We start from the raw sequence: 51,350 nt of genomic DNA, 5'->3' as shown, positions 1-51,350 counted from the left end.
TCTGTTCACCGCCGATGCCGACAGAGCCAGCCGGCACTTCCAGCCGCGGCGACGCGCGGCGCGGCGTATGCAAGGCGGCGTCGAGACCGCCCATGTACGCGAAGCCCGGCTGGAAGCCGAGGAAAAAGACCACGTACTCGCCATCTGCGTGACGCTGCACGACCTCGCGCACGGTCAGACCCGTGTGATCGGCGACCGCCTGCAGGTCGGGGCCGAACTCACCGCCGTACTGCACCGGAATTTGGACCTCGCGACCCGGCTCGGGCGTCTTGCCCGCGGCGTCCCACGCGGCCAGCAACTGTTCGCCGAGCGCGTCGCGATCGGCTTCGAGAGGATCGAACAGGAGCGTGAGATTGTTCATGCCCGGCACGACCTCCAGCACATGCGGCCAGTCGCGCGCGAGCGCGGCGGCCGCCCACACGCGCCGCTGGCATTCCAGCGTGGCGGGCGGCGCCGCTTCGCAGACGAGCGCGGCATCGCCGAGCGGAAAAATTCTTGGTTGGCTCATGGCTTAACGGCCCAGGTCGGGTGGCAGGAAGCGGGCACGGCAGACCCTTTGACGCGCAATCCGCGCCGGTATGCGGTAGTAGAAGCGTACATTATCAATAAAATATCAACAATTTCTCAATAAGCGTTTGTGCCAGGCTCGCCGGGATGGTTGGCTCGTCGTACACTCCCGACACCTTCTCATCCTGTCCCTCGGACTCTTCGTCATGTCGCGTCATCCCACCAAGATCGTCTCGTCGGAACATCTCGTCTCCGAGACCAGTGCGGAACTGTCCGAACTCGAATACGCGCTGATCATGGCGGGCAACGCCTTCAACCGGTGGATGGTGCGCTGCATGTCCGCGGCCGGCGACAAGGACATGACCGCGATCGAAGTCTCGCTGCTGCATCACGTCAGCCACCGCGAGCGTCGCAAGAAGCTCGCGGACATCTGCTTCGTGCTGAACATCGAAGACACGCACGTCGCCACCTATGCGTTGAAGAAACTCGTAGCTAGAGGGTACGTAAAAAGCGAAAAGACCGGCAAGGAAGTGTTCTTTTCGGCGACTGAAGCGGGCCGCGAGTTGTGTCTAAAGTATCGCGAGGTGCGCGAGAGCTGTCTGATTTCGACGCTGAAGGAAAGCGGCCTGACCAACGAACAGATCGGCGACGCGGCGCAGCTGATGCGCAACGCGTCCGGTCTGTACGACACGGCCGCGCGGGCGGCGGCGTCCCTGTAACGGACTGCTGGGCTGGCGCGCGGGGTGAAGCCAGTAAGCGCGCCGCCAGCGCGGCTCAACTTGCCGGGCGTGGATGGAAGCCCGCCTCGGTAACGATCAGGTCGAGAGCAATGTCGTGCGCTTCACGTTGCAGTGCTGGCGTGCGGCACGCCTCATACGCGATGCCCACCGTCAGTGGCCGTTTCGCACCCGGCCAGGCGGCCAGGGTGCGATCGTAATAGCCGCCGCCATAACCGAGCCGGTAGCCGGCGTCGTCGAAACCGACGCAGGGCACGAATAGCAACTCGGGAATTACCACTTGGCCGGACACCGGCTCGGCAATCTTGTGATGACCGATCTTCATCTCCATGTCGGGATGCCACGCATGGAATTCGAGCGGTGCGCCGCGTGTCTTGATAATCGGCAAGCTGGCTTCTCGTTGAGCGTTGGCCGCAAGCCACAGAGAGATCGCAGCGCGTGCGTCGAATTCGCCGGAAAGCGGCCAGTAGAATCCTACGCTGTCCACACCATAGTGCTCCAACGCATCGAGCACGTAGCGGCCGAGCGCGGCGTTGTGCGCAGGCTCGGAAGCCGCTTGCAGCCTCGTTTCCAATAGCGCGCGGCGCAGCGCCTTTTTCGCGGCTGGCACAGGGTTGCATGCTATGCTTTGGTCCAATTCGCGCTCCAGAAACAACGATGTCAAAACGCCTTTATCGAGTATATCGCGCGGCCGGTCTGGCGCTCGCCGCTGCGGCACTCGTCGCGTGCAGCACGGCCTCCGCCGTCAAGCCCGTTCCCTTTTCGCAGCTCACCAACGACGACCAGATCTTCATCCAGTTGCGCGAGGCAGCCCGCAATAACGATGCGGCGCGCGCGGCACAGTTGGCGAGCATGATCCCGAACTATCCGGCGCCTTCGTATCTGGAATACTTCCAGCTCAAGCCGCAACTGTTCGATTCGACCGGCCATGCGCGCGTCGACGCCCCGGACGCGCCGGTGCTGGCGTTTCTGCAGAAGTACGACGGCCAGGCGATTGCCGACCGTCTGCGCAACGACTACCTCACGGTGCTCGGCACGCGTCACGACTGGCGCAACTTCGACCAGCAATACGCGCGCTTCGTGCTGAACGACGACACCCAGGTGAAGTGCTACGCGCTCGAATCGCGCGCCTCGCGCGGCGAAAACGTCGCCGACGCGGCGCGCGCGCTGCTGGTCGATCCGAAGTGGTACGGCGACGGCTGCGTCGATCTGATCACCGTGCTCGCCGTGAACCGCCAGTTCAGTGCCGACGACGTCTGGCAGCAGATCCGTCTCGCGTACGAACAGAACTACACGAGCACTGGCAGCAAGCTGCTCGACGCGCTCGGCAACCAGGCGCCCGACCCGGTTCTGTTCGGCCAGGCGACGAGCACGCCGCCGTTGTTGCTGGCGCGCGGCGTCGGCCCGGATGCGCAGTCGCATCAGCTCGCGCTGCTGGCGATCACGCGCATGGCGCGCAACGATCCGGCCATGGCCGCGGCCACGTTCGCGTCGGTCGCGCCGTCGCTGAACTCGCCGGAGCGCGCGATCGGCTGGGGCACGATTGCCTATCAGGCGGCCGCCAAGCAGATGCCGAGCGCGGTGGACTGGTACCGGCTGTCGGCGAACGCGCAGCTGTCGAACCCCGCGTATGAATGGCGCACCCGCACCGCGCTGCTGGCGGGTGACTGGAACATGGTGCGCTGGTCGATCGAGCAGATGCCGGAGGCGTTGCGCAAGCAGCCGTCGTGGGTCTACTGGCACGCGCGCGCGCTGAAGCAGGCGGGCGACACGGCCACGGCGAACCAGGAATTCGAGTCGATCGCGCAAAACTTTAACTTCTACGGTCAACTGGCCGCCGAGGAACTCGGCCAGAAGATCTCGGTTCCGCAGAAAACTTCGGTGAGCGACGCCGAAGTCCAGCAGGCTGGCAACACGCCGGGCTTCGATCTCGCGCAGCGGTTCTATGCGATGAATTTGCGGCTCGAAGGCAATCGCGAATGGAACTGGCCGCTGCGCACGATGAGCGACCGCCAGCTGCTCGCGGCGGCAGAATACGCGCGCCGTATCCAGCTCTATGACCGCACCGTCAACACGGCTGACCGCACGAAGAGCGAGCACGATTTCTCGCTGCGTTATCTGTCGCCGTTCCGCGATATCGTCGAGCGCGATGCGCAGTCGAGTGGGCTCGACGTGGAGTGGGCGTACGGGCTGATTCGCCAGGAATCGCGCTTCATCATCAACGCGCGCTCGGAAGTCGGCGCGGGCGGTCTGATGCAGTTGATGCCGGGCACCGCGCAACTGGTTGCGAAAAAGATCGGCTTGGGCCCGATTTCGCGCGAGCAGATGAACGACATCAACACCAACATCCTGCTCGGCACCAACTACCTGTCGATGATCTACAATCAGTTCGACGGGTCCGCCGTGCTGGCCACCGCCGGCTATAACGCAGGTCCGGGCCGTCCGCGCAACTGGCGGCAGTCGTTGCAGCATCCGGTCGAAGGCGCGATCTTCGCCGAGGCGATCCCGTTCCAGGAAACCCGCGACTACGTCAAGAACGTGCTATCCAACACGGTCTACTACGCGGCGTTGTTCGAAGGCCGTCCGCAATCGCTGAAGGCGCGTCTGGGTTATATCGCGCCGTAAAGCGCCGTGCCGCCGCGGCCTCGTTCGAGGCCTCGGCGCGCCACGCCAGCCGTTGCCGCGGCTTCCATCAGGGAGTCGAAAATGCGACACAAAGCCATTGCGATCACCGGCGGTTCCGGATTCATCGGCAGCCATCTCGTCAACGCGCTCGTCGAAGCGGGCAAAGACGTGCGTATCGCCACGCGGCGGCGTTATAACGCCCGCCATCTCACGCTGCTTCCCATCGATGTGATCGAAACCGACGTGTTCGATCCGGTCCAGCTCGCGCGCTTCGTCGAAGGCGCCGATTGCGTGATCAATCTCGTCGCCACGTTGAATGGCAAGCGCGGCACGCCATACGGTCCGGAGTTCGCGCGCATGCACGTCGATCTGCCGACCCGGATCGTGGCCGCCTGCGAAGGCAAGGGCGTGCACCGGCTGATCCACCTCAGCGCCCTCGGCGCCAATCCGAACGGACCCAGCATGTACTCGCGCTCGAAGGGCGACGGCGAGAAAGCGGTGCATGCGGCGAACGTCGCGTGGACGATCTTCCGGCCGTCCGTGGTCTTCGGTCCTGAGGACCAGTTCCTCAACAAGTTCGCGTTCCTGCAGCGGATGTTTCCGGTGCTCCCGCTCGCAATGCCGGATGCGAAATTCCAGCCGGTGTATGTCGACGATGTCGTGAAGGCGATCGTCAACGTGCTCGATCTCGACGCCGCGAGCGGCCGCACCTACGAACTGGGCGGCCCGACCGTCTACACGCTCGAAGACCTCGTCACCTATTGCGGCGACGTGATCGGCAAGCATGCACGCATCATCCGTTTGCCGGACGCGTTGGCGCGCCTGCAGGCGCTGACCTTCGAAATGGCGCCCGGCGAACCCGTGATCTCGCGAGACAATCTCGATTCGATGAAAGTCGACAATGTGTTGAGCGGCCCGCTCGCGCCTGAACTCGGTATCGAGCCCGCCAGTATCGAAACGATTGCGCCCGTGTATCTGACCGGCGCGTCGACGCGTTCGCGCTTCGACACGTTTCGCGCGAGCGCCGGACGCTGAGGTACCTCGTTCAAATCCTCTCCATTGAAACGAAGCATGAAACTGCTAATTGGTGACAAGAACTATTCGTCATGGTCGATGCGACCGTGGCTGCTGCTGAAGCACTTCGGCCTTGCGTTCGACGAAGTGCTGATCCACCTGTACGAGCCCGGCACGACCGCCGCGATCCTCGCTCATGCGCCGGCGGGGCCGGGCAAGGTGCCGTGCCTGATCGACGACGCGGGACAGGCCGTTTGGGATTCGCTGGCGATCGCCGAGACACTGGCCGAGCGCTTCCCGCAGCACGCGCTGTGGCCGCGCGACGCGGCGGCGCGCGCGCTCGCCCGCAGTGTGAGCGCCGAGATGCATTCGGGCTTCGGCGAGTTGCGCTCGAACATGTGGATGAACATTCGCGCGTCGTTTCCGGGCAAGAACGCAACGCCGGGGGTGCTCGCCGATATCGCGCGGATCGAGACGATCTGGCGCCAGTGCCTCGACGCGCATGGTGGACCTTTCCTGTTCGGCGAGTTCGGCATTGCCGATGCGATGTATGCGCCGGTCGCGATGCGCTTCAACACGTGGCAGCCGACGTTGTCTGAAACCGCGTCGGCGTACGTCGAGCGGATCACCGCGTTGCCGGCCGTGCAGGCATGGATCGACGCTTCGCGTCGCGAGACCCACGCGATTGCCTATCAAGACGTATGCCCATGAACATCTATGCGGTAGGCGGCGCGATCCGCGACGAGTTGCTGGGCGTACCGGTGCAGGACCGCGACTACGTGGTGGTGGGGGCGACGCCCGAGCAGATGGTGGCGCAGGGCTATCGTCCGGTGGGCAAGGATTTTCCGGTGTTCCTGCATCCGCAGACGCACGAGGAATACGCGCTCGCGCGCACCGAGCGCAAAACGGCGGCGGGTTATCACGGCTTCCAGTTCTTCTATGCGCCGGACGTCACGCTGGAGGAAGACCTCGCGCGCCGCGATCTGACGATCAACGCGATGGCGCGCGAGGTGCGGCCGGACGGCGAGTTGAGCGGTCCGGTCGTCGACCCGTTCAACGGTCAGGCGGACTTGCAGGCGCGGCTATTCCGGCATGTGAGCGACGCGTTCCTCGAAGATCCCGTGCGGATTCTGCGGATTGCGCGCTTCGCGGCGCGCTTCGTCGACTTCACGGTCGCGCCGGAAACGCTGACGCTGATGCGCAAGATGGTCGCCGAGGGCGAAGTGGATGCGTTGGTAGCCGAACGCGTGTGGCAGGAAGTGTCGCGCGGCTTGATGGAGAAAAAGCCGTCGCGCATGTTCGAGGTGCTGCGCGAATGCGGCGCGCTGGCGCGCATTCTGCCGGAGATCGACGCGCTGTTCGGCGTGCCGCAACGCGCCGACTATCATCCCGAGGTGGACACTGGCGTGCACGTGATGATGGTGGTCGATCATGCCGCCCAGCAGGGCTATGCGCTGCCGGTCCGGTTTGCCGCGCTGACGCACGACCTCGGCAAGGCGACCACGCCTGAGGACGTGCTGCCGCGGCATATCGGCCACGAGGGGCGCAGCGTGGATCTGCTCAAGCCGCTCTGCGACCGGCTACGCGTGCCGAACGACTGCCGCGATCTCGCGCTGCTGGTGGCCCGCGAGCACGGCAACATTCATCGCGTGATGGAGATGGGGGCGGCGGCGTTGGTGAGATTGCTCGAACGCAGCGACGCGCTTCGCAAACCGGCGCGCTTCGCCGAAGCCTTGCAGGCCTGCGAAGCCGATGCCCGCGGCCGGCTGGGTTTCGAGATGCGCGACTATCCGCAGGCCGAGCGGCTTAGGGTGGCGCTCGTCGCGGCGCGCGGCGTCGATGCCGGTGCGGTCGCCAAACGAATGGCCGATGCGCCTGCCGGCATCAAGGACGCCGTGCATCAGGAGCGGGTGCGCGCGGTGGAAGCGGCGCTGGGGTAGGGCGCTTCGGTGGTGTGGCTGCCTTTGACCTTCGCGGCGTAGGCCGCCGTGGTCAAAGGCAATGCGAACTCAAAGCACCCTCGCCAGCAGCGACAGGATCATCGACAGCACCAGCGTCGACATGAACGGAAACGGATACTCGCGGCCGAACAGGCGTAACGTCACGTCGCCGGGCATCCGGCCGATGCCGATCTTCCTGAGCCACGGCCAGCAGGCCGACAACACCGCCACCGCAACGAACGTAGTCAAGAGCCAGCGGATCATCACGAATTCCTAACGCCCAATCAGGCAAAAGATCACAACGTGTGCGAGCGGTCGCCGCTGGAAAACGCCTGCAGCGTGTCGTCCAGCCCGCGCGAAAAGGCGATCACCTTGAATAGTTCGCCCATCTCCGCTTCGGACAACAGCTTCTGCACCGCATTCGCCGCGGGCAGGAAGCGAGCCGTGTCGGCCGGATCGATTTCCGATAACGCGTCGGTGATGCCCGCATTCAGCAAGAAGCGCGCTTGCGACGTGAAGCCCAGCAAATCCGCACCCGTTTCGACACCGGCTTCGGCGATCCCGGTGAATTCCACGTGCGCGGTGATGTCCTGCAACCCCGGATAGAGGAAGGGATCGCCGTGCGCGCGGTGCCGGTAGTGGCACATCAGCGTGCCTTGCGCGCGCTGCGCGTGGTAGTACTCGTGGCGCGGGAAACCGTAGTCGATCAGGAATACCGCGCCGCGCGCGAGCATCGTGCAGACGGTGCGCGTGAAGGCACGGGCGGCTTCGTGGGTTTCGGTCAGGTAGTCTTCGCCGGCAGTGTCGATGTCCGCGAGCAATGCGGTGTCCGCTGCCGCGGATACGGGGCGATCGTCGAACGCGAACGCCTCGTCGCGCCACACCACGCCGCGTTCGTGCCAGACGCCGCCGGTTGCCGCGAATAGCCGCACGGGCATCGCATCCAGCACTTCGTTGCCGATCACCACACCCTCGAAGCGCTCCGGCAACGCGTCCAGCCAACGGACTTTCGCAAGCAGCGCGGGCGCAGCCGCCGCGATCGTCTCACGTTGACGTTCCCGCAATTCGCCCGACAGCTCCACGATCGAGTAGCTGTCGAACTCGGCGCCCAGCGCGTCGAGCGCGTTCAGCACGCCGGCGGCCAGCTTGCCCGTGCCGGCGCCGAACTCCATCACCTTGCGCGTGCCGCTCGCTTCCAGAGCTTCGGCCAGCGGGCGCGCGAGCGTCGCGGCGAACAGCGGCGACAGCTCCGGTGCGGTGACGAAGTCGCTGCCGTCGTCGCCGCGCAGACCGAATTTGCGCGCGCCGCCGCTGTAATAGCCGAGTCCCGGCGCGTACAGCGCGCGCTCCATGTAGCGGTCGAACGGCAGCCAGCCGCCGGCGCTGTCGAGCTCCGCGCGCAGCCGCGCGACCAGTGCTTCGGACTGCGCCAGCGCGCTTGGGCCGGGAGCAGGTAAACTATCGGGTTGATGAGCTTTCGGATTCATCCCCGCATTGTAAATGACCGCCTCTCTGGACACCGCCGCTGACCGCGCCCCTGAAATGCCCCGCGTCGTGCTGATTACCGGCGCCGCCCGCCGCATCGGGCGCGCGCTCGCGCTCGGCTTTGCCGCGCGCGGCTGGGATGTGGCGGTTCACTACGGCGCTTCGCGCGAAGAGGCCGACGAAGTGGTTGCGCAAATTGCCGCGCTGGGCCGCCGGGCGGTCGCGCTGCACGCGGAATTGGGCGACGAGGCGCAGGTCGAGCGGTTGTTGCCGGCCTGTGTGGCGGCCTTGGGCCGGCCGGTGTGCATCGTCAACAACGCGTCGCGTTTCGAGGAAGACACGGCGTGCAATGTCGGCTACGACCTGCTGCTAAAGCTGACCGCGATGAATCTCGGTGCGCCGCTGGTGCTCGCGCGCATGCTGTTCGAGGCGACGCCGGAGGCCGCCCGCATCGACGAAAGCCAGCGCGCGGTGGTAATCAACGTGCTGGATCAGAAGCTGTACAACATGAATCCGGATTACCTGTCGTACACGCTGTCGAAGGCGGCGCTGCAAACCGCCACGGTGGCGCTGGCGCAGGCGCTGGCGCCGAAGGTGCGCGTGGTCGGGCTCGCGCCCGGTCTCACGATGCAATCTGCCGACCAGACGCAGGACGGTTTCGAGGCCGCTCACCGAATCACGCCTTTGGGCCGCGCGTCGCGGCCCGAGGATATTGTCGCCGCCGCGCTGTATCTCGCGGATGCAGCCGGCGTCACCGGAACGACGCTGGTGGTCGACGGCGGGCAGCATCTCGTGCCGCTGCCGCGCGACGTTATGTTTTTGACGGGCGCCTGAGGCGCGCGCGGCCTGCCTGGACAGGCGGCCGTCGCGCAGTGAAGCGCCCCCTTGCGTGCCCCGCACGCTTTTTTCGACTGGAACGAACATGTTTGCCGCTCTTTCGCACCCCCGGCTCGCCGATTGCCGCCGGCTCTTTCTGCGCAACTACGAAGTGCACATCAACATCGGCGTGCACGATTTCGAAAAGCGCGGCGAACAGCGCGTCGTGATCAACGTCGAACTGTTCGTGCCGCTCGCGCTGTCCACGCCGGTTCAGGACAAGCTGAACGAAGTCGTCGACTACGATTTCATGCGCTCCACCATCTCGCGCCGCGTCGAGCAAGGTCACATCCACTTGCAGGAAACGCTGTGCGACGATCTCGTCAGGACCATGCTCGAGCATCCGCAGGTGCGGGCCGCGCGCGTGTCGACCGAGAAGCCGGACGTGTATCCCGACTGCGACGCGGTGGGCGTCGAAGTTTTCCGAATCAAAGAGGATTGAGCCATGAATGCTCCGGAAATCCTGAACGACAGCGCGCCCGCGGCGAAGGCCAAGTCGCCGCTCACGCGCCGCGAGCAGAAGGAAGCTTACGAGAACAACAAGCTGTTCAAGCGCCTCGCGCGCCAGGTGGGCGAGGCGATCGGCGACTTCAACATGATCGAGGAAGGCGACAAGGTGATGGTCTGCCTGTCCGGCGGCAAGGACAGCTACACGATGCTCGACATCCTGATGCGGCTGCGCGAACGCGCGCCGATCAACTTCGACATCGTCGCGGTGAATCTCGACCAGAAGCAGCCGGGCTTCCCGGAGCACATCCTGCCGGAATATCTGCAGCAGCTCGACATTCCGTTTCACATCGAGAACCAGGACACCTACAGCATCGTCAAGCGGCTGGTGCCGGAAGGCAAGACCACCTGCTCGCTGTGCTCGCGGCTGCGGCGCGGCATTCTGTACCGCGTCGCGGGCGAACTCGGCGCGACCAAGATCGCGCTGGGCCATCATCGCGACGACATCCTGCAAACGCTGCTGCTGAACATGTTCTACGGCGGCAAGCTGAAGGGCATGCCGCCCAAGCTGCAATCGGACGACGGCAAGAACATCGTGATCCGGCCGCTCGCCTACGTGAAGGAAACCGATCTGGAGAAATACGCGGAGTTGCGCGAATTCCCGATCATTCCGTGCAATCTGTGCGGCAGCCAACCCAACCTGAAGCGCGCCGAGATGAAGGCGCTGATCCGCGACTGGGAGAAGCGTTTCCCGGGGCGTATCGAGAACATGTTCAACGCGCTGTCGAACATCGTGCCGTCGCATCTGATGGACCACAAGCTGTTCCCGTTTGCGGGCCTGCGCGCAACGGGCGAGGCCGATCCGCAAGGCGATATCGCGTTCGACGAAGAGCCGTGTTCGGCCGCTAACGAAGATGGCGCCATGCTTGGCGCATCGAAGCCGATTTCGATTGTCCAGTTCGACGATCTTTGACCGAGACGCCCGGAAAATGGGCGTTTTCGCACTATCGCACCCGCCGTCCAATGCGCGCCAGCGCGCCTTTTGCGGCATTTAGCGCATGATAGAATCGTCGGCCACAAACTGACTGATTGCCGACGCCATGAACATCGTGATTTTGGCGGCAGGCACCGGCAAGCGCATGCGGTCCGCGCTTCCCAAGGTGCTCCATCCTCTGGCCGGCAGGCCGCTTCTCGCTCACGTCATCGACACGGCTCGCGCGCTCGAACCCGCGCGGCTCGTGGTCGTGGTCGGCCATGGCGCCGAAGCCGTACGGGAGGCGGCTGCAGCGCCGGACGTGCAGTTCGCGGTGCAGGACCAGCAACTCGGCACCGGCCATGCGGTCCAGCAGGCGCTGCCGCTGCTCGACCCGTCCGCGCCCACGCTGGTGCTGTACGGCGACGTGCCGCTCACGCGCGCCAGCACGCTGCGCGCGCTGACCGATCGCGCGGGGCAGGGCGGCTATGGCGTGCTGACCGTCACGCTCGACGACCCCACCGGTTACGGGCGCATCGTGCGCGACCAGCAGGGCAAGGTGTCGCGTATCGTCGAACAGAAGGACGCGAGCGCCGAGCAACTGAAGATCGCTGAAATCAATACCGGCATCATCGTCGCGCCGACCGAACGTCTCGCCGGCTGGCTCGCGGCGTTGAAGAACGACAACGCGCAAGGCGAGTTCTATCTGACTGACGCGGTCGAAATGGCGATCGAAGCCGGACTCGAAGTCGTCACTACCCAGCCGGACGACGAGTGGGAAACGCTCGGCGTGAACAGCAAGCAGCAGCTTGCCGAACTTGAACGGATCCATCAGCGCAACGTTGCCGATGCTCTGCTGGTGGCGGGCGTGACGCTCGCCGATCCGGCGCGCCTCGACGTGCGCGGCACGCTCGAATGTGGCCGCGACGTGTCGATCGACGTGAACTGCGTGTTCGAAGGCCGCGTGACGCTGGCCGACAACGTCACCGTCGGGCCGAACTGCGTGATTCGCAATGCGAGCATCGGCGCCGGCACGCGCGTCGACGCGTTCACGCACATCGAAGGCGCCGAAGTCGGGGCCCATGTCGTATTGGGCCCCTATGCGCGCTTGCGCACAGGCGCATCGCTGCAAGACGAGTCTCATGTTGGTAATTTCGTCGAAATAAAGAACGCGGTGCTCGGTCGCGGTTCGAAAGCGAATCACCTTACGTATATCGGCGACGCGGATATTGGCGCGCGCGTGAATATCGGCGCGGGTACGATCACCTGCAACTACGACGGCGCGAACAAATTCCGCACGATCATCGAGGACGACGTGTTCGTCGGTTCAGACACGCAACTGGTGGCCCCGGTGCGCGTGCAGCGCGGCGCGACGATCGCGGCGGGCACGACGGTCTGGAAGGACGTCGAAGCCGAAGCGCTGGTCCTGAACGATAAAAAACAAACAAGCAAAACGGGCTATGTTCGCCCAGTCAAGAAAAAAAGCTGATGGGCGTGATGCGTGCGCGAAGCGCGCTCCCTGAAACCCAGCACTGAAAAGGAATGAGCCATGTGTGGCATTGTCGGCGCGGTTGCGCAACGTAACATTGTTTCCGTCCTGATCGAAGGACTGCGGCGCCTCGAGTACCGTGGCTACGATTCGTGTGGCGTCGCAGTGCTGGGCGAGAACGGACCGAGCCGCGCGCGCAGCGTCGCGCGTGTCGCCGATCTCGACGAGCAGGTGCGCGAGGGCCATCTCGAAGGCATCACGGGCATCGCGCATACGCGCTGGGCGACCCACGGCGCCCCGGTGACGGACAACGCGCACCCGATCTTCTCGAAAGATGCGCTCGCGTTGGTACACAACGGCATCATCGAGAATTACGAATCGCTGCGTGAAATGCTGCGGGGCAAGGGCTACGAGTTCGTCTCGCAGACTGATACCGAGGTTATCGCGCACCTGATTCACAGCGTGTATCGCGGCGACCTGTTCGCCGCCGTGCGTGAAGCGATCGCGCAATTGCACGGCGCGTACGCTATCGCGGTGCTGCACAGGAATCAGCCGCATACGGTGGTCGGCGCGCGCCAGGGCTCGCCGCTGGTGGTCGGGCTCGGCGACGGTGAGAACTTCCTCGCCTCGGATGCGCTCGCGCTCGCGGGCAGCACCGAACGCTTCATCTTCCTCGAAGAAGGCGATGTGTGCGAACTGTCGCTCGACGGCGTGCGTATTGCCGATCGCGATGGCAACGAGGTGCAGCGCGACGTGCGTCAGGTGGCGGCTTATGGCGGCGCGGTCGAACTCGGCCCGTATCGCCACTTCATGCAAAAGGAAATTTTCGAGCAGCCGCGTGCGATCACCGACACGATTCCGCAAACCGATTCGTTCGACGCATCGATCTTCGGCGAAGCTGCCGGCGACGTGTTCGCGCAGATCGACAGCCTGCTGATTCTCGCGTGCGGCACGAGCTATTACTCGGGCCTGACGGCGAAGTACTGGCTCGAATCGATCGCGAAGATTCCGACCCAGGTGGAGATCGCCAGCGAGTATCGTTACCGCGAGTCGGTGCCGAATCCGAGGTCGCTGGTGGTGGTGATCTCACAGTCGGGTGAAACGGCGGATACGCTTGCGGCGCTCAAGCATGCGCAGTCGCTCGGACACAAGCACACGCTGGCGGTATGCAATGTCGGCACGAGCGCAATGGTGCGTCAGACGGAGTTGTCGTTCCTGACGCACGCGGGCCGCGAGATCGGCGTGGCGTCGACCAAGGCGTTCACGACGCAACTGGTCGCGCTGTTCGTGCTGGCAGCCACGCTGGCCAAGCTGCGCGGTCATCTGAACGAAGAACAGGAAGCCGACTACCTGAAGCAGTTGCGCCACTTGCCGGCCGCGTTGAATAGCGTGCTGGCGCTGGAGCCGCAGATCATCGCGTGGTCGGAAGAGTTTTCGCGCAAGGAACATGCACTGTTCCTCGGGCGCGGCATGCATTACCCGATCGCGCTCGAAGGCGCGCTGAAGCTCAAGGAGATTTCCTATATCCATGCCGAGGCTTATCCGGCCGGTGAGTTGAAGCACGGGCCGCTCGCGCTCGTGACCGAAGCGATGCCGGTGGTGACGGTAGCGCCGAATGACGCGCTGCTGGAGAAGCTGAAGTCGAATATTCAAGAAGTGCGCGCGCGCGGCGGTGAGCTTTATGTGTTCGCCGATGCGGATACGAAGATCGTCAACGATGAAGGGCTTCATGTGATCCGGATGCCGGAGCACTATGGTTTGCTGTCGCCGATTCTGCATGTCGTTCCACTGCAGTTGCTGGCGTATCACACGGCGTGCGCAAGAGGCACGGATGTGGATAAGCCGCGGAATCTGGCGAAGTCGGTGACGGTGGAGTGAGGGCGGCTCGCGGCACCATGCCGGGTAGCATTAATTCCGGTTGGAGGGCTCTTCCCGGTCGCGCAGCCTTGCCTGACGAGGCTTAGCCCGAATTAATGTCGAAGGGGCGCTGGAGATTTTTTCCAGCGCCCCTTTTTTCTGCCTTCAGACGAGGCCCGGCAATCGCAGCCAGCGCTTCCACGCAGCGTCTGCTGACATAGGCAGAGGTCTATTTCGCAAAGCCGTCCAGCTTCATCCGAATCGGCCCAATTCAGGCATGTTATTACCGCGAACGCTCCCGCGTTTTTTCGCTGCGCCGAAGGCCTATGCTTCGTCGAATGAAGAACGCACCCGCAGCAATCGCAATGAGGAAGACAAGCAGCAGTCCAGCGCTCAACCCTGCGTTGCTGCGAGATTCACCCACGCCGGACGCTGAGGATGGGGTCACTGGCGAAGAAACCTGGCTCGCGACCGGCTGCGGGAGCGCAATGCCGGCCGCGCTACCCTGACGCACAAGCGACGCTTCGGAGGTTGGTAATGCCGCCGCGGATGCGGGTAGGCCTTGAGATGCAGAAAGAGTGTCTGCATCGGAAGCAGGTCCGACAGGGGCTACTTCCGTCGCTGAGGCAATAGCAGGCGCTGGCACAACGGCAGCATTTGCTTCGACCGCCCTGGCCATTGTTTTCCATTGCGCAAATACCGTGTCAATGCAGTGGACGTCGGAGCAGGCGTTTCGCGATTGCCTCCACCGGGTGAGCTGGTCGGGGGATAGCTTCCCGCTATTCAGCAAGGCCTGCTGCGCAGCGGCGATATCGTCGTACTCGTTGTTGAGTATCGCGTGGTCGCATATGACGCGCTCGGCGGGTTGACGCGTGGTAGCGCATTGAATATCGCTCGCCCATGCTCCGGTCGAGCTGAGTGTTGCCATGGAAAACAGAAATGCCAAACATCGTCGCGGATGCATTAGTCCTCCTTTTGAACCGGTTACCGCAGGGCCGGCGCCTGGCAAGACAATGCAAGTCGAGCGGCCAACGGGTCACAGTTCTTGAGACTGCGCCACTCCGACCAAGTTGCCGCCCGGGGTGTTGAGAACCAGGCGCGACGTCGCGTCGTCGGCGCAGGAAAGCAGCTGCGTAGCAACAAGCCGAGGGCTAATCCATTGAAAAGACAACAGCCGCCATGTCGTCGACCTGCGTGAAGCTGCGGGCGAAACGATAGAGTTGGCCGTCGATTTGCAACTCGTTCACGCCCGAAAAAGTCGACTCCAGCATACTGTTTGCAACCGATGTTGCAATCGTAGCAATCTGCTTCAGATCTTCGCGCAGACCCGCGGGGTCGCCCAAATACACGATACAGACATCGTCGGTGGGCCGCATCATGACGATGCTCGTCGCGCTATCAAGTGCACGCTCCAGATATGCCGCGAGTGTTCGCAGCGCTTGCGGAACGTATTCCGGCCTAGTGGCTAACTCGTTGTTGTCCGACATTCGCAGCTCCGGTGACTTACGGGCAGGTAACCGAATTAATGTACCTCTGCACATCGAGAAATTGTCTGCAGGGTAGAAAAAAGTTTTCAACGTTCGGCAACCACCATTCCCGATGGCCACTTTTCATTGCCGCTTTCGAAACGCCGAGCTTCACGACGAGTGCTTTACCGTTCTGGCGTGAACATATATTCGAGACGGTGCTCTACAGATTGAGCCGCGTCCGACGCGCGGTGTTTCATTATCGCGGCTACCATGCAGTCCCCGCCACCCATGGCAGCTATCTGAGCACCGGGTTATCGCATGAGTCTCCTGCTACGTCTAATACTGCTGGTGTTGAGCAGCGCTCGCCGCAGCCGGCTGCACGTGCTCGACACCTGCGTCACGCCGTTTCGTGTGTGGATAAACGATCTCGACGTATTGTTCCACATGAATAACGGACGCTATTTCACGATCCTCGATCTTGCGCGCGTCGATCTGATGATGCGCAGCGGCCTGTGGCGGCAATTGAGAGCAGAACGTTGGTATCCGGTCGTCACGCTGGAAACGCTGCGCTTTCATCGCTCGCTGGAGCTGGGTAACCGCTATGACGTGCACACTCGCGTTATCGGCTGGGATGAAAAGCACATCTTCATCGAACAGGGCTTCGTGCGCGGCGATGTGCAAGTCGCGCTGGCCGTTGTTCGGGCGCGGTTCCTGAAACAAAAGGGCGGTACCGTGACGACTGCCGAATTGCTGGCACTGGCCGGCATAACTCAAGGGTCGCCGGCATTACCTGAATGGGTCGCGAGCTGGAGCGAGGCCGAGGGCGGAATGGCATTTCAGCCGTCTTCTTCGACGTAACCGGACGCAGTGCAATCGCGCGGCGCCATGCCGCGCGAAGCAGTCGGCAACGTAGACGCGCGCGCCGTGCGGTTGTCGTCGCGTGCGCCGGCGAAAACACGAAGTCTTGCAGCAGACCGAACTGCGTGCTGTTCAGAGAACAGAATCTTCCTGAGCGGCTTGATCATCAGCGCCGGCGCAGGCAACAATCAACTCCTTGCCAACGCCACGGCCACCGCCGAAATAAACTCGGCCCGCACACTGTCGCCGACTCTCAGCTGATCGAGCGGAATGTCCCGCGCGGCCCGCAATACCTGCTTGTGTCGTGGTCCACGCAGCGTCACGAGGCGGTTGTTGCGATCGATCTTCGTCACCGTCGCGACAACCCGCACCCGATGCGCGGATGATGTCACCCCCGCCGATGCCGGAATCGCCACGGTCGTCTCGACGCGCTCACGCACACCTTTTGTCGCGAGCTTGTCGATGCGAAGCAGGAGTGCCTGTTGATAAGCCACGTCCAGCTTGTCGCCGACCCGCAGCCGAGTAACGTCGACCAGGGCGGGATTCACGTCCACATCGGCAAGATTGCCGCGCGGGCCGCGCAGCGTCACGCTATTGGTGGCGGCATTGATCGCGGCAACGCGTACCTGCGCATGAACGACGTCCGCTTTCCCGAGTGCCGCTTGCGCGGTGTCGTATCCGACGTCGGCATTCTGCGCGAAGCCGGGTTGAGGGGCTGCGGCCGTCAGCACTGTCATCAGCACGGCCGCGTTCCACATGACGGCAGCCCATGAGCCCCTTCTGCGCAGACTAGCCATTCGTTGCTCCGAAATGATCACCCGAGGCGACCGGTCGACGGCTCGCCGCACGCCCTCCTCACAACTCCGGGCGCGCCAGGTCGCTGGCCACGATGTGCTCGCCGTACACCTGCGCGGCTGCAATCGCCTCCAGCCTGGACGGATACGGGCCGAGTTGCGGGGCGCCGTCGAACGGAAACAGCACGCGGCCATCGGTAGACCGTACCACTTTCAGTACGCCAAAAAAACGCCGGTAGCCGGCCATCTTCGACATGGCCGACACTTCAAAATCGTCCTCCGACGTCCCGGGGACGCTGGGAATAAACACAGTCTTGCTCATATCTGAAAACATATCTTTGTTCGAGGGGGCGGCATCGGTGCAAAACGTCAAGCCTACATCCGGTTATCCGCCACGATATTCGCGGGCGGCGTTCATTGTCTCAAATCCAGGGAAATTCAACCGGCAGGGCGAGGAGGCCGACGTCGTGAAGTTGTGGACGGAGCGGCAGCATCGTGAAGCTTCGCTGCTCGCGAAACTGGAGCATTCTCGATCGAACCAGTGGGCCTGAGCTTTCACTTTGACATCAACGACCTCAATCATTGTCGTGGAGCACAATGCAACTAACGGAACGTAAGTTGACAACCGAGGAAGATCTGTTCGGCAATCCGGGGCGGGCATTCCGACCCGCCGACCGACGGTGGCGATCTGAACGCGACCGGAATCACGTGAACAGCGCCGGCAACCCATCGTCCTTGATTTAAAAAGAGAAATTCCGCTTACCGGCCGCCTCGTTTCAGTCCGGCGCTATAATGCGCGGATTCTCATCCTTCCATTCCCGTCATGAGCCGGTTACTTTGCCTGATCGTGCTTTCGCTCGGCCTGATGCAAACCGCCACGGCCGACGAGACCACCGACCGCATGTCCGCGTATCTGACGCACAAGTTCGGTCTGGCAAAGGATAAAGCTCAAAAGATTTCCGACGCGGTACAGTCCGCCGCATCGAAATATTCTCTCCCGCCGGCGCTTCTGCTGGCCATCATCTCGATCGAATCCCGCTTCAAGGAAAAGGCCAAAGGCGCCAACGGTGCGACCGGCCTGATGCAGGTGGTGCCGCAGGCTCATCGCGGGCTGCTGAGGAACGTCAAGGATCTCACGGAGCCGACCGCAAACATCGAAGCGGGCTCGGCCATCCTGTACGGCTACATGCGCTCGGCGAACGGCGACCTGAACGCCGCGCTCAAGAACTACGGCGGTTCAAAGGCCTATGCCCAAAAGGTCAGCTTGCGCGCCGAAGATTTCGCCGGGATCGCTGCGTCGCAAGACCTTGGTCAGCATCCTGAGACGGCCGCCGACACTTGCAAGGATGAGCGTTGCGCGGCGCCCGGTTACCGGGCAAATACGTTTACCGTGCCTGCGATCGCTGCTACGGCCGAGGCAAGCGGCGCTGCGGCGAGAGGTCTGCCTGCGGCTCCCCACTGAGCTGGTTTTTCTTTCGTTTTCTTTCCGCCTGCTGCGCTACAACCCGCCGCGGTAAGCGTTCGTCATGCCGTGCAAGGCGGCGCGCGGCTGATGTTGGATGCTTTTTACGCACACCTGGCGACCCACTCTACAATGCACTCTCATTCGCGCTCACGCAGCGTCCCTCGCAATCGACCATGTTGACCTCGCTTTCCAAAACCACGACCGCGGCCCTGTGCGGCCTGTTGACCCTTGCCGCGTGCAGCAGCGCACCGCAACCGAAATTCCAGCAGGAATTGTTCGAAACCGGCGCGAGTCCTTACGCACGCAATTTCAATTCGAGCACCACGGACAGCTGTGAAGCCGCGCGCCGCGCCCTGCTGAGCCAAGGCTATCTGACGACGATGACCCGCAACGATACCGTCGATGGAACCAAGAATTTCCAGCCGACGGGCGATACCCACGTGGTCGTCGAGTTTCATGTGGTCTGCACGCCCGGCGAGGAGGCGAGCGATACGAGCATCGTTTACGTCAACGCCGTCCAGAACGGCTTTGCGCTGAAGAAAAGCGATACGTCCGCAAGCGTCGGGCTCAGCGTGCTGGGTTCGCTCTCGCTGCCGATCCGCTCGAACAGCGACGCGATGGTCAAGATATCGAGCGAAACCATTCCGTCGGGCAAGTTCTATGACCGTTTCTTCGGTCTCGTGGATCACTATCTGCAGACCGTCGTGCGTACGCAGCCGGTTGCCAATAGCCACATCGAAACGCGTCTTCTGCCGATGCCGGTCGAAGTGACGACGCCCACGCTCGTTCCCGAATTGCCTGCGGCGGTGGGTCAGGCCACCGCGGTTCAACCGGCAAGCGGAGTTCTCGCGTTGCCTTGAGGTGGCGTGCCGCGTGAACGGACGGTTAGGGGAGGACTGGCCGAGACTCGACCAGCCCTCGATCTCATCACGCAGCGCTAACTATCCTATGTCTTTTACTTCATACGTATACATATGTAGTAGTAGTTAACAAGGATTGACCGCCTCTGTGGATAACTGGCAAATGTCCCGTCGCATCAACGTCATGCAAAATCCATAACCCTGCGGAACTACGCTGTAGAAAAACTACAAGGCGGGGATAACTCTCACACCGCCTGCTCGCGGGTCCGCTTTATCAAGAATCCGCGCACAGGCTGTCCTATGCGCTATCCCGAAGTTATTCATAGGCCTTTGTGGATAACTTACATGCCCCTCAGCCATTCTTCCACAGTCCGTCCAGCCAGGGCTCTTCTGGCGCATGGAGCGCTCGGCAGCGAACAGACGCTCATATGCCCAACGCGCACATTGGGACCGGACGGTACGAAGATTGCGTCTCTCTTTTTGCAAGCGCAACTGTTGCTAATTGGCGAAAAACATTTCGGCAACGCCCATCCAGGCATAGAGTTAAAGTGTTTTCTGAGGTTATTGGTGCGGTGCGGGGGGTGTATGAAACGCAGATCAGCTCGACAGCTCGTCCGTCTTCTCGCGGATATCCGACATGCCACCCATTGCAGCACGCTGCGGGCGGCAGCCACCAATCGGGCCATCGCCCTCGCATCCGCGGAAGCCGACGCGGACGCCGCCGGCAGCGACGACAACCCCGAGTCCCCGCGCGATGCGCGTCAGGACAAGCCGGTCAGGAGCGGATCATGAGAGCCGCGAGCGAACAGTCGCTACGTTTTCTGGTGGAGAAGTGGCTCGCACCGGCGCAGTCCGCGCCGGTCCACGTCACGGAATTCAGCCGCACTCGCGTGGGAGGCCGGCGTTATGTACGCGTCGAGACGTCTGCCGAGGGCGGCGCACGGAGTCTCTTCTTCTTTCGGCACGACGACGGCTGCTGGTGCGTGTTTCCGCCGACCGGCGATACGTCGAATATTTTTGCTCACCCGCGCGCGGCGTAGGTGATGCCCCGGGCCGAAGGGCGCCGGGCGCAGTTGCGGAGCGTCTTCGGCGTCTCGACCGAGGCGCACCGGCCTCGCTACGCCGTCACGACGCTTGACGCACGCGGTCGCGCCCGCGTCGCCAGCCCGGCATCACCTGACACACGATCAAACCCGCGAGCATTAGTGCGCAGCCGAACATCGCGCGTGTCGACAGCGTTTCGCCCAACACAAGCCAACCCGCGAGCGCGGCGAACACGCCTTCCATACTGAAGATCACCGCCGCATGCGAAGGCGCGGCGTACTTTTGCGCGACCACCTGAATCGTATAAGCGACGCCCACGGACAGCGCTCCACCGTAGGCGATCGTTGGCGCGGCGCGCGCGATCACGGCAAGACTGACTGGCTCGACGGCTAAGCCGACCACGAGGCACGTCACGCCGCACGTCACGAATTGCACGAGTGCGAGCATGAGGGTGTCGTGGCGCAGCGCGAAGCGCCCGACGAGCATCATCTGCACGGAGATCACGAGGGCGCCCGCCAGTTGATACCAGTCGCCGTCAAGCATCGAAAAGTGTTCGTCGACGCTCAAAAAATACATGCCGATGGCCGCCAGCGACGCGCCGACCCACGTGGCAATGCCGGTGCGGTGGCGAAACAGCACGCCGAGCAACGGCACGATGACCACGTATAGCGAGCTGATGAAGCCTGCGTTGGCGACCCTGGTGTATTGCAGGCCGATCTGCTGCAGGGAGATCGACGCGGCCAGCACCACACCGAGCAGCGCGCCGGCGCCGAGCAATTCGCGTGCGCCGCCGGGTTCGCGCTTCGATAGTTCGGCGAGTGCGGAGCGCCGCACGCACGCGATCAGCGTTAGCACGACGAGCGCGCCGAGCAGGAAGCGCAAGCCGGTGAACAGGAACGGTCCGATCGCATCGAGACTCAGGCGTTGCGCGACGAATGCGGAGCCCCAGATCATCGCGGCGATCAGCATCAACAGATTGGCGTGCAGGTGTCGGCGGGAGTCGGGATTCACAGGCGTTATTCGAGTGGGACGGTTCTTGTGAGGCGTTCGCGACGTTTCTGGCAGAGGGGGCGGCGCTGTGCGCGCTATGCAATGGGGACGGGCCTCAGCGCACGCGCGCTGCCCTGTCCATAGTTCGCCCACATGATACGCGGGCAGCCGGCAAGTATCGGAACAATGCGTGGGTGGCCACTGCGTCGGTCGGTGTGCATTGAACTGCGCCTTCCGCGCACACCCTCCAACTCGCGCGATAATCGCGCGACGGCCCTCCGGTCCAATGACGCCTCACGCCACCCCGCCGCATTTTCGAACAACCACGATGGACGACAAAGACTGGATCGCCGGCGCCGCGAAGGCGTTGGCGATCATCGAAGCATTCGACGAAGAGCATGCCCGCATGACGCCGACGATGGTGGCCGCCCGCGCGAGCCTGTCGCGCACTGCAGCGCGTCGTTACCTGTTGACGCTGCGCGAGCTCGGCTACGTGGACACCGACGGCAAGCTGTTCTGGCTCGCGCCGCGCGTGCTGCGGCTCGGCCAGTCGTATCTGGATTCGGCGCGCCTGCCGCGCACCGTCCAGCCGTTTCTCCAGCGCATCACCGCGACCGTGCAGGAAACCGCGCTGGTCGCGATCCTCGACGAGCACGACGTGGTGTACGTCGCGCGTAACGGTGTGAACCGCGCAATGGCGGTCGGCTTCGTGCTCGGTTCGCGCGCGCCGGCGCCGTTGTCGTCGGCGGGATTGGTGTTGCTGGCGTTCCAGGCGCCCGAAAGCATCGATCAGTGGCTCGCGTCCTATCCGATCAAGGTGTTCACGCCCTACACCTACTCGACGATCGAACGCCTGCGCGAAGTGCTCGGTGAAATTCGTCGCAACGGTTACGTGGTCACCGACCAGCAGCTCGAGCTGGGGGTGCGCGGCGTCGCGGTGCCATTGCGCGACCGGCATGGCTCGGTGGTGGCGGCGATCAGCGTCAGCATGCCAATCGGCCGGGAGTCGGCGCCCGCCGCGCTGCAGCGCGTGTTGCCGACCCTCCAGGAAACCGCCAGCCTGCTGCGTAATCTCGTCTGAAGACAGCTAGGTAATGTCCCTGGTATGGAATGCTTAACGATTGAAAGCACGGCGAAAGCAAGCTGTCTCCCGGAAAATACATATCAAGTTTTACGCATGACAAACCGCCTACGCCAGGTAATACTCTCCGCGGGGAGCGGGGGGCGCTCACGCCTTGCCTGCTTTACCGCGCAGCTTATTTCATTCACATTGACTCAGTCGTAAAGGTTTGGGGAACAACACATGAAAAAAGTTATCGTCTCGCTCGCAGCCGCATCGATCGCGCTGGTCTCCGTTCAGGCTTTCGCACAGGCATCGGACGCAGCAGCGCCGGCCGCAGCAGCTAGCGCGCCGAAGAAGCACCACTCCAAGCAACTGAAGACGCACGGCAAGCGCGCTCCGGTTTCGGCAGCAGCTTCGGCCGCCGGCACGAACGACAAGGGCACGCAAAACTAAGCTGACGCCTGATTCGTCGCGCGAGCCGCTGCGGTGCGCCGCTAGACGGCCAACGTAGCGCGGGCGCGCAAAAAGGCGTTGCCAGCAAAAAGGCCAGAGCACAAGCTCTGGCCTTTTTGCATGGACGGCAGGGTGATATGGCGATCAGCCTGCGAGGCCACGCTTGATCACTTCGTTCAGCAAGCCGGTCATCCCCTCGGGATGCGTGGCGGCACGCGTTTTCAGCTCGGTGACCAGCTCGCCGTTCAGCTTGCACGCGAATGCCACGAGGCCTTGCGCCTGGTCGAGCTTGCGTTGCTCGCGGCGATCGAGCTTCGGCTCGGCGGCTGCGGCTTTACCGAAGCGCTCGGCCGTCGACTGCTTCATTGCGTTGTTCAGTTTGAGCGCCTTGTTCTTTTCAAGGTCGGTTTTTTTCATCGCCATACGGAAGGCCTCTGCCAGATAAATAATCCCGCATTGTACGCACCGCGCCGGGCGTCGCGGGAAAGGCCGCGCTCGGAGCGCGCAGCAGGCTCGCAGCAACCCATTGGCCGACGCGCGCGAGCCGCAAAAAGGGCGCGGAGCTTCAGGACCATCAGCGCGAACCTTACACGGTGTCTAATCCGGCCGCTCCGGCGCCCCCGCCACGCTGTCGATCAGCGCGCGCATCCTCTGCCAGTGCGTGCCTTCCCAGAATACGCGCCGGCACACGTCGCAGGTGACGAACTGGTTGTGCCGCTCCAGCACGCCATCGGGTGCGCGGGCGCCGACTTCCTCCTTCGCGATTCGCCGCAGCGGCGCATTGCACATCAGGCATAGACGGAACGGTTGCGCGCTACCGGCCAGATCGAGCCGTTCGAATACTTCGCGCAATTGCTCGCGCGGCTTGAGCGTACGGACATAACAGCCATGGGTGATGCTGCGGCGTTTCAACAGCTCGCGGTCGCGTGTCAGCACGATGCGCTGTTGCGCGACGCAAAGCGCTTCAATATCGGCGTCGGGATAGTGGTTGTCGTATAGCGTGTCGAAGCCGGCTAATCGCAGCAGCGGCGCGAGTCCGCCGAGATGCGCGTCGGCGATGAAACGCAGCACGCGCAGCGGCCGTTCGCGCACGCGCAGGAGCGGGCGGATGTCGAGCGCCTCGAACTTCGGATAAACGGCGACGCGGTCGCCGTCCACCAACGGATGATCGAAACCGACGGATTCGCCGTTCACCAGAATCAGTTCGACTTCGGTGTGCGGCACGCCGAGCGCTTCGATCATGTGCTTCGCGCTCGCGCCGGGCGCGCAGGCGTAGCTGAACGCGCGCCGACGCATCGGCCGGGCGAGAAAGTCGTTCAACTCCTCATAGAAGCGGAATGTCGCAGTGACCATCGCAGCAGTATCGCACTGTGTTTTGTTGCGCGCTGCCCTGCACGTGTCGCATGGGTGTGCTTTACTTCGAGTTCTTTAGAAGACGGAGCGACAGATGGACATCGGTTTTATCGGTCTCGGCGAGATGGGCGCCGCGATGGTTGCAAACATTCTGAAAGCCGGCCATCAGGTGCGCGTGTGGAACCGCTCGCCGGAACGGGCGCAGCCGCTTGCCGATCTCGGTGCGCGGGTCGTCGCGACGCCGGCCGAAGCGTTTGCGGGCGACGCGGTGTTCTCGATGCTGGCCGACGACAGCGCGTTGCGCGAAGTCATTGCTGCATCGTTGCTGGAGCATGCTCCGCGTGGCCTGATCCACGTGAACATGGCGACGATCTCCGTGGCGCTGGCCGAGGAGCTGGCGACCGCGCATGCGTCGCGCGGACTCCATTACGTGGCGGCGCCGGTGCTGGGGCGGCCTGACGTCGCGGCTGCGGGCAAGCTGACGATCGTTGCCGGCGGCCCGGCCGAGGCGATCGACCGGGTTCAGCCGGTGTTCGACGTGATCGGCCAGAAAACGTGGCGCATCGGATCGCTGCCGCAACAGGCGAACGTGATGAAGCTCGCCGCGAATTTCATGCTCGGCGCGGCAATCGAGACGCTCGGCGAAGCGGCTGCGATGGTGACGGGGCATGGCCTCGCGATGCAGGATTTTCTCGACGTCATGACGAGCGGGCTGTTCACGGGTCCGGTCTATTCGGGCTACGGCAAGATGATCGCCGAGCAGCGCTTCGAGCCGGCGCTGTTCAAGGCACGTCTCGGGCTGAAGGATGTTCGCCTGGCGCTGGCAGCAGCCGATTCGGTGACGACGCCGATGCCGATCGCCAGTGTGGTGCGCGACAGTCTGATCGAAGCCGTGGCGCACGGCGACGGCGAGAAGGACTTTGCGGTGCTGGGCCAGGTGGCGGCGCGGCGAGCCGGGCGTTAAAAGCGCGGAGCGGCGCGTGCGCGAAGGCGTCCACTGCCGCCGCGGCCGCAAACGCGCAAGCGGATGCCGCGCGGACACATACGAACAACAAGCCGCAAAACAAAGCGCAACCGGGCGGGCATAATAGCCGCCCGATCCCAATCCGCTTTGGTTCTCATGACTCTGCATACCTGGTGGCTGTTTGTCGCCACCGTCTTTGTCGTTTCCGCGATTCCCGGTCCGAACATGCTGCTCGTGATGACGCACGGCGCCCAGCACGGCTTGCGCCGCTCCAGCGCGACCATGGCGGGCTGTCTGTCGGCGCTGGTACTGATGCTCGCGGTGTCGGCGGCGGGACTCGGCGTTGTCCTCGCGGCGTGGCCGGCCGTGTTCGACACGCTGCGCATGATCGGCGCGGCCTACCTCGTCTATCTGGGTATCAAGGCATGGCGCGCACCGGCTGACGAAGCCGTCGCCGATACCGTCGACAAACTCGCCGCCAGGCCCGCACGTTCGCGTTTCGCGCTGTTTCGCAACGGTTTTCTGGTGGCGGGCAGCAACCCGAAGGCCATTCTGTTCGCGGCCGCGTTACTGCCGCAATTCATTGATGCCACGCAACCCAAGCTGCCGCAATTTGGCGTGCTTGTCGCGACGTTCGCGGCGATCGAGGTGAGCTGGTATCTCGTGTACGCCGGGTTCGGCACCCGCATCGGCGCGAGACTGAAGAGCCGCAGCGTCGCGCGAATGTTCAACCGGCTGACGGGCGGGATGTTCATCGGCTTCGGCGCAATGATGGCGCTGGTGCGCCATTAGCGCGGCGACCGCGTCCCGCACAGCACAGATGTTGTATATAAACAACATTGAGGGTCAACCCTAATTTGCATGTTGCAACGCACCAAACGATTTGCTATAGTTCGTCTTGTCTCCTCCATGTCTCCTCTGATATGGATTCAGCCCGCCCACATAGGCGGGCTTTTTTTTGCCCAAATTGTCGGCGTCGGCGGTGTCGGACGTCGAGCGGAACACGTCTTCACGATCGGATCAGCCTGGGGNCCTGCTGGCCGAGCGCCCGCCGGTCCCGGCGGCTTGATGACGCCGTGTCCGTGGATCCTGAAGACTGGCGCCAAGGCTGCCACTGTCGTCACTTGCGGCCCTTTTAAACTGAAAAGCAAATTCAGCGATCACCACGGCGCCGTTGCTTCGCGCACGCCCTTGACAGACAAGCGTTACGGCAAGAAGGCTCCATCATCTTCGAGCGACTGTTCGCGAAAAAACGGTATTTCCTATGCGGAAAACTGCGGGGTGAGGAAATTGAAGAAATGAATTACCGGTAGCCGACCGCTTCGCGATTTTCTTTTTAAGAAGCGCCAGTTAATACCAGTCAAGCTTGCAAATGGGATTAACCGGCACGGCCTTTAAAACAAAAAAAGCCGATCTGTGCAGACCGGCTTTTTCGATAGAGGCGACGGCGAATTGCCGTCAATACCACGGTTATTTACCGTTTCAAGCCGCTTTCTTCGGCCGCGCCGATGGCCAGATTCATACACTGGATCGCCGCGCCCGACGCGCCCTTGCCCAGGTTGTCCAGTCGCGCGACGGTCACAAAGCGCTCTTCGTTGCCGAACACGAACAGGTCCACACGGTTGGTGTCGTTGTTCGCCTGGACGTCGAAAAAGCCGCTGTCCAGGTTCGTGTCGGCATCGAACGGCGCGACGCGCACGAAGGCTTCGCCCGCGTAGTACTCGGCGAACAGCGCCTGCACGTCTTGCGGCGTGGCCTTCTTCGCCAGCTGCTTCGGCGAGAAGAACGTGGTGACGGCGAGACCCTTGTAGAAGTCGCCGACGATCGGCGTGAAGATCGGCGCCGAAGTCAGGCCCGTGTGCGCCGCCATTTCCGGCAGATGCTTGTGCGTGAGGCCGAGCGCATAGGGACGCGGGCTCTTGAGCTTGTCGTTGCCGCCGGCTTCGTAGTCGGCGATCATCTTCTTGCCGCCGCCGCTGTAGCCCGTGATCGAATAAGCGTGCGCGGCGAAGTCGGCCGCGACCACGCCCGCTTCGACGAGCGGACGCATTGCCAGCACAAAGGCCGACGCGTGGCAGCCGGGCACGGCAATGCGCTTGGCCGTACGCAGACGCTCGCGTTGCGTACGGGCCAGTTCGGGCAGGCCGTACGCCCAGTCGGCGGAGGTGCGGAACGCGGTGCTCGCGTCGATCAGCACCGTGCGATCGTTGGCGAGCAGCGAAGCGGATTCGCGTGATGCGACATCCGGCAGGCACAGGAAGGTGACGTCCGACGCATTGATGAGACGGCGGCGCTCCTCGAGGTCTTTGCGCTTCGCTTCTTCGATACGCAGGATCTCCACGTCGGCGCGTTGCGACAGGTATTCAAAAATCTTCAGGCCGGTCGTGCCTTCCTGTCCGTCGACAAAAACTTTCGTGCTCATCTCGCTCTCACTTGCTTGCTGGAAACGGGGCGCGACGCCGCGCCGGAACATTATTTTAAGACCTCACGGCGGCGGACGTGCGAAACGGGGCGAAAAAAACGACGATGCGCGCTGAAAGTGACATCGGCGTGACCTGTTGTGCGGTAGATGGCAGCCGATGCCGCCCGGTTCGCGACAGAGGCTGTCCGCTAGCCCCGAGCGGCGATCCACCGTGCCGTGACACCCGCGACGCGGGCGCCGAACATTCGCGCCGTTTCCAGGTCGCCGGCGGGCGGCGCCTCTTCCGGCGACGCGTCGGCCGGCGATTGCGTGAGCAGGCCAGTCGAGCCGCCCACGTAGTTCAAATCGTTGCGGGTCGCCGCCTTGGTGTTCGACGGCATCATGCCGGTGCCCGCCCAGATCATGCCGTGTTGCATCGCGAGCGTGACGAAGTACTGGATCGTCGAAAACTTGTCGCCGTTCATGGTCGCCGAGTTGGTGAAGCCGGCCGCGATCTTGTCTTTCCACGTTTGGCCGAACCACGGCTTCGAACTCGCGTCGGCGAATTTCTTGAAGTCCGCCGACGGACCGCCCATGTAGGTCGGCGCGCCGAAGATGATGGCGTCGGCCTCGGCCAGTTCCGCCCAGGCTGCATCGTCGATTTCGCCGACCGGCAGGAGCCGCGCCTGCGCACCGGCTTCGATGGTGCCCGCGAGCACGGCTTCAGCGACCTTCTTCGTGTGGCCGTAGCCGCTGTGATAAACGATGACGATCTTCGACATGAGGTTCTCCGGCAGGAGTGAAACAGGATGGGATCAGGCGCAGCAATGGTGCGCAGGGAGAGCCGCGTGCACCGCCTCGCCGCACATTGGCGCGCACGGATGACAGAAAATCCGCGCGCGGCCTGTCGATGCAAACCGTGCGCCAAGCTTCATGACCTCGCCGCGTCGCTGCGCTTCGATCCGTCGAACCGATCGGACGACGCTACCGTCCGTAATTGACCACCATGCGCGCACTACCGAGCGAGGCGGTGCCGATCTCGTGATCGAACATCAGCGCGGGACGTCCTTCCGCGAGGCGCAGGTCGGCGGTGCTCAGCGCATAGACAGTGACGATGTAGCGATGCGGTTTGCCCGGCGGCGGACAGGGACCGCCATAGCCGTCGGTATCGAAGTCGTTGCGCGCCTCGACGGCGCCGAGTTTAGTAAGGAACCCGGAGGAACTCGCATTCTCGGGCAAGCTGTCGACTTTCGCCGGAATGCCGGCGACCGCCCAATGCCACCAGCCGCGGCCCGGCGCATCCTGATCGAACATGGTGATCGCGAAGCTGCGCGTGCCGGCCGGCGCGTCACGCCAGGTCAGTTGCGGCGAACGGTTGCCGCCTTTGCAGTCGGCCTGATTGAAAACCTGTGCGGCTTCCACCTTGCCGCTATGGAAACTGGCGCTCGTCAGCGTGAACGGGGTCTCGGCGATCGCGCGTGGACTATGCATCATGAATAGAGCCAGCCCCAGCGTCGCGCAGGTGAAGAATGGCGTACGGTACAGCGGTAAAACAAGCGAAACAACCAGGCAACGCGAGCGCATGTGCCGGTTCTCCTGTGAGGGCGCGAGGCGCTTGTCCTCGCGATGGTTGTTGTCCTTAATCGTGCCCCAAGGTCGAATCAAGTCTAACATTAGCTCTGCGATACATCATTGTTGCCACACCGTGGGATTTGCGAAGGGGAAATCGGCTATAGTCGGAAGAATTGCCCGCGCGACACCGGCCTCGCGTTCTCATTCGTGTGCGTACAAAATAGAAAGACATGGTAGAAGTTGTGGAGAGTGATTTACCAATCGAGAGGAGGGCGATGCAAGCTCCACTGAAGGTCGTGGTCGCCGACGATCACCCGGTCATTCTGTTCGGTGCGGAGCACGCGCTGCTCAAGTTTCCGGGGCTGGAAGTCGTCGGTCGTGCGCGGCAGTCAACTGAGCTGGTCAAGATGCTGCAAACCTCGCCCTGCGACGTGCTTGTTACGGATCTGGCCATGCCGGGTGGACAGTATGGCGACGGGCTGCAGTTGATCGGCTATCTGCGTCGCAATTTCCCGGACCTTCCCATTGTCGTGCTCACCATGCTGGAAAATGCTGCACTGCTGAAGCGGCTGAGGGAGCTTGGTGTGACGTCGGTCGTCCATAAATCTGACGATCTAAGTCACATTGGGCTCGCGGTGCAGCATGTCAGCCGCCACCTCGAATACATGAGCCCGTCGGTGAAAGCGGTGCTCGATACACTACGCATGAACTCCGGCGGCAAGAGCGATGACGTTATGCTGTCCAAACGCGAACTGGAAGTGGTGCGTTTATTCGTATCGGGTATGACGATCAAGGAAATCTCCGAGCAACTCAACCGAAGCATCAAGACCATCAGCACTCAGAAAAACGCGGCGATGCGCAAACTCGGTATCGATCGCGATTCCGAATTGTTCCAGTATGCGCAGAGCAACGGCTTGCTGAATCTGTCGTCGCCCGCACCGGAAGATTCTGGCGACATGTCTTAGCGTCGGGCGACAAAAAAGCCGCCTGTCGTGAGACAGGCGGCTTTTTCAATTCAGACGGCTAAAAGGTCTGTGCTAATGCGACGTCCGCAGCTTACTGCGGCGTCGCGTTTGCGCCGCCATGCGCTGCCGACCATTCGGCCGGTGCGTGCAGGAATTTTTCCACTTCGTCGAGCGTCTTCGTGTCGAAGTATTTGTTTTCCTTGGCAACTCGCAAGACGTCCCACCACGTGGCCAGCGCGTGCAGATCGACGTCGATGTCTTTGAGCACCGACACGCTTTCCTTGAAAATGTTGTAGTGGAACAGCACGAAGCAGTGATTCACCGTGGCGCCGGCAGTGCGCAGCGCGTTGATGAAGTTGATCTTGCTGCGGCTGTCGGTGGTCAGGTCTTCGACCAGCAGCACGCGCTGACCTTCGGTCAGCAGCCCTTCGATCTGCGCATTACGGCCGAAACCCTTCGGCTTCTTGCGCACGTATTGCATTGGCACCATCAGGCGGTCGGACAGCCATGCCGCGAACGGGATGCCGGCGGTTTCGCCACCGGCGACGGCGTCGATCTGCTCATAGCCGACGTCGCGCAGGATGGTCGCTTCGGCCATTTCCATCAGGCCCCGGCGCACGCGCGGATACGAAATCAGCTTGCGGCAGTCGATATAAACCGGGCTCGCCCAGCCGGACGTGAAAATGTATGGTTTCTCCGCGTTGAAGTGCACTGCCTGAACTTCCAGCAGCATTTTTGCGGTCGTGTCGGAGATCGTCTGGCGATCGAAGCCTGTCATGGGCGGGATCCTTGGATATGAGCGGGAGAAGCGGGCGCGCGGCCCGGTGGCGCAGCAAGCGAGGTATGCCGCGCCATGCTGGGCGGAATACGCTGCCGGTCAGTGGCGCCGTTAGTGGACAAAGGCCGGTTTTTGCTGCGCGCGTAGGCCAATATTTTACCCGAAATGGTCCCCTCGGACGAGGCCGTCGTGCGCGGCTAGCGCGAATGGCGGTCATCACGGCCGCACCAGGCCGGCGTTGCGGAACATGCCGGCGCCGGCCGTCGAATCCGCGCCGGAGCGCGCCCGCCGCATTTTGGTCGCTTGTGAGCAGTCAGAGGCGCCTTTACACTCACGCGAATTTCTCGGGCGCCCCCGTGCCCTCGACCTACGGAATGCTTTCAATGACCGCCGCCTACTCCACCACCGACACCCGCGTCCCCGCGAAAAATGGCTATGCGGGCCGCGCGCTGCTCGCGTCGGCGCTTGGTTATGCGATGGACGGCTTCGATCTGCTGATCCTCGGTTTCATGCTGCCGGTAATCGCGGCCGACCTGCATCTGACCTCCACCCAGGCTGGCTCGCTCGTCACATGGACGCTAATCGGCGCGGTCGCGGGCGGTTTGATCTTCGGTGTGCTGAGCGATTATTTCGGCCGCGTGCGGATGCTGACCTGGACGATCCTGCTTTTCGCCGTCTTCACCGGCCTGTGCGCGCTGGCGCAGGGTTATACGGACCTGCTTGTATATCGGACCATCGCCGGCATTGGACTGGGCGGCGAATTCGGCATCGGCATGGCGCTGGTGGCCGAAGCGTGGCCCGCGTCGCAGCGGGCGCGCGCATCGTCATATGTCGGGCTCGGCTGGCAGGCTGGCGTGCTGGCGGCCGCTTTGCTGACCCCGCTGTTATTGCCGCTGATCGGCTGGCGCGGCATGTTCGCCCTCGGGCTGCTGCCCGCCGTCGTCTCGTTCTTCGTGCGGTGCCGCGTCGAGGAGCCGGCGCTCTTCAACGAGCGCGTGGCGCGCGGCATGCGCAAGCTGCCGTTCAAGCTGCTGGTCGCCGATGGTCGCACCACGCGCGCCAGCATCGGCGTGGCGATCCTGTGTTCGGTGCAGAACTTCGGCTACTACGGCCTCATGATCTGGCTTCCGAGCTATCTGTCGCAGACGTTCGGCTATTCGCTGACCAAATCCGGCATCTGGACCGCGGCCACCATACTCGGCATGGCGAGCGGCATCTGGCTGTTCGGCGTCGCCGCCGATCGCTTCGGCCGCAAGCCAACTTTTCTGTTCTACCAGGCGGGTGCCGTAGTGATGGTGTTCATCTACGCGCACCTGAGCACACCGATGGCGCTGTTGATCGGCGGCGCGGCGATGGGCGTGTTCGTCAATGGAATGATCGGTGGTTATGGCGCGCTGATTTCCGAGCTCTATCCGACCGATGCGCGCGCCACTGCCCAGAACGTGCTGTTCAACGTCGGCCGGGCGGTCGGCGGGTTTGGGCCGGTGGTGGTGGGCGCGTTGGCCGCACGTTATTCGTTCGGCGCGGCGCTCGCCTTGCTTGCGTCAATCTATCTGCTCGACATCTTCGCGACACTGTTTCTGATCCGCGAACGACGCGGCGCCGAGCTCGAATGAGCGTCGCGGCCTGGGATGGCCCGCGCGTCACTGGTGGACGACAAACGGCGCGAGACGTGCGGCGTCGCAGCATCGCCAGCCCTTGTTTCGCCGATGGCGAGTCGTGTTAACCACTCAGTGCATCGTCGCATGCGGGGTGTACACTAACCGACCCGCGAAGCACTCCGCATTGCCCTCGCCTTGCCCTGTTCGTCGTCGCGGTTCAACGCTACGCCTACCCGGCGCATGCGCAAAACCGCCTCGGTCGGCGCTTCATTCGACAGATGCAGGCGACGCCGGCCGTGCGGTGTGCCGGGCCCAATTTCTTACGTCTCGCAGGCCAAAAAAATGGACGAACAACTTAAGCAAAGCGCTCTCGCATACCACCAGAATCCGAAACCCGGCAAGATTTCGGTTACGCCCACCAAGCCGCTATCTAATCAGCTCGATCTGTCGCTCGCGTATTCGCCGGGTGTCGCCGCAGCCTGCATGGCGATCTACGACGAACCGCTCGACGCTCAGAAGTACACCTCGCGCGGCAACCTGGTTGGCGTGATCACCAATGGCACGGCCGTGCTCGGCCTCGGCAACATCGGCCCGCTCGCCGCGAAGCCGGTGATGGAAGGCAAGGGTTGTCTGTTCAAAAAGTTTGCCGGCATCGACGTGTTCGACATCGAACTGTCCGAGTCCGATCCGGACAAGCTGGTCGAAGCGATCGCAATGCTCGAGCCCACGCTCGGCGGCATCAACCTCGAAGACATCAAGGCGCCCGAGTGCTTCTACATCGAGAAGAAGCTGCGTGAGCGCATGAAGATTCCGGTCTTCCACGACGATCAGCACGGCACCGCGATCATCGCGTCGGCGGCGATCCTGAACGGCCTGAAAGTGGTCGGCAAGAAGCTCGACGAAGTGAAGCTGGTGTGTTCGGGCGCGGGCGCGGCGGCTATCGCCTGTCTGGATCTGCTGGTGAATCTCGGGCTGTCGAAGAAGAACATTCTCGTCACCGATTCCAAAGGTGTGATCTACGAAGGCCGCGGCAATCTCGATCCGTCGAAGGAGCGCTACGCGGCGAACACCGAAGCGCGCACGCTGGCCGACGCCATTCGCGGCGCCGACGTGTTCCTCGGCTGTTCGAGCGCCGGCGTGCTGAAGCCGGAAATGGTCGTTGACATGGGCACCCAGCCGCTGATTCTGGCGCTGGCGAATCCCGAGCCGGAAATCCGCCCGGAAGAAGCCAGGAAGGTTCGCCCGGACTGCATCATCGCGACGGGCCGTTCGGACTATCCGAACCAGGTCAACAACGTGCTGTGCTTCCCGTTCATCTTCCGTGGCGCGCTGGATGTCGGCGCAACCACGATCACCGAAGAAATGAAGCTCGCGTGCGTGCGCGCGATTGCCGAGCTGGCCGAAGAAACCGATCAGGGCGATGAAGTCGCGAAGGCGTACGAAGGCCACTCGCTGGAATTCGGCCCGGAATACCTGATTCCGAAGCCGTTCGATCCGCGCTTGATCATCAAGATCGCACCGGCTGTCGCGCAGGCCGCGATGGATTCGGGCGTCGCGACCCGTCCGATCAAGGACATGGACGCGTACCGCGAAGAACTCGGCACGACCGTGTATCGCACCGGCATGGTGATGCGTCCGGTGTTCGCGGCGGCGAAGTCGGAGCCGGCGCGCATCGTGTTCGCCGAAGGTGAAGACGAGCGCGTGCTGCGCGCCGCGCAATTCGTGCTGCTGGAAAAAATCGCCAAGCCGATTCTGGTCGGCCGTCCGTCGGTGATCGAGATGCGTCTGAAGAAAATGGGCTCGAAGCTCAAGTGCGGCGAAGACGTCGAGATCGTCGATCCGGAAGACGATCCGCGCTATCAGAAATGCTGGCAGGCGTATCACGAACTCGGCGCGCGCGAAGGTGTCACGCCGGACGTCGCGAAGGCCGCGATGCGCAAGTTCAATACGCTGATCGGCGCGATCCTCGTGCGTCTCGGCGAAGCCGACGGCATGATCTGCGGGATGATCGGCCAGTACCACACGCACCTGAAGTTCATCGAGCAGGTGCTGGGCAAGGCGGACAACGTGCAGAACTTCGCCGCGATGAATTTGCTGATGCTGCCGGGCCGCAACCTGTTCATCTGCGACACGTACGTGAACGAAACGCCGACCGCTGAACAGCTCGCCGACATGACGATGCTGGCTTCGCGCGAGATCGAGAAGTTCGGTATCACGCCGAAGGTCGCGTTGCTGTCGAATTCGAACTTCGGCAGCGCCCCGTCTTCGTCGTCGCAACGCATGGCCGCGGCGCGCAAGCTGATTGCGGAACGCGCGCCGACGCTGGAAATCGACGGCGAGATGCACGGCGATGCCGCGTTGTCGGAAGTGGTTCGCAAGGCCGCGTTCCCGGGCACGACGCTGACCGGCGAAGCGAATCTGCTGATCATGCCGAATGTCGAAGCGGCGAATATCGCGTACAACCTGCTGAAGATGGTCGGCGGTGAAGGCGTGACAGTCGGCCCCTTCCTGCTTGGCGCGGAAAAGCCGGTGCATGTGCTGACGCCCGCTGCGACGGTGCGCCGGATCATCAACATGACGGCGGTGGCTTCGGCAAACGCGCGCAAGCCGGTGAACGCGAAGTAACGCGCATGGCCTGAAGGTTGAGGCGGGGCGTGTTCCAACGCATGCGCTGCCGAGAACCGACGGGGAGAATGCCACGGAAGTAGTTCCATGGCGTTTTTTATCGTGGAAGGAATCGCAGGCAAAAAAAGGCGGTGGTCCGTGAGGGCCACCGCCTTTTCCATTTCCAACCCAGACCGATGAACCGGTCAAGTGATCAGGCTTGCGCTTTCACGCTCACGCAGCATGTTGCGTCTTGCCCGCCTCCGGCGAGCGCCAGCGCGTCAGCAACTCGTTCCATTTGATATGCACGCCCTTCAGGTTGTTTTCCTTCACGTGACCATAACCGCGGATGCCGTCCGGCAGATTCGCCAGTTCAAGCGCCAGCTCACGCTTCTGCGCGCTCAGCCCGCCGATCAGTTCGCGCACCAGCGCTTCATACTCGACGATCAGCGCGCGCTCCGTACGACGCTCCTCCGTCTTGCCAAACACGTCGAACGCCGTGCCGCGCAAAAACTTCAGTTTGGCGAGCACGTGCATCGCGCTGAAGACCCACGGGCCGTACTTCTTCTTCACGAGATGGCCCTGCGAGTCCTTTTTCGAAAACGTCGGCGGCGCGAGGTGGATGTGCAGCTTCCAGTCACCCTCGAAATTCGCCTTCAGTTTTTCGATAAATGCCGGGTCGCTGTACAGGCGTGCGACTTCGTACTCATCCTTGTACGCCATCAGCTTGTGCAGATTCCTGGCGACCGCCTCGGTCAGCGGCAACTGGCCGTCGACCGGTTCGAGCGCCGCTTCCGCCGTCCGCACGTCCGACACCAGCGCGCGATAGCGCTCGGCATACGCGCGGTTTTGCCACGCCGCGAGGTAGTCGACGCGCTTGTCGATCAGCGTGTCGAGCGCCTTGGGTGTATGCAGCGCGATGATCTTGCTGCTCGCCGTTTCCGCCGCCGCGCCGCGTCCCTGCGATTGCACGAGCTTGCGCACCGCGGCCAGATCTTGCGCGGCACGCCGGCCCCACTCGAAGGCCGCGCGGTTCTTCTCGATCTGCACGTTGTTCAACTCGATCGCGCGCATCAGCGACTGATGCGTGAGCGGCACCCAGCCCCGCTGCCACGCGTAGCCGAGCACGAACGGGTTCGTGTAGATCGCATCGCCGAGCAGTGCGAGCGCGAAGTGATTCGCATCGACCGTAGCGACGCCATCGTCGCCGGCGCCGGCCCGCACGTCGGCTTCCGTGCTGGTGCCAGGGAAGCGCCAGTTCGGATTCTTGATCAGCTCGGCAGTCGGCGTATGCGCGCTGTTCAACACCACGCGCGTGCGGCCCGCCTGCATCCGCGACACGCATTCGTCGCTGGCGGTGACGATCGCATCGCACCCGATCACGAGACTCGCTTCGCCCATCGCGATGCGGGTCGCGTGGATGTCGGCGGGGTTTGTCGCGATCTGCACGTGGCTCATCACGGCGCCGCCTTTCTGCGCGAGGCCGGTGACGTCGAGCACGGTGACGCCCTTGTTCTCCAGATGCGCGGCCATACCGAGCAGTGCGCCGATCGTCACGACGCCTGTGCCGCCGACGCCGGTAACCAGCACGCCATAAGGACGGTCGATCGACGGCAGTTCGGGCTCCGGCACCGGCGGCATCGCGTCGTCGCCGACGCCTGAAGCCGCCTTCGGCTTGCGCAACTGACCGCCTTCAACGGAGACGAAGCTTGGGCAGAAGCCATTTACGCACGAGAAGTCCTTGTTGCACGTCGACTGGTTGATCTGGCGTTTGGTGCCGTACTCGGTATCGAGCGGTTCGACGGACAAACAGTTCGACTTCACCGAGCAATCGCCGCAGCCTTCGCACACGGCCTCGTTGATCACGACGCGCCGCGCCGGGTCCGGATAGGTGCCGCGTTTCCTGCGGCGGCGCTTCTCGGTGGCGCACGTCTGGTCGTAGATCAGGATCGTGGTGCCGGGAATTTCGCGCAGCTGACGCTGCACTTCGTCGAGTTTGTCGCGATGGTGGATGTCGATGCCCGGCGCGAGGCCGACATTCGCCGAATACTTTTCCGGCTCGTCGGTGACTATCACGATTTTCGTCGCCCCTTCAGCGGCGAGCTGATGCGTGATCTGCGGCACGGTGAGCACACCGTCCACAGGTTGGCCGCCGGTCATGGCAACCGCGTCGTTATAAAGCAGCTTGTAGGTGATGTTCGCCTTCGACGCGATCGCCGCGCGAATCGCCAGCAGGCCGGAGTGGAAGTAGGTGCCGTCGCCGAGATTGGCGAACACGTGCTTGTCGTTGCTGAACGGCGCCTGGCCGATCCACGCGACGCCTTCGCCGCCCATCTGGCTGAACGTGCTGGTGCTGCGATCCATCCACACCGTCATGTAATGGCAACCGATGCCGGCCATTGCACGCGAGCCTTCTGGCACATTGGTCGACGTGTTGTGCGGGCAGCCCGAGCAGAACCACGGCTTGCGTTCGGCTTCCACACGCGGGCGCGCGAGCGCCTTTTCTTTCGCTTCGATGACGGCGATGCGCGCGGCAATGCGCGCGCGTACGTCCGACGGCAGATCGAACTTGTCGAGCCGCGTGGCGATCGCCTTGGCGATGATCGCCGGCGACAATTCGTAATGCGCCGGCAACAGCCAGTTGCCCATCGGCACCGACCATTCGCCGCCCGCGCCATCCTTTTCGTCGAACTTGCCGAACACGCGCGGGCGCTGGGCGTCGGGCCAGTTGTAAAGCTCTTCTTTAATCGCGTATTCGAGAATCTGGCGCTTCTCTTCGACCACGAGGATTTCGTCGAGACCGCGCGCGAATGCCTGCGCGCCTTGCGCTTCGAGCGGCCAGACGCAGCCGACCTTGTAGAGCCGGATGCCGATGCGCGAACAGGTTTCGTCATCGAGGCCGAGGTCGGTCAGTGCCTGACGCACATCGAGATAGGCCTTGCCGCCGGTCATGATGCCAAAGCGCGCATGCGGCGAATCGATTTCGACACGGTCCAGCTTGTTCGCGCGCACATAGGCAAGCGCGGCGTACCACTTGTAGTCGAGCAGACGCGCTTCCTGCACCAGCGGCGGATCGGGCCAGCGAATATTCAGGCCGCCGTCCGGCATCGCGAAGTCTTCCGGCAGGATGATCTTCGTGCGGTGCGGGTCGATATCCACCGAAGCGGACGATTCGACCACGTCGGTCACGCACTTCATCGCCACCCATAGGCCGGAGTAGCGGCTCATCGCCCAGCCATGCAGACCGAAGTCGAGATATTCCTGGACGTTCGACGGAAACAGCACCGGCAGCCCGCATGCCTTGAAGATGTGCTCGGACTGATGCGCGAGCGTCGAGGATTTGGCCGCGTGGTCGTCGCCGGCGAGGACGAGGACGCCGCCGTGGCGCGCAGAGCCGGCCGAATTGCCGTGCTTGAAGACATCGCCGGTGCGATCGACGCCCGGCCCCTTGCCGTACCACATCGAGAACACGCCGTCGTATTTGGCGCTCGGGTACAGGTTGACCTGTTGCGAACCCCAGACGGCGGTGGCCGCGAGGTCTTCGTTGACGCCCGGCTGGAACACGACCTGATGCGCGGCGAGATGCTGCTTCGCCTTCCACAAAGATTGGTCGAGTCCGCCGAGTGGCGATCCACGGTACCCGGAGATGAAGCCGGCGGTATTGAGTCCGGCGGCCTTGTCGCGTTCCTGTTGCAGCATTGGCAGACGCACCAGCGCCTGGATGCCGCTCATGTACGCGCGGCCGCGTTCGAGGGTGTATTTGTCGTCGAGCGTGACGGAAGACAACGCGGCTTCGAGCGAGGCTCGCTGACCTGCGTCTAGCGGGGCATTCATTATGTGTACTCCTCCACTCAGTTTGGGATCACCAAAACTTTTTTGGGCCGTGGCATCTTGTGAATGCGAAGGGCCGGGGCCGTCATATTGACGTGTTTCAGGGGATGGTAGCACTGGTGGAAACCCGCCGCAGCATGCCAAAAAGCCATCCCAGAAAGGGCTTCGCAGATGCGTGCGAGACGATGCCACGCAGCTTGGGGTTCGCTTGGCGTCAGTTGACGCACCGGCCCTGTAACAAGCTGTAAAAGCTACCAATTCACGGAACCGCAGTTCAATTTCCTGTCTAACTCCCACCTGTGAGCAATGTCTACGTAACGCTCCGCATTCGGTGGAGCTTCAGGACAGCAGGGCAGTTAGAAAAGGAGTACGCATGAACACCAGAAACATCCAGACCTTCCTGATGGTCTCAGCAGCCTTCTTCGCCGTGAGCGCGCCGGTGCGCTCGAACCCGGGCAGCGCGGGGGCGCTCTCGAACGCGATGAGCCGAACGGCGCAGGTTGCGCCCGCGAGCATTGCCATGGACCGCATTTCGCGTTCCTCGAAAACGGACGAGGGAAACCAGAATTCGTGATGTGCCGCTGAAGCGGCGTGTCGGTTGATAACCGGCCGTTGTCCTCTCGAATGTCACTCGAGGCAACGGCGCAAATGAAAAGGGCGAGGATCGCAAGATCCTCGCCCTTTTCATTTCTGCTTGCGTGTCGGCATTAGACCTTGTCCTGCACCACGCCGCGGCGAATCTGATCCAGTTCGATCGATTCGAACAATGCCTTGAAATTGCCCTCGCCGAAGCCCTGGTTGCCCTTGCGCTGAATGATCTCGAAGAAGATCGGGCCGATCTGGTTTTCGGTGAAGATCTGCAGCAAGAGATCTTCCGGCGCGCCGTCGATCAGGATCTTGCGCTTCTTCAGTTCGTCGAGCGGCTCGCCATGATTCGGCACGCGCCGATCGACGAGTTCGTAGTAAGTGTCGATCGTATCGAGCAACGAAATGTTCGCCGCGCGCAGGCCGTCCACCGTGCGGTAAATGTCGTTGGTGCCGAGCGCAATGTGCTGAATGCCTTCGCCGTGATACGCGTCCAGATACTCCTGAATCTGGCCTGCCGTTTCCGAGCCTTCTTCATTGATCGGAATCCGGATCTTGCCGCACGGTGAAGTCATCGCCTTTGACTTCACGCCCGTCACCTTGCCTTCAATGTCGAAGTAACGCACTTCGCGGAAGTTGAACAGGCGCTCGTAAAACTCCGCCCATTCCTGCATGCGGCCGCGATGCACGTTGTGTGTCAGATGGTCGATGTAGGTCAGGCCGTGCCCAACCGGGTTCGGATTCGCGCCAGCAATGGGTTCGAAGTCGACGTCGTAAATGTCGATGTTGCCGATGCTATCTGGCTGCGCGCCGTTCTTGCCGCGCCAGCGGTCGACGAAATAGATCAGCGAGTCGCCGATGCCTTTGATCGCCGGAATGTTCAGTTCCATCGGACCGGTCTTGTTGTCGAAGCCCCAGGCGCCTTTTTCCAGGGCCTGCTTGTAGGCTTTGGCCGAGTCCTGCACGCGAAACGCGATCGCACAGATCGACGGGCCATGCAGGCGCGCGAAGCGCTGCGCGAACGAATCCGGCTCCCCGTTGACGATGAAATTGATCTCGCCCTGGCGATACAACGTCACGTCTTTATGACGATGCCGTGCGACGGCGGTGAAGCCCATCTGTTCGAAGAGTTTGCCTAGCGCTTTGGGGTCCGGTGCGGTGTATTCGATGAACTCGAAGCCGTCAGTGCCGACCGGATTGTCCCAGGTTGAAACCTGCATTGTCTGTCTCCTGTCGACCGGAGCCGGCGCTTGTGCGCCTGACTCGGGTCCCATGCAAGATGGTTGATGTGCGCCGGCGGATTGCGCGAGCGAGGATGGGTGATTGAGTGCGACCGGATAAAGCAAGTGTAAAGTCCGCCGCGAGACGAAAACTTGCGAATTTAATTGCGTGTCGATACGCTTGAGCTATTTTCTATCCTGTTTTGCGAGAGAGGCGGCAGAAAATGGCCAAAGTTGAGATCGATGCCATCGACAGGCGCATTCTCGCAATCCTCCAGGAGAATGGGCGGTTGTCGAATCAGGAGATTGCCGAGCGCGTCAATCTCTCGGCGAGCCCGTGTCTGCGGCGTATTCGTCGGCTGGAAGAGAGCGGCGTCATTCGCGGCTATGTCGCCTTGCTCGATGCACAGCATCTTGGTCTAGGCTTGCTCGCCTACGTGAATGTGCGGCTGGAAAAGCGCGGCGGTTCGGCGCCCAGTCCGCGTGGCGACGCGACGCATGCCGATCTGTTTCGTGCGGCGGTCCAGGCGTGGCCAGAGGTGGTCGCGTGTCACGCCATGACGGGCGATATGGATTATCTGCTGCGGGTCCAGGTGGAGGACATGGCGCACTTTTCGCGCTTTGTGCAGGATCAGCTGCTGCACCATCCGTCGGTGATCGACGTGAAAACCAGCTTCGCGCTCGAAAAGTTTAAAGAGACGACGGCATTGCCGATCTTATGAACATGACGGTGTAGCGAGCCAGTCAACAACAAAAAGGGCAGCCGCATGGCTGCCCTCTTATCATTTCTCCGAAGCCGAGGCGCGGCCTAGGCTTTTCAGGCCGCGGCGGCCGTCGGCAGGAACGACTCGAACAACCTGGATGCATGACGCGCCTGGCGCTTGAGCGCGTAGTCGAATACGGCAGCCTGCTCCTGCAGCATCTCCGCGATGATGCTCGACTGATCCGCCGGCGACAGCGTCAGATAAGCGTCTGCTTCGCCGTACGCGTACTCGATCTTCATGCCGGCCTTCTTCGCGATGTGCATCATCGTGGTGTTTCGCGAGAGGCAGTGGATGTACAGCACCGTGACGTGCGTGTTGCGGCTGCGGATGGCGGCGCGCTCGAAAAGCTTCGAACCGATGCCTTGGCCGCGCACGCTTTCCAGCACCGATACGCCAAATTCGGCCGTGCGCTTGTCGCCTTCGGCGGGCAGATAGGCGAGGTGCCCGACGCCCGTGAGTTCCAGTTTGCTGTTGAACACGCCAAAAACGGTGTCGCGCGTGAAGTCGATTGCGCGGACGTAGTTTTCGATGACGTGGTCCGGCACGATCTGGCCGAAGCGCAGGAGACGGTCGTCTTCGTCGAGCGCGAGGAAATGGACCAGCAGCCGTTCGCGATCGACTGCCGTGAGTTCACGGACCAGAGCAGGTGCGCGGCCAGCTGGCCGCGACGCGCGATCGTGCGGGACGATCGGCTCTGCGGCGCGGGGGGGCATCATGTTCATGGTCGGGTTCTCCTTTTAATTGAGCGGCTTGGTGCGCCGCAAAATCCATTTTAGCGGAAACCGGAGTTGCTCACCAGGGAAAACCCGTATCAAAATCTGAAGAGAATGCCTAAAAAACTTGCGCCCTATTTTTAATTGATTGATTTGTAAGAAAAAATAAATTGAACGAGCGTTCGTCGCGTCTATGCCACATGCCTAGGGCGCCGCGCAAGGGGATGCTTTGTCCCGTTGCTGCTCTGCGTCATTTCGTTGGGGGCGTGCTTAAACCGTGATCCACCATGCCGACCACCTGTTCCGCGAATTCACGGTAGCCCATGCGGCCGTCGGGCTTCAGCCAGGTGAACGTCCAGTTGATCATGCCGAACACCATCATGGTGAGGGCGGTCTGATTCTCGCGCGTGGCGCGCTCCGGGTAGGCGCGCGCCAACTGCCGCGCAAAGGCTGCGACCACGTCGCGCTGGCGGTTCAGAATCACCTCGCGCTGGGTGTCGACCAGATATTTCACGTCGTTCAAGAGCGCGACGTGCCGGCTATGCGAGGTTTCATACTCGGACAGAAAGGCCCGGATCAGCTCGGCGAAGGTTTCCCGCTCGGTCAGGCCGCGCCGCTGGCTGGCGCCTTCCACCTCGGCGATGATCAGCATCAGCCGTTTCGTGTAGCGATCGAGCAGGTCGAACAGGATCGCTTCCTTGCTCGCGTAGTAGTGGTACAGCCGTGCTTTCGAGGTCCCGCTCGCGGCGGCCAGATCTGCCATCGACGTGCTGGGATAGCTGGTTTGGGCGAATTTCGCCGCCGCCAGTTCGAGAATCTGTTCGCGTTGGGTTTCGTGGTCGGGGGCGCGGGTGCGGGCCATAGTCTTCGGTTTTATTAGTTTGGGCAGGGAGCGCGCGCCGTGCACAACTCCAGTGTGCGCCACGCGCCGGTGTCGCCGCGCAGCTTGATGCGCCTCGTCGAGGCCATTTCGCGCAGGCGCCACAGCACGACGCTGTCGCTCACCAGAAACCAGAGCTCGGCGCTCATCAGTTCGGCGGCGACGCGGGCGGCAGGTTGCCAGTCGTCGGTGATGCGCTCGAGAATCAGCGCGTCCAGATCGGCAAAGCTGCCGCTCGTGAACGTGTTGTCGCGCCAGCGGCGTGTTTCACCGTTCGCGTGCTTGACCTCCTGCCATTCGAGCGCGAGCCGGCTGATGCGCAGCACGGAAATCGGCGCGGCGTCAGCCAGACGCGCTTGCAGCACGGCAGGCGCAAACATGCCGACCGAGGTCGCCCGATCCCGGCGGCTGTGCGCCCACGCGCCCGGATCGGTCAGGTCGCGAATCGACAGACGCACCTCGTTCAGGCGCTGCGGGTTGTTGCGCAGGTGATAGCACACACGGCGCAGCATCAGTTGATCCGCCGCGCTTTCGCCATGCCAGACCACCAGATTCGCTTCGCTGCGCGCGATGTTGTCCAGCGCCGCCGCCTGTTCGCGGAATTCCCGCAGGAAATCCCGCCGGGTGTCCACGCTGACGCGATCCCAGAAGTTCGCGCGCACGTCCGGTACGTCGTCGATGCCGCGCAGTGGGCCGACCGCCAGGTCGTCCCGTAGCGACTGCACGCGATCGTCGCGGCCTGCGTCACGGAGCGCTGTGCGCAGGGATTCGGCGGCGACGTCGCCATTGGTGAGGTGAATCGTGCTCATGAGCAGTGGCTTGCTGTGGCAATAACAAAAGGGGCCGCTCGTCGACCAGGACAGGTGTCCGATCGCGAGCGGCCCCTAGTGTAAAGGATCGCGAAGCCGCGGAAAGCGCCGCGGGCGTCGCGCGGGCCTCCGTGCGGCGTGCGGCTCAGCGTTCGTCGTAGCTCACCACCACGCGGTCGCTGATTGGATGGCATTGACACGTCAGCACGAAACCCTCGCGAATTTCGTGCTCTTCGAGCGTGTAGTTCTTTTCCATTTTCACTTCGCCTTCCAGCACCTTCGCGCGGCAGGTGCAGCAAACGCCGCCCTTGCAGGCATAAGGTAGCGCGAGTCCGGCGCGCAGCCCAACATCCAGCACGCTCACACCCTGATAGGGCAGGCGCAGCTTGCGTCGCTTGCCATCGAGCACGATTTCGAGGTCGGCGGCCGGCGTGTCTTCGGTGATCTCGACCGGCGGCACGCCCGCTTGCGGTAGCGGGGAGCCGAAGCGTTCCACGTGCACTTTCTCTTGAGGCACGCCGGCGGCTTTCAACGCGGCCTCGGCGGCATCCATCATCGGGCCCGGGCCGCAAATGAAGGCTTCGTCGATCGCATCAGCCGGCAGCAGATTCTCAATAAAGGCCGCGCACTTCTGCTGGTCGAGCACCCCGTTGAACAGCTCCACGTCCTGCAGATCGTCGGACAGCACGTGATACAGCACGAAGCGGTTCATAAAGCGGTTCTTCAGGTCTTCGAGCTCTTCCGCGAACATGATCTGATCGACGCTGCGGTTGCCATACACGAGCGTAAAGGTGCTGCGCGGCTCGACTTCGAGCGTCGTCTTGATGATTGCCAGCACCGGTGTAATGCCCGAGCCGCCCGAAAACGCGAGGTACTGCTGCCCCTGATCGGCGTTCAGATGGGTGAAGAAGCGCCCATCCGGCGTCATTACGTCGATCGTGTGGCCCGGCTGCAGCGTGTCGAACGCGAAATTCGAGAAGCGCCCGCCGCGCACGCGCTTGATGCCGATGCGCAGTTCGCCGTCGCGATCGTAATCGGTGACGCCGACACAGATCGAATACGAGCGTCGCGTTTCCTCTCCGTCGATATGCGTTTTCAGCGTGACGAACTGGCCCTGCGTGAAGCGATAAAGGTCGCGCAGCTCGACCGGGACTTCGAAGGCGACCGAGACCGCGTCGGCGGTTTCGGGCCGCACTTCGCGGATACGCAGCGGATGAAATTGCGGGGTGGCCATATCAGTATGGTTTGAAGTAGTCGAAGGGTTCACGGCAGTCAAGGCAGCGGTACAGGGCTTTGCAAGCGGTCGAGCCGAACTGCGCGAGACGCTCGGTATGCGCCGAGCCGCAGCGGGGGCAGGACGGTGCGGGCAGTGCGCGAGGTACGAAACGCACCACTTTTTCCTGTGGCGCCGAGGCCGAACCGCAGTTGCCCGTGGGCGGCGCGATGCCGTAGGCGCGCAGCTTTTCGCGGGCGTCGGCAGTCATCCAGTCGGTGGTCCAGGCCGGTGCGAGCACGGTGGCGATGCGATACGGCTGGAGTTGCGCGACGTCGAGCGCATGGGCGACGTCTTCGGCAATCTGCGACATCGCGGGGCAACCGGAATAGGTCGGCGTGATCACGACTTCGAGCGTGCCGTCGACGTCGCGGCGCACATCGCGCAGAATGCCGAGTTCGCGAATCGACACCACCGGAATCTCCGGGTCCGGTACCGTTTCAAGGACGTCCCAGGCGCGTTGGAGCGCGGCGTCGGCCGTAGCGATGGCAGTCGAGGCAGTCGAAGTCGTCATCGTCGGATTACCAGGTGGCGCCAGGATGCTGGCGCGCGAGGCTTTGCATTTCGGCGAGTACGAAACCCATGTGCTCGGAATGTTCGCCGTGCTTGCCGGTCGTGACGTGCTTGACCGCTTCGGGCAGCGTCAGCGTGGCCGCGGCAAGCGTGGCGCGCACGTCGTCGAGCCATGCGGCTTCGAGCTTCGCGGTCAGCGGGCCGATGCCGGCTGCGGCGATCGTCTCTTCCACCGCGTCCGCGCTGAAGAACTCGCGCGTGTACGGCAGCAGGTAGTCCAGCGCGGCTTGCGCGCGGCGGTGCGATTCCTCGGTGCCGTCGCCGAAACGGATCAGCCACTCGCTTGCGTGATGCACGTGGTAGCTGGTTTCCTTGATCGATTTCGACGCGATCGCCGCAAGCTGTTCGTCGGTGGAAGTCGTCAGCGCGGTCCAGAGATGCGCCATCAACGTCGAATACAGGAAGTTGCGCGCGATCGTGACCGCGTAGTCCTTCTCGGCTTGTGCGGTGCCGCACAGCGGGCCGTAGTGCGGCAGCTCGGCCAGCGTGTAGTTGGCGAATTCGCGCTCGGCGCGGAAGTACGCGTAGTCGTCCTCCGTGCGGGTCTTGCCGGTGAGCCGTTGCTCGAGCGAGGCGGCATGCGTGTACAGCAGACGCGCCTGGCCGATCAGGTCGAGACTCATGTTCGACAGTGCGATGTCCTCTTCAAGGATCGGACCGTGGCCGCACCACTCGGTATTACGCTGACCGAGGATCAGCGCGGTATCCGCGAGGCGCAGCACGTATTGGAGATGTTGGGGCGTGATGTCCATGGCCGCGCTTACATGTGGTTGACTTCATCGGGGAGTGTGTAGAACGTCGGGTGGCGGTAGATCTTGTCGCCCGCCGGTTCGAACAGTTCCGCCTTGTCTTCCGGCGCGGACGCCGTGATTGCCGACGACGGCACCACCCAGATGCTCACACCTTCCTGGCGGCGCGTGTAGACGTCGCGCGCCATGCGCAGCGCCATCGGCGCGTCGGCGGCGTGCAGACTGCCGCAGTGTTTATGATCGAGTCCCTGCTTGCTGCGCACGAAGACTTCCCAGATCGGCCATTCCTTGTTCATTGCTCTATCTCCTGTTTCTTCCTGACGCGCCGCGTCTATCAAGCGGCGTGTTGTTGGGCGCGCTGGCGCTGCTTTTCGGCGTGGGCCAAGGCGGCTTCACGGACCCAGGCACCTTCGTGGTGGGCTTTGACTCGGGTGGCGAGGCGCTCGCGGTTGCACGGGCCGTCGCCGTTCACGACGCGCCAGAATTCTTTCCAGTCGATGTCGCCGTAGTCGTGATGGCCGCGCGCTTCGTTCCATTTCAGGTCGGGGTCAGGCAGCGTGACGCCAAGCACCTTGGCCTGATCGACCGTGGCGTCGACGAATTTCTGGCGCAGGTCGTCGTTGGAAATACGCTTGATGCCCCATTTCGACGACTGATTGCTATGGATCGAGTCTTTGTCGCTCGGGCCGAACATCATCAGCACCGGCCACCACCAGCGATTCACCGCCTGTTGGACGAGTTCGCGTTGCGCGTCGGTGCCGGACATCATCGACATCAACGCGTCGAAACCCTGGCGCTGATGGAACGACTCTTCCTTGCAGATGCGGATCATCGCGCGGGCATACGGGCCATACGTGCAGCGGCACAGCGGGATCTGGTTCATGATCGCCGCACCGTCGACCAGCCAGCCGATCACGCCCACGTCGGCCCACGTGGGCGTCGGGTAATTGAAGATGCTCGAATATTTGGCCTTGCCCGAATGCAGCGCGGCGACCAGTTGATCGCGCGACACGCCGAGCGTTTCGGCCGCGCTATAGAGGTAAAGGCCGTGACCGGCTTCATCCTGCACCTTGGCGAGCAGGATCGCTTTGCGCTTCAGGCTCGGGGCACGCGTGATCCAGTTGCCCTCCGGCAGCATGCCGACGATTTCCGAATGTGCGTGTTGGGAAATTTGCCGTACCAGCGTCTTGCGGTACGCGTCGGGCATCCAGTCCTGAGCCTCGATTTTGCCGTCGGCGGCCATGACCGCATCGAACCGCGTCTGTTCGGGCGAACTCGCGCCCGTGTCGAGTGGCGCGACATTGCCGGGAATATCCAAGGATTGCGTGTACATGGGAACGCTCTCTGCGGAAGTTGTCTGAGTTCGCTCAGTATAAACCAACCGACCGGTCGGTTAATAGATTTTTTGGCGCATGTCATCCACCTTGATAGATGTTCCGGCCGTTTTGTCACGGCGTCTCTTCAGCGCCGCTGGTCCGTGCCAGCACTTAACCTATAAAATTGCGAATTGGCCGCAATTGGGGGCCCTTCCGCATCCCCGGTACTCATGTTACGTCTAAGCGAAATCAAACTCCCGCTCGATCATCCCGAGAGCGCCCTCGAAGCAGCCGTCCGTGCGCGCCTCGCAGAACTCGGCGTGGCTGAAGAGGGGCTCATCCGTTATACCGTTTTTCGGCGCGCGCACGACGCGCGCAAACGCGCCGACATCAAGCTTACTTACATCGTCGATGTCGAGGTAACGGATGAAGCGGCCGCGCTCAAGCGGCTTGCCGACGTGCCGCACTGCGGCGCGACGCCGGACATGACCTACCGGTTCGTCGCGAAGGCGCCGGCGCAATTGACCACGTTGCGCCCGGTCGTCATCGGCATGGGGCCATGCGGCCTCTTTGCCGGATTGATCCTCGCACAGATGGGTTTCCGACCGATCATCCTCGAGCGCGGCAAGGCCGTGCGCGAGCGCACCAAAGACACCTTTGGGCTGTGGCGCAAGTCGGTGCTCAATCCCGAGTCGAATGTGCAGTTCGGCGAAGGCGGCGCGGGCACGTTCTCGGACGGCAAGCTGTACAGCCAGATCAAGGACCCGAAGCACTACGGTCGCAAGGTGCTCGATGAATTCGTCCGTGCCGGCGCGCCGGAAGACATTCTGTATCTGAGCCGGCCCCATATCGGCACGTTCCGTCTTGTCAGCATGGTCGAAAAGATGCGCGCGACCATCCACGAGTTGGGCGGCGAGGTGCGCTTTGAAACCCGCGTCGACGATATCGACATCGACGATGGCAAGGTGCGCGGCCTGGCGCTGTCGACCGGCGAGACCTTGCGCTGCGATCACGTCGTGCTGGCGGTCGGCCACAGCGCGCGCGATACCTTCGAGATGCTGCACGAGCGCCGCGTCTATATCGAAGCCAAGCCGTTTTCGCTCGGTTTCCGGATCGAACATCCGCAGGGTTTGATCGATCGCAGCCGTTTCGGCAAATTTGCCGGCCATAAACAGCTGGGCGCCGCCGACTATAAAGTCGTGCATCACTGCAGCAACGGCCGCGCGGTGTACAGCTTCTGCATGTGCCCAGGCGGAACCGTGGTGGCGGCGACGTCCGAGCCCGGGCGCGTGGTCACCAATGGGATGAGCCAGTATTCGCGGGCGGAGCGCAACGCCAATGCGGGAATCGTGGTCGGCATCACGCCGGACGATTACCCGGGCGGACCGCTCGCCGGCATCGCTTTTCAGCGCAAATGGGAAGAGCGCGCGTTCGAGCTCGGTGGCGGCAACTATATGGCCCCGGGCCAGCTGGTCGGCGATTTCATTGCCGGGCGGCCTTCTACGTCGCTCGGTTCGGTGGTTCCGTCGTACAAACCCGGCGTGCATCCGACCGATTTGAGTACCGCGCTGCCGGATTATGTGATTGAGGCAATTCGGGAAGCGCTGCCGCAGATGGACAAGAAAATCGCGGGCTTCGCTATGCACGACGCGGTGCTGACGGGCGTCGAGACGAGAACGTCGTCGCCGATTCGGGTGCGTCGCCGGGACGACTATCAGAGCATGAATGTCGAGGGTTTGTATCCGGCGGGCGAGGGAGCGGGATATGCCGGGGGTATTTACTCTGCGGCGATCGACGGGATCGAAGTTGCTGAAGCGCTTGCGTTGAAAATGACCGGCGGGCAGCCGGCTTGAGTTGGATGGGGCGCGTGCATTCGCGGCCGTCCGCAGCCGCCCCGCGGTTGCCGTTGCGATCGGGCACAATGCGCGTTTGGCCTCGAACCGACCCCCCGAATGACCCTTCGCACCCTGGCCGCCGCGTGCGGCGCGGCGCTGCTTGCGCAGTTTGCCGCTTTCTCGAACGTTTTTGCCGCCGACGCCCCGCTGGCGGGACATTGGGTCGCCGCATGGGCGACGGCGCTGCAACCTCTTCCGCAGCGAGCGGACTTGCCGCCGTTGTATCGCGCACCGGAAGTCGCCGGACGCACTGTCCGCCAGATTGTTTACCCGACGCTGTCGGGAAAGTTTGCGCGAATTCATCTGAGTAACGAGTACGGCAAGACGCCGCTTGTCGTCGAGGAACTGCGCATAGCGCGTTCGGCTGGCGGCGCGGCTGTTGTGGAAAATGGCGCGGCGCGCGTGACGTTTGGTGGCAGGACTGCTGTCAGCATTCCGGCAGGCGGAGAGCTGGACAGCGACCCCGTCGCGGTGGATATCGCCGAAGGCGTGCCGTATGCAATCAGTGCAGTCATGGGGCCGGAACAGCGGGTTGCGGCATGGCACCGTGTATCGAGTCAGGTGAATTACGTGTCAGTGCCGGGCAATCATGCGGCGGACGCTTCTGCGGACGCATTCCGCGGTCGGTTTACGCACTACATCTGGGTGAGCGGGTTGTCGGTAGAGGCAGGGGCTTCGTCGGCGGCGGTCGCCGCGATTGGCGACTCGATCACCGACGGTATGCGCTCCAGTCTGAATCAGAATCGACGCTGGCCGGACGCGCTAGCCCGTCGGTTGGACGGTGCAGGCGATCGTTCGATCGCGGTCGTCAATCTCGGGATCAGTGGGAATCGGCTGCTGAGCGACTCGCCTTGTTATGGCGACGCGCTGGCGAGTCGTTTCGACCGCGATGTGCTCAGGCGTCCGGGCGTCAGGACGGCGATCCTGCTGATCGGCATCAATGACATCAATTTCGCGGCGATGCCGCCTCGCAGTGGGCTCGACTGCGACTCTCCGCATACCGCGGTGACGGCTGCGGACCTGATTGCCGGATACCAGCGGGTGATCACTGTCGCGCGGCGCGCCGGTGTGAAGGTGTTCGGCGCGACGCTGACCCCGGCATCGCTGCCAGCGGAGCGGGAGAGCATCCGGCTAAGCGTCAACCAATGGATTCGAACCAGCCATGCGTTTGAAGGCGTCGTGGATTTCGACGCCGCGTTGCGGGACCGGGCGCAGCCGGATCGGCTGCAGCGGGCTTTCGACAGTGGCGACCACATCCATCCCAGCGATGCCGGTTATGCCGCAATGGCTGCAGCGGTTCCCATGGATGCCGTTTTGAACTCGAGCCGTAGGTAAGTCGACGGGAATTCCGTCACATGCTTGTCACAGGTCGGATATTCGCCTATTATTCGCCTCCCTTCGTTTCCGAACGAGGGCCGCCGCAGAAACCAGCGGTCGTGACGCCAGCAGGTTTTAAGCGAAAGCGAAAAAATGTTGTTGACGAAACGAAAAAGAACCTCCATAATCTCGTTTCTCTGCTGCAGATGCAGCGACGCAGAACGACGCGGTGCCGGGTGGT

Annotated in this window: 49 protein-coding genes; 25 read left to right on the top strand and 24 right to left on the bottom strand. The window is 62.8% G+C overall.

Going from position 1 to position 51,350, the window contains the following annotated elements; genetic code table 11:
- On the bottom strand, positions 1-508 hold a 508-nt coding region (gene pxpB, locus CIC12_RS18805), incomplete at its 3' end, for a 5-oxoprolinase subunit PxpB (protein WP_168665820.1).
- A gap of 205 nt (positions 509-713) precedes the next feature.
- Here pxpB and CIC12_RS18800 point away from each other — a divergent pair.
- Positions 714-1,226 (top strand): winged helix DNA-binding protein, encoded by a 513-nt coding sequence (locus CIC12_RS18800; protein WP_042327041.1) that lies wholly within the window; start codon positions 714-716, stop codon positions 1,224-1,226.
- 55 nt (positions 1,227-1,281) lie between these two features.
- Here CIC12_RS18800 and CIC12_RS18795 read toward each other — a convergent pair whose 3' ends face one another.
- Complete coding sequence (locus CIC12_RS18795; protein ID WP_238812710.1) at positions 1,282-1,881, bottom strand: 5-formyltetrahydrofolate cyclo-ligase; 600 nt, start codon at positions 1,879-1,881, stop codon at positions 1,282-1,284.
- Positions 1,882-1,901: 20 nt separating this feature from the next.
- Between CIC12_RS18795 and CIC12_RS18790 the strand changes: the two genes are divergently transcribed.
- The 4 genes from CIC12_RS18790 (at position 1,902) to CIC12_RS18775 (ending at position 6,823) form a co-directional block, all read left to right on the top strand.
- Positions 1,902-3,869 carry a lytic transglycosylase domain-containing protein gene (locus tag CIC12_RS18790; protein WP_168665818.1) on the top strand — a complete coding sequence of 656 codons (1,968 nt, stop codon included), beginning with the start codon at positions 1,902-1,904 and terminating at the stop codon, positions 3,867-3,869.
- An 81-nt stretch (positions 3,870-3,950) separates the two neighbouring features.
- Positions 3,951-4,904: a complex I NDUFA9 subunit family protein gene (locus tag CIC12_RS18785; protein ID WP_168665816.1), complete on the top strand. Its 954-nt coding sequence runs from the start codon at positions 3,951-3,953 to the stop codon at positions 4,902-4,904.
- 36 nt (positions 4,905-4,940) lie between these two features.
- The gene (locus CIC12_RS18780) at positions 4,941-5,594 is read left to right on the top strand and encodes a glutathione S-transferase family protein (protein ID WP_168665813.1); all 654 of its coding nucleotides are present in this window, start codon (positions 4,941-4,943) and stop codon (positions 5,592-5,594) included.
- Positions 5,591-6,823, top strand: coding sequence for a multifunctional CCA addition/repair protein (locus CIC12_RS18775; protein WP_168665811.1), 1,233 nt, complete (start codon positions 5,591-5,593; stop codon positions 6,821-6,823). Before CIC12_RS18780 ends, CIC12_RS18775 begins: the two co-directional genes overlap by 4 nt.
- A 69-nt stretch (positions 6,824-6,892) precedes the next feature.
- Here the strand turns inward: CIC12_RS18775 and CIC12_RS18770 are convergent, their stop codons facing one another.
- Both CIC12_RS18770 and CIC12_RS18765 read right to left on the bottom strand, forming a co-directional pair.
- Positions 6,893-7,087 (bottom strand): DUF2905 domain-containing protein, encoded by a 195-nt coding sequence (locus CIC12_RS18770; protein ID WP_168665809.1) that lies wholly within the window; start codon positions 7,085-7,087, stop codon positions 6,893-6,895.
- 32 nt (positions 7,088-7,119) lie between these two features.
- On the bottom strand, positions 7,120-8,310 hold the full coding sequence (locus tag CIC12_RS18765) for a class I SAM-dependent methyltransferase (protein ID WP_168665807.1): 1,191 nt from the start codon (positions 8,308-8,310) through the stop codon (positions 7,120-7,122).
- Positions 8,311-8,323: 13 nt separating this feature from the next.
- Between CIC12_RS18765 and CIC12_RS18760 the strand changes: the two genes are divergently transcribed.
- From CIC12_RS18760 to glmS, 5 genes are all read left to right on the top strand, one after another.
- Positions 8,324-9,142, top strand: a complete 819-nt coding sequence (locus tag CIC12_RS18760; protein WP_168665805.1) for an SDR family oxidoreductase — start codon at positions 8,324-8,326, stop codon at positions 9,140-9,142.
- Between the two features lie 88 nt (positions 9,143-9,230).
- Positions 9,231-9,626 (top strand): dihydroneopterin aldolase, encoded by a 396-nt coding sequence (locus CIC12_RS18755; RefSeq protein ID WP_149669888.1) that lies wholly within the window; start codon positions 9,231-9,233, stop codon positions 9,624-9,626.
- A 3-nt stretch (positions 9,627-9,629) separates the two neighbouring features.
- Positions 9,630-10,604: a tRNA 2-thiocytidine(32) synthetase TtcA gene (gene ttcA / locus CIC12_RS18750; protein ID WP_168665803.1), complete on the top strand. Its 975-nt coding sequence runs from the start codon at positions 9,630-9,632 to the stop codon at positions 10,602-10,604.
- Between the two features lie 127 nt (positions 10,605-10,731).
- Complete coding sequence (glmU, locus tag CIC12_RS18745) at positions 10,732-12,093, top strand: bifunctional UDP-N-acetylglucosamine diphosphorylase/glucosamine-1-phosphate N-acetyltransferase GlmU (RefSeq protein WP_168665801.1); 1,362 nt, start codon at positions 10,732-10,734, stop codon at positions 12,091-12,093.
- 60 nt (positions 12,094-12,153) lie between these two features.
- A complete protein-coding gene (gene glmS, locus CIC12_RS18740; RefSeq protein WP_168665800.1) occupies positions 12,154-13,971 on the top strand; it encodes a glutamine--fructose-6-phosphate transaminase (isomerizing) in 1,818 nt (605 codons plus the stop codon).
- A 1,130-nt stretch (positions 13,972-15,101) separates the two neighbouring features.
- Here the strand turns inward: glmS and CIC12_RS18735 are convergent.
- Positions 15,102-15,437 (bottom strand): hypothetical protein, encoded by a 336-nt coding sequence (locus CIC12_RS18735; RefSeq protein WP_168665798.1) that lies wholly within the window; start codon positions 15,435-15,437, stop codon positions 15,102-15,104.
- A gap of 363 nt (positions 15,438-15,800) precedes the next feature.
- On the opposite strand from CIC12_RS18735, the gene CIC12_RS18730 reads away from it, so the two are divergent.
- Positions 15,801-16,277, top strand: coding sequence for a thioesterase family protein (locus CIC12_RS18730; RefSeq protein WP_342030550.1), 477 nt, complete (start codon positions 15,801-15,803; stop codon positions 16,275-16,277).
- A gap of 188 nt (positions 16,278-16,465) precedes the next feature.
- On the opposite strand, the gene CIC12_RS18725 is transcribed toward CIC12_RS18730, so the two are convergent.
- Positions 16,466-17,074, bottom strand: coding sequence for a hypothetical protein (locus CIC12_RS18725; RefSeq protein ID WP_168665794.1), 609 nt, complete (start codon positions 17,072-17,074; stop codon positions 16,466-16,468).
- Between the two features lie 58 nt (positions 17,075-17,132).
- A complete protein-coding gene (locus tag CIC12_RS18720) occupies positions 17,133-17,393 on the bottom strand; it encodes a DUF6723 family protein (protein ID WP_168665824.1) in 261 nt (86 codons plus the stop codon).
- A gap of 501 nt (positions 17,394-17,894) precedes the next feature.
- Here CIC12_RS18720 and CIC12_RS18710 point away from each other — a divergent pair.
- The 3 genes from CIC12_RS18710 (at position 17,895) to CIC12_RS18700 (ending at position 20,436) form a co-directional block, all read left to right on the top strand.
- Positions 17,895-18,533 carry a lytic transglycosylase domain-containing protein gene (locus CIC12_RS18710; protein WP_168665791.1) on the top strand — a complete coding sequence of 213 codons (639 nt, stop codon included), beginning with the start codon at positions 17,895-17,897 and terminating at the stop codon, positions 18,531-18,533.
- Between the two features lie 176 nt (positions 18,534-18,709).
- A complete protein-coding gene (locus CIC12_RS18705) occupies positions 18,710-19,396 on the top strand; it encodes a DUF2242 domain-containing protein (protein ID WP_168665782.1) in 687 nt (228 codons plus the stop codon).
- A 788-nt stretch (positions 19,397-20,184) separates the two neighbouring features.
- Positions 20,185-20,436, top strand: a complete 252-nt coding sequence (locus CIC12_RS18700) for a hypothetical protein (protein WP_168665780.1) — start codon at positions 20,185-20,187, stop codon at positions 20,434-20,436.
- A gap of 85 nt (positions 20,437-20,521) precedes the next feature.
- Here CIC12_RS18700 and CIC12_RS18695 read toward each other — a convergent pair whose 3' ends face one another.
- On the bottom strand, positions 20,522-21,451 hold the full coding sequence (locus tag CIC12_RS18695) for an EamA family transporter (protein WP_168665778.1): 930 nt from the start codon (positions 21,449-21,451) through the stop codon (positions 20,522-20,524).
- Positions 21,452-21,758: 307 nt separating this feature from the next.
- Between CIC12_RS18695 and CIC12_RS18690 the strand changes: the two genes are divergently transcribed.
- Both CIC12_RS18690 and CIC12_RS18685 read left to right on the top strand, forming a co-directional pair.
- Positions 21,759-22,511: an IclR family transcriptional regulator domain-containing protein gene (locus tag CIC12_RS18690; RefSeq protein WP_168665776.1), complete on the top strand. Its 753-nt coding sequence runs from the start codon at positions 21,759-21,761 to the stop codon at positions 22,509-22,511.
- A gap of 222 nt (positions 22,512-22,733) precedes the next feature.
- Positions 22,734-22,946: a hypothetical protein gene (locus CIC12_RS18685; RefSeq protein ID WP_168665774.1), complete on the top strand. Its 213-nt coding sequence runs from the start codon at positions 22,734-22,736 to the stop codon at positions 22,944-22,946.
- Between the two features lie 144 nt (positions 22,947-23,090).
- On the opposite strand, the gene CIC12_RS18680 is transcribed toward CIC12_RS18685, so the two are convergent.
- Together CIC12_RS18680 and CIC12_RS18675 are read right to left on the bottom strand one after the other, a co-directional pair.
- A complete protein-coding gene (locus CIC12_RS18680; RefSeq protein WP_121315932.1) occupies positions 23,091-23,369 on the bottom strand; it encodes a hypothetical protein in 279 nt (92 codons plus the stop codon).
- A gap of 174 nt (positions 23,370-23,543) precedes the next feature.
- A complete protein-coding gene (locus CIC12_RS18675) occupies positions 23,544-24,299 on the bottom strand; it encodes a Mut7-C RNAse domain-containing protein (RefSeq protein WP_168665772.1) in 756 nt (251 codons plus the stop codon).
- Between the two features lie 94 nt (positions 24,300-24,393).
- Between CIC12_RS18675 and CIC12_RS18670 the strand changes: the two genes are divergently transcribed.
- Both CIC12_RS18670 and CIC12_RS18665 read left to right on the top strand, forming a co-directional pair.
- Positions 24,394-25,263 (top strand): NAD(P)-dependent oxidoreductase, encoded by an 870-nt coding sequence (locus CIC12_RS18670; RefSeq protein WP_168665770.1) that lies wholly within the window; start codon positions 24,394-24,396, stop codon positions 25,261-25,263.
- Positions 25,264-25,419: 156 nt separating this feature from the next.
- Positions 25,420-26,055, top strand: a complete 636-nt coding sequence (locus CIC12_RS18665; protein ID WP_168665768.1) for a LysE family translocator — start codon at positions 25,420-25,422, stop codon at positions 26,053-26,055.
- Positions 26,056-26,737: 682 nt separating this feature from the next.
- Here CIC12_RS18665 and argC read toward each other — a convergent pair.
- The 3 genes from argC to CIC12_RS18645 form a co-directional block, all read right to left on the bottom strand.
- Positions 26,738-27,685, bottom strand: coding sequence for an N-acetyl-gamma-glutamyl-phosphate reductase (argC, locus tag CIC12_RS18655; protein WP_168665763.1), 948 nt, complete (start codon positions 27,683-27,685; stop codon positions 26,738-26,740).
- Positions 27,686-27,873: 188 nt separating this feature from the next.
- Positions 27,874-28,446 carry a flavodoxin family protein gene (locus tag CIC12_RS18650; RefSeq protein WP_168665761.1) on the bottom strand — a complete coding sequence of 191 codons (573 nt, stop codon included), beginning with the start codon at positions 28,444-28,446 and terminating at the stop codon, positions 27,874-27,876.
- Between the two features lie 202 nt (positions 28,447-28,648).
- A complete protein-coding gene (locus tag CIC12_RS18645; RefSeq protein ID WP_168665759.1) occupies positions 28,649-29,248 on the bottom strand; it encodes a YbhB/YbcL family Raf kinase inhibitor-like protein in 600 nt (199 codons plus the stop codon).
- Positions 29,249-29,511: 263 nt separating this feature from the next.
- Here CIC12_RS18645 and CIC12_RS18640 point away from each other — a divergent pair, with 263 nt between their 5' ends.
- The gene (locus tag CIC12_RS18640; protein WP_168665757.1) at positions 29,512-30,201 is read left to right on the top strand and encodes a response regulator; all 690 of its coding nucleotides are present in this window, start codon (positions 29,512-29,514) and stop codon (positions 30,199-30,201) included.
- Between the two features lie 91 nt (positions 30,202-30,292).
- On the opposite strand, the gene CIC12_RS18635 is transcribed toward CIC12_RS18640, so the two are convergent.
- On the bottom strand, positions 30,293-30,979 hold the full coding sequence (locus CIC12_RS18635; RefSeq protein WP_042326936.1) for an orotate phosphoribosyltransferase: 687 nt from the start codon (positions 30,977-30,979) through the stop codon (positions 30,293-30,295).
- 383 nt (positions 30,980-31,362) lie between these two features.
- Between CIC12_RS18635 and CIC12_RS18630 the strand changes: the two genes are divergently transcribed.
- Together CIC12_RS18630 and CIC12_RS18625 are read left to right on the top strand one after the other, a co-directional pair.
- Positions 31,363-32,595, top strand: coding sequence for an MFS transporter (locus CIC12_RS18630; protein ID WP_168665755.1), 1,233 nt, complete (start codon positions 31,363-31,365; stop codon positions 32,593-32,595).
- A gap of 327 nt (positions 32,596-32,922) precedes the next feature.
- On the top strand, positions 32,923-35,205 hold the full coding sequence (locus CIC12_RS18625; protein ID WP_168665753.1) for an NADP-dependent malic enzyme: 2,283 nt from the start codon (positions 32,923-32,925) through the stop codon (positions 35,203-35,205).
- 213 nt (positions 35,206-35,418) lie between these two features.
- On the opposite strand, the gene CIC12_RS18620 is transcribed toward CIC12_RS18625, so the two are convergent.
- Positions 35,419-39,018 (bottom strand): indolepyruvate ferredoxin oxidoreductase family protein, encoded by a 3,600-nt coding sequence (locus CIC12_RS18620; RefSeq protein ID WP_168665751.1) that lies wholly within the window; start codon positions 39,016-39,018, stop codon positions 35,419-35,421.
- Between the two features lie 370 nt (positions 39,019-39,388).
- On the opposite strand from CIC12_RS18620, the gene CIC12_RS18615 reads away from it, so the two are divergent.
- Positions 39,389-39,589 (top strand): hypothetical protein, encoded by a 201-nt coding sequence (locus CIC12_RS18615; RefSeq protein WP_168665749.1) that lies wholly within the window; start codon positions 39,389-39,391, stop codon positions 39,587-39,589.
- A gap of 133 nt (positions 39,590-39,722) precedes the next feature.
- On the opposite strand, the gene hppD is transcribed toward CIC12_RS18615, so the two are convergent.
- A complete protein-coding gene (gene hppD, locus CIC12_RS18610; RefSeq protein ID WP_168665747.1) occupies positions 39,723-40,820 on the bottom strand; it encodes a 4-hydroxyphenylpyruvate dioxygenase in 1,098 nt (365 codons plus the stop codon).
- Between the two features lie 224 nt (positions 40,821-41,044).
- Between hppD and CIC12_RS18605 the strand changes: the two genes are divergently transcribed.
- Positions 41,045-41,542, top strand: a complete 498-nt coding sequence (locus CIC12_RS18605; RefSeq protein ID WP_168665745.1) for an Lrp/AsnC family transcriptional regulator — start codon at positions 41,045-41,047, stop codon at positions 41,540-41,542.
- Positions 41,543-41,637: 95 nt separating this feature from the next.
- Here the strand turns inward: CIC12_RS18605 and CIC12_RS18600 are convergent, their stop codons facing one another.
- From CIC12_RS18600 to paaA, 8 genes are all read right to left on the bottom strand, one after another.
- Positions 41,638-42,306: a GNAT family N-acetyltransferase gene (locus CIC12_RS18600; protein ID WP_168665743.1), complete on the bottom strand. Its 669-nt coding sequence runs from the start codon at positions 42,304-42,306 to the stop codon at positions 41,638-41,640.
- 241 nt (positions 42,307-42,547) lie between these two features.
- Positions 42,548-43,159, bottom strand: coding sequence for a TetR/AcrR family transcriptional regulator (locus CIC12_RS18595; RefSeq protein ID WP_168665822.1), 612 nt, complete (start codon positions 43,157-43,159; stop codon positions 42,548-42,550).
- A gap of 14 nt (positions 43,160-43,173) precedes the next feature.
- Positions 43,174-43,986 carry a DUF1835 domain-containing protein gene (locus CIC12_RS18590; protein WP_168665741.1) on the bottom strand — a complete coding sequence of 271 codons (813 nt, stop codon included), beginning with the start codon at positions 43,984-43,986 and terminating at the stop codon, positions 43,174-43,176.
- A gap of 145 nt (positions 43,987-44,131) precedes the next feature.
- Complete coding sequence (gene paaE / locus CIC12_RS18585; protein ID WP_168665739.1) at positions 44,132-45,220, bottom strand: 1,2-phenylacetyl-CoA epoxidase subunit PaaE; 1,089 nt, start codon at positions 45,218-45,220, stop codon at positions 44,132-44,134.
- Between the two features lies 1 nt (position 45,221).
- Positions 45,222-45,773 (bottom strand): 1,2-phenylacetyl-CoA epoxidase subunit PaaD, encoded by a 552-nt coding sequence (paaD, locus tag CIC12_RS18580; protein WP_168665737.1) that lies wholly within the window; start codon positions 45,771-45,773, stop codon positions 45,222-45,224.
- A 7-nt stretch (positions 45,774-45,780) separates the two neighbouring features.
- Positions 45,781-46,584 carry a 1,2-phenylacetyl-CoA epoxidase subunit PaaC gene (gene paaC / locus CIC12_RS18575; protein ID WP_168665735.1) on the bottom strand — a complete coding sequence of 268 codons (804 nt, stop codon included), beginning with the start codon at positions 46,582-46,584 and terminating at the stop codon, positions 45,781-45,783.
- 8 nt (positions 46,585-46,592) lie between these two features.
- Complete coding sequence (gene paaB / locus CIC12_RS18570; RefSeq protein WP_007179854.1) at positions 46,593-46,877, bottom strand: 1,2-phenylacetyl-CoA epoxidase subunit PaaB; 285 nt, start codon at positions 46,875-46,877, stop codon at positions 46,593-46,595.
- 38 nt (positions 46,878-46,915) lie between these two features.
- Positions 46,916-47,914: a 1,2-phenylacetyl-CoA epoxidase subunit PaaA gene (gene paaA, locus CIC12_RS18565; RefSeq protein ID WP_168665733.1), complete on the bottom strand. Its 999-nt coding sequence runs from the start codon at positions 47,912-47,914 to the stop codon at positions 46,916-46,918.
- Between the two features lie 213 nt (positions 47,915-48,127).
- Here paaA and CIC12_RS18560 point away from each other — a divergent pair, with 213 nt between their 5' ends.
- Entirely contained in the window at positions 48,128-49,750 is a 1,623-nt protein-coding gene (locus CIC12_RS18560; RefSeq protein WP_168665731.1) for an NAD(P)/FAD-dependent oxidoreductase, read from the top strand.
- 99 nt (positions 49,751-49,849) lie between these two features.
- Complete coding sequence (locus tag CIC12_RS18555; protein ID WP_168665729.1) at positions 49,850-51,127, top strand: SGNH/GDSL hydrolase family protein; 1,278 nt, start codon at positions 49,850-49,852, stop codon at positions 51,125-51,127.
- Positions 51,128-51,350: the final 223 nt, after the last annotated feature.

It is taken from the genome of Paraburkholderia sp. SG-MS1, from assembly GCF_012275575.1.
Lineage (GTDB): Bacteria > Pseudomonadota > Gammaproteobacteria > Burkholderiales > Burkholderiaceae > Paraburkholderia.
The sequence above is the reverse complement of the archived record's forward strand: the minus strand, read 5'-3'. Positions and strand labels throughout refer to the sequence as shown.

What these genes read in the sequence shown, in the direction of transcription:
- CIC12_RS18605 (WP_168665745.1), top strand. Translation starts at nt 41,045, where the DNA reads ATGGCCAAAGTTGAGATCGATGCCATCGACAGGCGCATTCTCGCAATC.
- paaE (WP_168665739.1), bottom strand. Translation starts at nt 45,220, where the DNA reads ATGGCCACCCCGCAATTTCATCCGCTGCGTATCCGCGAAGTGCGGCCC.
- glmS (WP_168665800.1), top strand. Translation starts at nt 12,154, where the DNA reads ATGTGTGGCATTGTCGGCGCGGTTGCGCAACGTAACATTGTTTCCGTC.
- CIC12_RS18785 (WP_168665816.1), top strand. Translation starts at nt 3,951, where the DNA reads ATGCGACACAAAGCCATTGCGATCACCGGCGGTTCCGGATTCATCGGC.
- CIC12_RS18685 (WP_168665774.1), top strand. Translation starts at nt 22,734, where the DNA reads ATGAAAAAAGTTATCGTCTCGCTCGCAGCCGCATCGATCGCGCTGGTC.
- CIC12_RS18625 (WP_168665753.1), top strand. Translation starts at nt 32,923, where the DNA reads ATGGACGAACAACTTAAGCAAAGCGCTCTCGCATACCACCAGAATCCG.
- CIC12_RS18775 (WP_168665811.1), top strand. Translation starts at nt 5,591, where the DNA reads ATGAACATCTATGCGGTAGGCGGCGCGATCCGCGACGAGTTGCTGGGC.
- paaD (WP_168665737.1), bottom strand. Translation starts at nt 45,773, where the DNA reads ATGACGACTTCGACTGCCTCGACTGCCATCGCTACGGCCGACGCCGCG.
- CIC12_RS18670 (WP_168665770.1), top strand. Translation starts at nt 24,394, where the DNA reads ATGGACATCGGTTTTATCGGTCTCGGCGAGATGGGCGCCGCGATGGTT.
- CIC12_RS18725 (WP_168665794.1), bottom strand. Translation starts at nt 17,074, where the DNA reads ATGGCTAGTCTGCGCAGAAGGGGCTCATGGGCTGCCGTCATGTGGAAC.
- CIC12_RS18765 (WP_168665807.1), bottom strand. Translation starts at nt 8,310, where the DNA reads ATGAATCCGAAAGCTCATCAACCCGATAGTTTACCTGCTCCCGGCCCA.
- CIC12_RS18720 (WP_168665824.1), bottom strand. Translation starts at nt 17,393, where the DNA reads ATGAGCAAGACTGTGTTTATTCCCAGCGTCCCCGGGACGTCGGAGGAC.
- CIC12_RS18555 (WP_168665729.1), top strand. Translation starts at nt 49,850, where the DNA reads ATGACCCTTCGCACCCTGGCCGCCGCGTGCGGCGCGGCGCTGCTTGCG.
- CIC12_RS18650 (WP_168665761.1), bottom strand. Translation starts at nt 28,446, where the DNA reads ATGTCGAAGATCGTCATCGTTTATCACAGCGGCTACGGCCACACGAAG.
- CIC12_RS18675 (WP_168665772.1), bottom strand. Translation starts at nt 24,299, where the DNA reads ATGGTCACTGCGACATTCCGCTTCTATGAGGAGTTGAACGACTTTCTC.
- CIC12_RS18590 (WP_168665741.1), bottom strand. Translation starts at nt 43,986, where the DNA reads ATGAGCACGATTCACCTCACCAATGGCGACGTCGCCGCCGAATCCCTG.
- paaA (WP_168665733.1), bottom strand. Translation starts at nt 47,914, where the DNA reads ATGTACACGCAATCCTTGGATATTCCCGGCAATGTCGCGCCACTCGAC.
- CIC12_RS18680 (WP_121315932.1), bottom strand. Translation starts at nt 23,369, where the DNA reads ATGGCGATGAAAAAAACCGACCTTGAAAAGAACAAGGCGCTCAAACTG.
- glmU (WP_168665801.1), top strand. Translation starts at nt 10,732, where the DNA reads ATGAACATCGTGATTTTGGCGGCAGGCACCGGCAAGCGCATGCGGTCC.
- ttcA (WP_168665803.1), top strand. Translation starts at nt 9,630, where the DNA reads ATGAATGCTCCGGAAATCCTGAACGACAGCGCGCCCGCGGCGAAGGCC.
- CIC12_RS18665 (WP_168665768.1), top strand. Translation starts at nt 25,420, where the DNA reads ATGACTCTGCATACCTGGTGGCTGTTTGTCGCCACCGTCTTTGTCGTT.
- CIC12_RS18800 (WP_042327041.1), top strand. Translation starts at nt 714, where the DNA reads ATGTCGCGTCATCCCACCAAGATCGTCTCGTCGGAACATCTCGTCTCC.
- CIC12_RS18615 (WP_168665749.1), top strand. Translation starts at nt 39,389, where the DNA reads ATGAACACCAGAAACATCCAGACCTTCCTGATGGTCTCAGCAGCCTTC.
- CIC12_RS18620 (WP_168665751.1), bottom strand. Translation starts at nt 39,018, where the DNA reads ATGAATGCCCCGCTAGACGCAGGTCAGCGAGCCTCGCTCGAAGCCGCG.
- CIC12_RS18595 (WP_168665822.1), bottom strand. Translation starts at nt 43,159, where the DNA reads ATGGCCCGCACCCGCGCCCCCGACCACGAAACCCAACGCGAACAGATT.
- CIC12_RS18700 (WP_168665780.1), top strand. Translation starts at nt 20,185, where the DNA reads ATGAGAGCCGCGAGCGAACAGTCGCTACGTTTTCTGGTGGAGAAGTGG.
- argC (WP_168665763.1), bottom strand. Translation starts at nt 27,685, where the DNA reads ATGAGCACGAAAGTTTTTGTCGACGGACAGGAAGGCACGACCGGCCTG.
- CIC12_RS18635 (WP_042326936.1), bottom strand. Translation starts at nt 30,979, where the DNA reads ATGACAGGCTTCGATCGCCAGACGATCTCCGACACGACCGCAAAAATG.
- paaC (WP_168665735.1), bottom strand. Translation starts at nt 46,584, where the DNA reads ATGGACATCACGCCCCAACATCTCCAATACGTGCTGCGCCTCGCGGAT.
- CIC12_RS18735 (WP_168665798.1), bottom strand. Translation starts at nt 15,437, where the DNA reads ATGTCGGACAACAACGAGTTAGCCACTAGGCCGGAATACGTTCCGCAA.
- CIC12_RS18645 (WP_168665759.1), bottom strand. Translation starts at nt 29,248, where the DNA reads ATGCGCTCGCGTTGCCTGGTTGTTTCGCTTGTTTTACCGCTGTACCGT.
- CIC12_RS18560 (WP_168665731.1), top strand. Translation starts at nt 48,128, where the DNA reads ATGTTACGTCTAAGCGAAATCAAACTCCCGCTCGATCATCCCGAGAGC.
- CIC12_RS18770 (WP_168665809.1), bottom strand. Translation starts at nt 7,087, where the DNA reads ATGATCCGCTGGCTCTTGACTACGTTCGTTGCGGTGGCGGTGTTGTCG.
- CIC12_RS18630 (WP_168665755.1), top strand. Translation starts at nt 31,363, where the DNA reads ATGACCGCCGCCTACTCCACCACCGACACCCGCGTCCCCGCGAAAAAT.
- CIC12_RS18690 (WP_168665776.1), top strand. Translation starts at nt 21,759, where the DNA reads ATGGACGACAAAGACTGGATCGCCGGCGCCGCGAAGGCGTTGGCGATC.
- CIC12_RS18790 (WP_168665818.1), top strand. Translation starts at nt 1,902, where the DNA reads ATGTCAAAACGCCTTTATCGAGTATATCGCGCGGCCGGTCTGGCGCTC.
- CIC12_RS18600 (WP_168665743.1), bottom strand. Translation starts at nt 42,306, where the DNA reads ATGAACATGATGCCCCCCCGCGCCGCAGAGCCGATCGTCCCGCACGAT.
- paaB (WP_007179854.1), bottom strand. Translation starts at nt 46,877, where the DNA reads ATGAACAAGGAATGGCCGATCTGGGAAGTCTTCGTGCGCAGCAAGCAG.
- CIC12_RS18640 (WP_168665757.1), top strand. Translation starts at nt 29,512, where the DNA reads ATGCAAGCTCCACTGAAGGTCGTGGTCGCCGACGATCACCCGGTCATT.
- hppD (WP_168665747.1), bottom strand. Translation starts at nt 40,820, where the DNA reads ATGCAGGTTTCAACCTGGGACAATCCGGTCGGCACTGACGGCTTCGAG.
- CIC12_RS18760 (WP_168665805.1), top strand. Translation starts at nt 8,324, where the DNA reads ATGACCGCCTCTCTGGACACCGCCGCTGACCGCGCCCCTGAAATGCCC.
- CIC12_RS18755 (WP_149669888.1), top strand. Translation starts at nt 9,231, where the DNA reads ATGTTTGCCGCTCTTTCGCACCCCCGGCTCGCCGATTGCCGCCGGCTC.
- CIC12_RS18780 (WP_168665813.1), top strand. Translation starts at nt 4,941, where the DNA reads ATGAAACTGCTAATTGGTGACAAGAACTATTCGTCATGGTCGATGCGA.
- CIC12_RS18710 (WP_168665791.1), top strand. Translation starts at nt 17,895, where the DNA reads ATGAGCCGGTTACTTTGCCTGATCGTGCTTTCGCTCGGCCTGATGCAA.
- CIC12_RS18705 (WP_168665782.1), top strand. Translation starts at nt 18,710, where the DNA reads ATGTTGACCTCGCTTTCCAAAACCACGACCGCGGCCCTGTGCGGCCTG.